Annotated in this window: 54 protein-coding genes, 3 pseudogenes and 1 riboswitch; of the genes and pseudogenes, 24 read left to right on the forward strand and 33 right to left on the reverse strand. The window is 71.8% G+C overall.

Features of this window, described 5'->3' with window-relative positions; all coding sequences use genetic code 11:
- Window positions 1–235: 235 nt before the first annotated feature.
- From KUM03_RS16010 to KUM03_RS16020, 3 genes are all read right to left on the reverse strand, one after another.
- The gene (locus KUM03_RS16010) at window positions 236–799 is read right to left on the reverse strand and encodes a hypothetical protein (protein WP_217249124.1); all 564 of its coding nucleotides are present in this window, start codon (window positions 797–799) and stop codon (window positions 236–238) included.
- An 87-nt stretch (window positions 800–886) separates the two neighbouring features.
- Window positions 887–1,444, reverse strand: coding sequence for a hypothetical protein (locus KUM03_RS16015; protein WP_217249126.1), 558 nt, complete (start codon window positions 1,442–1,444; stop codon window positions 887–889).
- 109 nt (window positions 1,445–1,553) lie between these two features.
- Entirely contained in the window at window positions 1,554–3,164 is a 1,611-nt protein-coding gene (locus tag KUM03_RS16020) for a glycoside hydrolase family 20 protein (RefSeq protein WP_374225322.1), read from the reverse strand.
- A gap of 212 nt (window positions 3,165–3,376) precedes the next feature.
- Between KUM03_RS16020 and KUM03_RS16025 the strand changes: the two genes are divergently transcribed.
- The 5 genes from KUM03_RS16025 to KUM03_RS16045 all read left to right on the forward strand — a co-directional run bounded on the left by KUM03_RS16025 (window position 3,377) and on the right by KUM03_RS16045 (window position 7,550).
- Window positions 3,377–3,946, forward strand: a complete 570-nt coding sequence (locus KUM03_RS16025) for a 2-oxo-4-hydroxy-4-carboxy-5-ureidoimidazoline decarboxylase (protein WP_374225323.1) — start codon at window positions 3,377–3,379, stop codon at window positions 3,944–3,946.
- 182 nt (window positions 3,947–4,128) lie between these two features.
- Window positions 4,129–4,509, forward strand: a complete 381-nt coding sequence (gene sdhC, locus KUM03_RS16030) for a succinate dehydrogenase, cytochrome b556 subunit (RefSeq protein WP_217249128.1) — start codon at window positions 4,129–4,131, stop codon at window positions 4,507–4,509.
- 5 nt (window positions 4,510–4,514) lie between these two features.
- Entirely contained in the window at window positions 4,515–5,003 is a 489-nt protein-coding gene (locus KUM03_RS16035; protein WP_073724829.1) for a succinate dehydrogenase hydrophobic membrane anchor subunit, read from the forward strand.
- Window positions 5,004–5,022: 19 nt separating this feature from the next.
- Window positions 5,023–6,777, forward strand: coding sequence for a succinate dehydrogenase flavoprotein subunit (gene sdhA, locus KUM03_RS16040; RefSeq protein ID WP_217249135.1), 1,755 nt, complete (start codon window positions 5,023–5,025; stop codon window positions 6,775–6,777).
- Window positions 6,777–7,550 (forward strand): succinate dehydrogenase iron-sulfur subunit, encoded by a 774-nt coding sequence (locus KUM03_RS16045; protein WP_217249136.1) that lies wholly within the window; start codon window positions 6,777–6,779, stop codon window positions 7,548–7,550. Before sdhA ends, KUM03_RS16045 begins: the two co-directional genes overlap by 1 nt.
- 83 nt (window positions 7,551–7,633) lie before the next feature.
- Here KUM03_RS16045 and KUM03_RS16050 read toward each other — a convergent pair whose 3' ends face one another.
- The 3 genes from KUM03_RS16050 to KUM03_RS16060 all read right to left on the reverse strand — a co-directional run bounded on the left by KUM03_RS16050 (window position 7,634) and on the right by KUM03_RS16060 (window position 8,974).
- Window positions 7,634–7,900 carry a TM2 domain-containing protein gene (locus KUM03_RS16050; protein ID WP_217249138.1) on the reverse strand — a complete coding sequence of 89 codons (267 nt, stop codon included), beginning with the start codon at window positions 7,898–7,900 and terminating at the stop codon, window positions 7,634–7,636.
- Window positions 7,901–8,139: 239 nt separating this feature from the next.
- Window positions 8,140–8,559: a DUF2752 domain-containing protein gene (locus KUM03_RS16055; protein ID WP_217249141.1), complete on the reverse strand. Its 420-nt coding sequence runs from the start codon at window positions 8,557–8,559 to the stop codon at window positions 8,140–8,142.
- Window positions 8,552–8,974, reverse strand: a complete 423-nt coding sequence (locus KUM03_RS16060) for a TM2 domain-containing protein (protein ID WP_217249143.1) — start codon at window positions 8,972–8,974, stop codon at window positions 8,552–8,554. The genes KUM03_RS16055 and KUM03_RS16060 overlap by 8 nt, the downstream gene beginning before the upstream one ends.
- Before the next feature lie 167 nt (window positions 8,975–9,141).
- Here KUM03_RS16060 and KUM03_RS16065 point away from each other — a divergent pair, with 167 nt between their 5' ends.
- The 4 genes from KUM03_RS16065 (at window position 9,142) to KUM03_RS16080 (ending at window position 11,361) form a co-directional block, all read left to right on the forward strand.
- Window positions 9,142–9,552, forward strand: a complete 411-nt coding sequence (locus KUM03_RS16065) for a VOC family protein (RefSeq protein WP_073724839.1) — start codon at window positions 9,142–9,144, stop codon at window positions 9,550–9,552.
- Window positions 9,553–9,646: 94 nt separating this feature from the next.
- A complete protein-coding gene (locus tag KUM03_RS16070; protein ID WP_217249148.1) occupies window positions 9,647–10,054 on the forward strand; it encodes a hypothetical protein in 408 nt (135 codons plus the stop codon).
- Window positions 10,055–10,058: 4 nt separating this feature from the next.
- Complete coding sequence (locus KUM03_RS16075; RefSeq protein ID WP_217249150.1) at window positions 10,059–10,595, forward strand: thiol-disulfide oxidoreductase DCC family protein; 537 nt, start codon at window positions 10,059–10,061, stop codon at window positions 10,593–10,595.
- Between the two features lie 10 nt (window positions 10,596–10,605).
- Window positions 10,606–11,361, forward strand: coding sequence for a TetR/AcrR family transcriptional regulator (locus tag KUM03_RS16080; RefSeq protein ID WP_217249152.1), 756 nt, complete (start codon window positions 10,606–10,608; stop codon window positions 11,359–11,361).
- Here KUM03_RS16080 and KUM03_RS16085 read toward each other — a convergent pair.
- Both KUM03_RS16085 and KUM03_RS16090 read right to left on the reverse strand, forming a co-directional pair.
- Entirely contained in the window at window positions 11,352–12,701 is a 1,350-nt protein-coding gene (locus KUM03_RS16085) for a metallophosphoesterase (RefSeq protein WP_217249154.1), read from the reverse strand. The genes KUM03_RS16080 and KUM03_RS16085 overlap by 10 nt on opposite strands.
- A gap of 36 nt (window positions 12,702–12,737) precedes the next feature.
- On the reverse strand, window positions 12,738–12,977 hold the full coding sequence (locus tag KUM03_RS16090) for an SCO4848 family membrane protein (protein WP_029394383.1): 240 nt from the start codon (window positions 12,975–12,977) through the stop codon (window positions 12,738–12,740).
- A 91-nt stretch (window positions 12,978–13,068) separates the two neighbouring features.
- On the opposite strand from KUM03_RS16090, the gene KUM03_RS16095 reads away from it, so the two are divergent.
- Window positions 13,069–14,361, forward strand: coding sequence for a D-alanyl-D-alanine carboxypeptidase family protein (locus KUM03_RS16095; protein ID WP_374225325.1), 1,293 nt, complete (start codon window positions 13,069–13,071; stop codon window positions 14,359–14,361).
- Here the strand turns inward: KUM03_RS16095 and KUM03_RS16100 are convergent.
- From KUM03_RS16100 to KUM03_RS16115, 4 genes are read right to left on the reverse strand one after another with little or no spacing between them, the layout of a single operon-like run.
- Window positions 14,309–15,259 (reverse strand): YihY/virulence factor BrkB family protein, encoded by a 951-nt coding sequence (locus KUM03_RS16100; RefSeq protein WP_217249157.1) that lies wholly within the window; start codon window positions 15,257–15,259, stop codon window positions 14,309–14,311. The two genes, KUM03_RS16095 and KUM03_RS16100, sit on opposite strands and share 53 nt — an antisense overlap.
- Window positions 15,247–15,735, reverse strand: coding sequence for a GtrA family protein (locus tag KUM03_RS16105; protein ID WP_217249160.1), 489 nt, complete (start codon window positions 15,733–15,735; stop codon window positions 15,247–15,249). The genes KUM03_RS16100 and KUM03_RS16105 overlap by 13 nt, the downstream gene beginning before the upstream one ends.
- The gene (locus KUM03_RS16110; protein WP_217249162.1) at window positions 15,729–16,679 is read right to left on the reverse strand and encodes a decaprenyl-phosphate phosphoribosyltransferase; all 951 of its coding nucleotides are present in this window, start codon (window positions 16,677–16,679) and stop codon (window positions 15,729–15,731) included. Before KUM03_RS16110 ends, KUM03_RS16105 begins: the two co-directional genes overlap by 7 nt.
- Window positions 16,672–17,181 (reverse strand): phosphatase PAP2 family protein, encoded by a 510-nt coding sequence (locus tag KUM03_RS16115; RefSeq protein WP_217249164.1) that lies wholly within the window; start codon window positions 17,179–17,181, stop codon window positions 16,672–16,674. The genes KUM03_RS16110 and KUM03_RS16115 overlap by 8 nt, the downstream gene beginning before the upstream one ends.
- Before the next feature lie 133 nt (window positions 17,182–17,314).
- Here KUM03_RS16115 and KUM03_RS16120 point away from each other — a divergent pair, with 133 nt between their 5' ends.
- Entirely contained in the window at window positions 17,315–18,706 is a 1,392-nt protein-coding gene (locus KUM03_RS16120; protein WP_217249166.1) for an FAD-binding oxidoreductase, read from the forward strand.
- 37 nt (window positions 18,707–18,743) lie between these two features.
- The gene (locus KUM03_RS16125; protein ID WP_217249168.1) at window positions 18,744–19,499 is read left to right on the forward strand and encodes a decaprenylphospho-beta-D-erythro-pentofuranosid-2-ulose 2-reductase; all 756 of its coding nucleotides are present in this window, start codon (window positions 18,744–18,746) and stop codon (window positions 19,497–19,499) included.
- A 13-nt stretch (window positions 19,500–19,512) separates the two neighbouring features.
- Here KUM03_RS16125 and KUM03_RS16130 read toward each other — a convergent pair whose 3' ends face one another.
- The 6 genes from KUM03_RS16130 to KUM03_RS16155 all read right to left on the reverse strand — a co-directional run bounded on the left by KUM03_RS16130 (window position 19,513) and on the right by KUM03_RS16155 (window position 26,095).
- Window positions 19,513–20,091 (reverse strand): 2'-5' RNA ligase family protein, encoded by a 579-nt coding sequence (locus tag KUM03_RS16130; RefSeq protein WP_217249170.1) that lies wholly within the window; start codon window positions 20,089–20,091, stop codon window positions 19,513–19,515.
- Between the two features lie 184 nt (window positions 20,092–20,275).
- Window positions 20,276–21,289, reverse strand: coding sequence for a tryptophan--tRNA ligase (gene trpS, locus KUM03_RS16135; RefSeq protein ID WP_217249172.1), 1,014 nt, complete (start codon window positions 21,287–21,289; stop codon window positions 20,276–20,278).
- 52 nt (window positions 21,290–21,341) lie between these two features.
- Complete coding sequence (locus KUM03_RS16140; protein WP_217249173.1) at window positions 21,342–22,787, reverse strand: glycine hydroxymethyltransferase; 1,446 nt, start codon at window positions 22,785–22,787, stop codon at window positions 21,342–21,344.
- A 35-nt stretch (window positions 22,788–22,822) separates the two neighbouring features.
- Window positions 22,823–22,908, reverse strand: a riboswitch (ZMP/ZTP riboswitch).
- 131 nt (window positions 22,909–23,039) lie between these two features.
- On the reverse strand, window positions 23,040–24,224 hold the full coding sequence (locus KUM03_RS16145; RefSeq protein WP_217249174.1) for a glutathionylspermidine synthase family protein: 1,185 nt from the start codon (window positions 24,222–24,224) through the stop codon (window positions 23,040–23,042).
- A gap of 8 nt (window positions 24,225–24,232) precedes the next feature.
- Complete coding sequence (locus tag KUM03_RS16150; RefSeq protein WP_217249175.1) at window positions 24,233–24,586, reverse strand: hypothetical protein; 354 nt, start codon at window positions 24,584–24,586, stop codon at window positions 24,233–24,235.
- A 93-nt stretch (window positions 24,587–24,679) separates the two neighbouring features.
- On the reverse strand, window positions 24,680–26,095 hold the full coding sequence (locus KUM03_RS16155; protein ID WP_217249176.1) for a PLP-dependent aminotransferase family protein: 1,416 nt from the start codon (window positions 26,093–26,095) through the stop codon (window positions 24,680–24,682).
- Window positions 26,096–26,142: 47 nt separating this feature from the next.
- Here KUM03_RS16155 and KUM03_RS16160 point away from each other — a divergent pair, with 47 nt between their 5' ends.
- Window positions 26,143–26,652, forward strand: coding sequence for a carboxymuconolactone decarboxylase family protein (locus KUM03_RS16160; protein WP_217249177.1), 510 nt, complete (start codon window positions 26,143–26,145; stop codon window positions 26,650–26,652).
- On the forward strand, window positions 26,649–27,377 hold the full coding sequence (locus KUM03_RS16165) for an isocitrate lyase/phosphoenolpyruvate mutase family protein (RefSeq protein ID WP_217249179.1): 729 nt from the start codon (window positions 26,649–26,651) through the stop codon (window positions 27,375–27,377). The genes KUM03_RS16160 and KUM03_RS16165 overlap by 4 nt, the downstream gene beginning before the upstream one ends.
- Window positions 27,378–27,380: 3 nt before the next feature.
- Here KUM03_RS16165 and KUM03_RS16170 read toward each other — a convergent pair whose 3' ends face one another.
- The 9 genes from KUM03_RS16170 to KUM03_RS16210 all read right to left on the reverse strand — a co-directional run bounded on the left by KUM03_RS16170 (window position 27,381) and on the right by KUM03_RS16210 (window position 39,305).
- Complete coding sequence (locus KUM03_RS16170; protein WP_217249182.1) at window positions 27,381–28,337, reverse strand: ABC transporter substrate-binding protein; 957 nt, start codon at window positions 28,335–28,337, stop codon at window positions 27,381–27,383.
- A 1-nt stretch (window position 28,338) separates the two neighbouring features.
- Entirely contained in the window at window positions 28,339–30,282 is a 1,944-nt protein-coding gene (locus tag KUM03_RS16175; protein WP_217249190.1) for a proline/glycine betaine ABC transporter permease, read from the reverse strand.
- On the reverse strand, window positions 30,282–31,427 hold the full coding sequence (locus KUM03_RS16180; RefSeq protein WP_217249192.1) for a glycine betaine/L-proline ABC transporter ATP-binding protein: 1,146 nt from the start codon (window positions 31,425–31,427) through the stop codon (window positions 30,282–30,284). Before KUM03_RS16180 ends, KUM03_RS16175 begins: the two co-directional genes overlap by 1 nt.
- The gene (locus KUM03_RS16185) at window positions 31,424–32,956 is read right to left on the reverse strand and encodes a GMC family oxidoreductase (protein WP_217249194.1); all 1,533 of its coding nucleotides are present in this window, start codon (window positions 32,954–32,956) and stop codon (window positions 31,424–31,426) included. Before KUM03_RS16185 ends, KUM03_RS16180 begins: the two co-directional genes overlap by 4 nt.
- Window positions 32,957–33,011: 55 nt before the next feature.
- Window positions 33,012–34,541: an aldehyde dehydrogenase family protein gene (locus tag KUM03_RS16190; RefSeq protein ID WP_217249196.1), complete on the reverse strand. Its 1,530-nt coding sequence runs from the start codon at window positions 34,539–34,541 to the stop codon at window positions 33,012–33,014.
- A 233-nt stretch (window positions 34,542–34,774) separates the two neighbouring features.
- On the reverse strand, window positions 34,775–35,764 hold the full coding sequence (locus KUM03_RS16195; RefSeq protein WP_217249199.1) for a malate dehydrogenase: 990 nt from the start codon (window positions 35,762–35,764) through the stop codon (window positions 34,775–34,777).
- Window positions 35,765–36,171: 407 nt separating this feature from the next.
- Window positions 36,172–37,461 carry an XRE family transcriptional regulator gene (locus KUM03_RS16200; RefSeq protein ID WP_217249200.1) on the reverse strand — a complete coding sequence of 430 codons (1,290 nt, stop codon included), beginning with the start codon at window positions 37,459–37,461 and terminating at the stop codon, window positions 36,172–36,174.
- Window positions 37,462–37,855: 394 nt separating this feature from the next.
- Window positions 37,856–38,461 (reverse strand): DUF3017 domain-containing protein, encoded by a 606-nt coding sequence (locus KUM03_RS16205; protein WP_308406329.1) that lies wholly within the window; start codon window positions 38,459–38,461, stop codon window positions 37,856–37,858.
- Complete coding sequence (locus KUM03_RS16210) at window positions 38,451–39,305, reverse strand: bifunctional methylenetetrahydrofolate dehydrogenase/methenyltetrahydrofolate cyclohydrolase (RefSeq protein WP_073724890.1); 855 nt, start codon at window positions 39,303–39,305, stop codon at window positions 38,451–38,453. The genes KUM03_RS16205 and KUM03_RS16210 overlap by 11 nt, the downstream gene beginning before the upstream one ends.
- Before the next feature lie 273 nt (window positions 39,306–39,578).
- Between KUM03_RS16210 and KUM03_RS16215 the strand changes: the two genes are divergently transcribed.
- From KUM03_RS16215 to KUM03_RS16225, 3 genes and pseudogenes are all read left to right on the forward strand, one after another.
- Window positions 39,579–40,181, forward strand: coding sequence for a hypothetical protein (locus KUM03_RS16215; RefSeq protein ID WP_217249201.1), 603 nt, complete (start codon window positions 39,579–39,581; stop codon window positions 40,179–40,181).
- Between the two features lie 133 nt (window positions 40,182–40,314).
- Window positions 40,315–40,617, forward strand: a pseudogene (locus KUM03_RS16220) (FHA domain-containing protein); the annotation flags it as partial.
- 22 nt (window positions 40,618–40,639) lie between these two features.
- Window positions 40,640–40,777 carry a hypothetical protein gene (locus tag KUM03_RS16225; RefSeq protein ID WP_217249202.1) on the forward strand — a complete coding sequence of 46 codons (138 nt, stop codon included), beginning with the start codon at window positions 40,640–40,642 and terminating at the stop codon, window positions 40,775–40,777.
- 70 nt (window positions 40,778–40,847) lie between these two features.
- Here the strand turns inward: KUM03_RS16225 and KUM03_RS16230 are convergent, their stop codons facing one another.
- The gene (locus KUM03_RS16230) at window positions 40,848–42,068 is read right to left on the reverse strand and encodes an RNA-guided endonuclease TnpB family protein (RefSeq protein WP_217249204.1); all 1,221 of its coding nucleotides are present in this window, start codon (window positions 42,066–42,068) and stop codon (window positions 40,848–40,850) included.
- Between the two features lie 421 nt (window positions 42,069–42,489).
- Between KUM03_RS16230 and KUM03_RS16235 the strand changes: the two genes are divergently transcribed.
- Window positions 42,490–43,230, forward strand: coding sequence for an FHA domain-containing protein (locus KUM03_RS16235; RefSeq protein ID WP_217249205.1), 741 nt, complete (start codon window positions 42,490–42,492; stop codon window positions 43,228–43,230).
- Window positions 43,227–44,591: a protein kinase gene (locus KUM03_RS16240; protein WP_217249208.1), complete on the forward strand. Its 1,365-nt coding sequence runs from the start codon at window positions 43,227–43,229 to the stop codon at window positions 44,589–44,591. The genes KUM03_RS16235 and KUM03_RS16240 overlap by 4 nt, the downstream gene beginning before the upstream one ends.
- A gap of 20 nt (window positions 44,592–44,611) precedes the next feature.
- On the opposite strand, the gene KUM03_RS16245 is transcribed toward KUM03_RS16240, so the two are convergent.
- Both KUM03_RS16245 and KUM03_RS16250 read right to left on the reverse strand, forming a co-directional pair.
- A complete protein-coding gene (locus KUM03_RS16245; RefSeq protein ID WP_217249209.1) occupies window positions 44,612–44,809 on the reverse strand; it encodes a DUF397 domain-containing protein in 198 nt (65 codons plus the stop codon).
- Window positions 44,781–45,637 (reverse strand): annotated as a pseudogene (locus tag KUM03_RS16250) (helix-turn-helix domain-containing protein). The gene KUM03_RS16245 and the pseudogene KUM03_RS16250 overlap by 29 nt, the downstream one beginning before the upstream one ends.
- Window positions 45,638–45,712: 75 nt before the next feature.
- On the opposite strand from KUM03_RS16250, the gene KUM03_RS16255 reads away from it, so the two are divergent.
- From KUM03_RS16255 to KUM03_RS16270, 4 genes are all read left to right on the forward strand, one after another.
- On the forward strand, window positions 45,713–45,961 hold the full coding sequence (locus tag KUM03_RS16255) for a hypothetical protein (protein ID WP_217249226.1): 249 nt from the start codon (window positions 45,713–45,715) through the stop codon (window positions 45,959–45,961).
- A complete protein-coding gene (locus tag KUM03_RS16260) occupies window positions 45,958–46,335 on the forward strand; it encodes an ATP-binding protein (RefSeq protein WP_217249210.1) in 378 nt (125 codons plus the stop codon). The genes KUM03_RS16255 and KUM03_RS16260 overlap by 4 nt, the downstream gene beginning before the upstream one ends.
- Window positions 46,336–46,428: 93 nt before the next feature.
- Window positions 46,429–47,352 (forward strand): hypothetical protein, encoded by a 924-nt coding sequence (locus KUM03_RS16265; RefSeq protein WP_217249211.1) that lies wholly within the window; start codon window positions 46,429–46,431, stop codon window positions 47,350–47,352.
- A gap of 96 nt (window positions 47,353–47,448) precedes the next feature.
- Complete coding sequence (locus tag KUM03_RS16270) at window positions 47,449–47,901, forward strand: hypothetical protein (protein ID WP_217249212.1); 453 nt, start codon at window positions 47,449–47,451, stop codon at window positions 47,899–47,901.
- Window positions 47,902–48,462: 561 nt separating this feature from the next.
- On the opposite strand, the gene purH is transcribed toward KUM03_RS16270, so the two are convergent.
- On the reverse strand, window positions 48,463–50,040 hold the full coding sequence (purH, locus tag KUM03_RS16275; RefSeq protein ID WP_217249213.1) for a bifunctional phosphoribosylaminoimidazolecarboxamide formyltransferase/IMP cyclohydrolase: 1,578 nt from the start codon (window positions 50,038–50,040) through the stop codon (window positions 48,463–48,465).
- Window positions 50,037–50,675, reverse strand: coding sequence for a phosphoribosylglycinamide formyltransferase (gene purN / locus KUM03_RS16280; RefSeq protein ID WP_217249215.1), 639 nt, complete (start codon window positions 50,673–50,675; stop codon window positions 50,037–50,039). Before purN ends, purH begins: the two co-directional genes overlap by 4 nt.
- A 300-nt stretch (window positions 50,676–50,975) precedes the next feature.
- Between purN and KUM03_RS16285 the strand changes: the two genes are divergently transcribed.
- On the forward strand, window positions 50,976–51,770 hold the full coding sequence (locus KUM03_RS16285; protein ID WP_217249217.1) for a hypothetical protein: 795 nt from the start codon (window positions 50,976–50,978) through the stop codon (window positions 51,768–51,770).
- Between the two features lie 136 nt (window positions 51,771–51,906).
- Here the strand turns inward: KUM03_RS16285 and KUM03_RS16290 are convergent.
- Window positions 51,907–52,098, reverse strand: a pseudogene (locus tag KUM03_RS16290) (hypothetical protein); the annotation flags it as partial.

A 52,098-nucleotide genomic window follows, 5' to 3' on the forward strand; every position in this document is an offset into this window, starting at 1 on the left:
CGGGCGTAGATGTCGCAATCCACACCGAACCCAGAAGGCCCTCACCTGTTCAAGCACCCAGCACGCGTGTCACCAACGTCCCGGGACAGCACAGCTAGAGCGCCGCCGGCCGGTGTTTCGTCACACGAATACGCCGCCCGCCCCGCAACCGGCGCAGGACCACCCCACCTCCCCCACGACCACCGCACCACCGTCGCGCGTCCCCCGCACGGCGGTCACAGCGGGCCGGCCGGCGTCAGGTCCGGCCGCGGGCCCGGCGGGAGACCACCGCCCGCAGTACCCGGCGGCCCTCCGTGGAGATCTCCAGGGCACGGCGCAGCCCGGCCGGGCCGTGGCCGGTGAGCGCGTCCAGGACGGTGAGCTGGCGGCGCAGTTCGGCGGCGACGAGCGGGGACTGCGACTCCGCGCCGCCCGCACGGCGGACGTCGTCCCCGAGGGCGGCGTCCGTCGCGGGGTCGAGGAGCCGGTGGATGCGGAGCGAGGCGACGGAACAGGCGTCGGCCCACGTCCGCAGTGCGGCCCCCGAGCACTCGGCCGGCGCCGCGGCCAGCATCCGGCGGGCCAGCAGTACGGACTCGTCCTCGCCGCTCGCGCCGGGCCCGGCGAGCGCGTCGCGCACCCGCTCCAGTTCCCGTGCCCAGTCGGCCCCGGTACGCGCGTCGTCGGCGAGGGTGCCCCACAGGGGCCGCAGTACCTCGTCACCGCCGTCCAGCAGAGGCAGGCAGCGATCCAAACAAGCCAGTCCACTCCCGGCGAGTCCGCGTGCGTCGGCCCGCGCGATCAGTTCCACCAGGCTCATCCGGTGCCTCCCTGTTTCTGCCGTTCCGCCCCGCTCACGACCACGGAGCCCGCACTTCCCCTTACTGCGTGCGACGGCCCGGGAGTGTCACAGCGGCACCACGCCCAACCGGTCGAGGAACCGGAAGAAGAGGTTTTCGGCCACCGGGTCACCGGCGGCACCACCAGCGGCTCCGCCCTCGGGAGCGGCCTCGGAACCGGCGCCCGGGTCGGCCGCCAGCACCTCCGTCAGCTCCCCGGCGCTCGCGGTGCGCCCGGCCTCGGCCGCCCAGGCGACGGCACGCCCGGCGGCGTCGCGGGGCTCGAGGAAGTAGTCCTCCAGGGTGAGCCCCTCCTTCTCCGCGCCGAGGTACCCGGCCATCGCGGACCGCGCCAGGCAGGTCGTCCACGCCCCGCTCTCGGGCGCCGCCGCCTCCACGACCACGCAGTCGCTGTCCATGACGTACCCGAACAGCGCGGGCGCGCCGGTCTGCCCGGCCAGGTCGTTCATGTTCCCGACGTCGCCGTCGCCGCCCGGGAACTCCCACACCTGCCAGCCGTCCGGCGCGGACCGGCGCAGCGTCATGTCCGCGGCGCCCGACAGCGCGTCCAGCTCCGTGAGCGGCCGCTCGGCCCGGCCCACGACGAAATAGCCCCAGTAGCCCATGTCCCGGCTCCCCCCGCGTGTCCGTTCGGCTCGTCAAAAGACCACCACAGCCGTACGGAAGTTCGCAGCCGTATCGGACAATCTCGTGCCGGGCGGTCGGTCGAGCCGGTCAGTCGAGCCGGTTCGCCAGCGCCTTGAAGTCGGCCCAGGACAGCTCCGGCTTCTCCGGGTCCCACAGCTTCTGGACCGTCGCCGCCAGCGGCAGCCGGATGCCCTCGGCGACCTGCGCCTGCGTCTGCGCGTTCGGAATGTCTCCCCAGACCGCGAAGCTGCCGCCGAGTATCTGGTCGTCGTACTTGGCGTCGACCGCCTTCGTCCCCCGGATCACACGCGGGGTCCACTGCTCGTAGATGCGCTCGCCGGTCGGGTAGACGAAGGTCAGCGGCTCGCCGAGGACGTAGTAGAGGAACTCGTCGTTGTAGTTGATGACCTCGCGGCCCGCGCTCAGGTACTCGGTCGGCTGCCGGGCGCCGATCTCCTTGCCGGTCCAGTAGGCGACCTGGATCTCCTTCAGCGGCTCGACGGACGTGTCCTTGAAGAAGCCGTCGTTCCAGGCGCGCGGGGTGCGGTCGTGGGCCATGACCGTCTTGGCGCGGGCGTTGAGCCAGCCGGTGGTGAGGTCGGCGACGGTGCCGCCGGGGCCGTACGCCTCGCGGGCGGCGGCGGCCAGGTCCGGGTAGGACGCCTCGGGGTCGGGCACGACGAGCGCCTGGTACTCGTCGGCGCCCAGGTGCCACTGCGAGCCGGGGAAGAGGTCGGCGTACTCGTTCAGCAGGTCGTCGACGATCTCGGCGGCCTCCGGCTTGGAGATGTCGATCGCGCCGCGCGTGGGCGTGCCCTGCGCGTTGCGCAGCTGGAGGTCGGGGTGGGCGGCGATCACGGCGCCGAGGTGTCCGGGCGAGTCGATCTCGGGGACGACGGTGATGTGCCGGGAGGCCGCGAGGTCGATGATCTCCTTGACCTCGGCCTTGGTCAGGTGGTCGTCGGAGACGATCTCGGGGTGCGAGTCGGACTCGATGCGGAAGGCCTGGTCGTCGGAGAAGTGCAGGCCCAGCTCGTTGAACTTCAGGTCGCCGAGCTCGCGTATCCGGTCCTTGATCCAGTCGGCGTCGTAGTGCTTGCGGGCGATGTCGAGCATGAACCCGCGCCGCTCCTTGGCCGGCTCGTCCTTCACCTCGCCCTCCGGCGCGGTGCCGCCGCCGTCCACGGCCTGTTTCAGGGTCCGGGTGCCGTAGTAGACGCCCGCCTCGGCCGGCCCGGTGACGGTGACCCGGCCGTCACGCACGGTCATGGTGTACGACTCCGGGTCGGCGCCCTTGTCCTGCTTGACGTCCAGCAGCAGGTCCCCGGCGCGCTCGTCGTCCTTCTCCCCCGCGTACGACATGCCCAGCTCGTCCGCGATCAGCCGCCCCTCGTCGGCGAGGGAGGCGTCGGCGACGACCACGCGGTGGTCCTTCTCCGGCTGCCAGCCGGGGCCGCGGGCCGGGGTGTGCTCACGCACCGCCGGTATCGTGCGCGGCTCCTGGGAGAGCGGGTACGAGCGGCTGGGGCTGGGGGCCGCGGCCTCCTCGGAGGTGCGGGCGGCCGGCGCTCCCGGCCCGCCGTCCCCGTCGGTGGCCCACAGGCCGACTCCCACGCCGAGGGCGGCGACCACCGTGCCGGCGATCACGGCCCGCTGTCTCACCTTGTGCGCCGGTATCCGGCGTCCGTGCTGGCTCACAGCGCCAACCTAGGGCCGCGAGCTCCACCATGCGTCCACCACATGTTCTGAAACTCTCCCGTTCAGGTGAAATTCGGGCATCGGTCGGACACGCCATGCCGTCACTCGATAACGTGACGCCACTTCCTTCGCACAATCCCCTGCCGACACACACGTGACGCCCACGAGGACCCACGCTGCCTGCGCACCGTCTCCCAGACTTCCCCGGCCGAGTGGCCATACCGGTACAAGCGCAAACCCGCGCCACACCGGTAACGCCCTCTTCGCTGGAGCGCTTCAACACAGCGCCCTCCGACGAGGCCGCCCACACCCTCCTGACCTGCCTGAACAGCCACCACTGGGCCCACCGCCTCACCTCCCACCGCCCCTACCCCGACCTCCCGTCCCTCCTGGCGGCCGCGGACGAGGCGGCGTACGACCTCTCCCCGGACGACCTGACGGAGGCCCTGGCCGCGGAAACCCTCCCGCCCCTCCCGCAGGACACCTACGCGGCGGCCCACACGGCCCTGAACGCGGCGACCGCGGCCTACGAGAGCCGTTTCGGACACGCGTTCGTCATCTGCCTGGACGGCATGCCCGCGAACGAGGCCCTGGACCACGCCCTCGCAGGCATCCGGTCACGATTGGCAAACGATCCCGACGAGGAACGCCAGGTAGCGGCAGACGAACTCCGGCGCCTCGCGAGAAGCAGACTGACCGACGTCCTTCAGGGGCGCGGGGAACTGCGCGACCAGCCACCCACGCCCCGCACCCGGCAAACCACCCAAAGCCCCACCCCCTGAGCCGCCCCGCAGCCCACCCCACTGCTCCTTTGAGTGCAACTTTGATCACACAAGCAGGCCCCCCGTAAGCGCCGCAGGCAACCGTCGCTACGATGCTGGGGGCCGGTGGACCGTACCCGGCCGGGCCCGACCGACAAGGAAAGCCGGCGCGGCCCCAATCCCCGCTCCCGGAGGAAACTTCCGTGCCGGCTGGAACGCTGTACCGCGGCCGGGAAGGAATGTGGTCCTGGGTGGCTCACCGAGTCACCGGCGTCCTCATTTTCTTCTTCCTGTTCGTCCACGTGCTGGACACCGCTCTCGTCCGTGTGTCCCCCGAGGCCTACGACACCGTCGTGGCCACGTACAAGACGCCGATCGTCGCGCTTCTGGAATACGGCCTCGTCGCCGCCATCCTGTTCCACGCGCTGAACGGCCTGCGTGTCATCGCCGTCGACTTCTGGGTCAAGGGCGCCCGCTACCAGAAGCAGATGCTCTGGACCGTCGTCGGTCTGTGGGTCGTGCTGATGGTCGGGGCGATCTACCCCGTCCTCGGCCACGCCGCTCGTGAACTGTTCGGGAGCTGACGCGCATGTCGACCACTGAAACCACCGCCTCCGGCATCGGCCCCGTCGAGGGCGCCGGCGCCTCCGTCTACGACGTGGACAATCCCGCGCCGCTGATCGAGCCGCCCCGCAAGCGGACCAAGAAGTCCCCGAAGTCCACGCGCGGCAACTTCGAGATGGCCGCCTGGCTCTTCATGCGCCTGTCCGGCGTCGTGCTGGTCGTCCTGGTCATCGGCCACCTGCTCATCCAGCTGGTGCTGGACGGCGGCGTCTCCAAGATCGGCTTCGCCTTCGTGGCCGGCCGCTGGGCCTCGCCGTTCTGGCAGGTCTGGGACCTGCTGATGCTGTGGCTGGCGATGCTGCACGGCGCGAACGGCCTGCGCACGGTCATCAACGACTACGCGGAGCGCCCGAACACCCGCCTGTGGCTCAAGGGCCTGCTCTACACCGCCACGGTGTTCACCATCCTGCTGGGCACGCTGGTGATCTTCACCTTCGACCCGAACATCCGCTAGGCACGGGGCTGCGAAAATCATGAAGGTACACAAGTACGACACCGTCATCGTCGGCGCCGGTGGCGCCGGCATGCGCGCGGCCATCGAGTCGACGAAGCGCAGCCGCACCGCCGTCCTGACGAAGCTCTACCCCACCCGCTCCCACACGGGCGCCGCGCAGGGCGGCATGGCCGCCGCGCTGGCCAACGTGGAGGAGGACAACTGGGAGTGGCACACCTTCGACACGGTCAAGGGCGGTGACTACCTGGTCGACCAGGACGCCGCCGAGATCCTGGCGAAGGAGGCCATCGACTCGGTCCTCGACCTGGAGAAGATGGGCCTGCCGTTCAACCGGACGCCGAACGGCACGATCGACCAGCGCCGCTTCGGCGGCCACAGCCGCAACCACGGCGAGGCGCCGGTCCGCCGGTCCTGCTACGCGGCCGACCGCACCGGTCACATGATCCTCCAGACGCTGTACCAGAACTGCGTCAAGGAGGGCGTGGAGTTCTTCAACGAGTTCTACGTCCTGGACCAGCTGATCACCGAGGTCGACGGCGTCAAGAAGTCGGCCGGCGTGGTGGCCTACGAGCTGGCGACCGGCGAGATCCACGTCTTCCAGGCGAAGTCCGTGATCTACGCCTCCGGCGGCACCGGCAAGTTCTTCAAGGTGACCTCCAACGCGCACACGCTGACCGGTGACGGCCAGGCGGCCGTGTACCGGCGCGGGCTGCCGCTGGAGGACATGGAGTTCTTCCAGTTCCACCCGACCGGCATCTGGCGCATGGGCATCCTGCTGACGGAGGGCGCCCGCGGTGAGGGCGGCATCCTCCGCAACAAGGACGGCGAGCGCTTCATGGAGAAGTACGCGCCGGTCATGAAGGACCTCGCCTCCCGCGACGTCGTCTCCCGCTCCATCTACACGGAGATCCGCGAGGGCCGCGGCTGCGGTCCCGAGGGCGACCACGTCTACCTGGACCTCACCCACCTCCCGCCGGAGCAGCTGGACGCCAAGCTGCCCGACATCACGGAATTCGCGCGGACCTACCTCGGCATCGAGCCCTACACGGACCCGATCCCGATCCAGCCGACCGCGCACTACGCCATGGGCGGCATCCCGACCAACGTCGAGGGTGAGGTCCTCAGCGACAACACCACCGTCGTCCCGGGCCTGTACGCGGCCGGCGAGGTCGCCTGCGTGTCGGTGCACGGCGCCAACCGCCTGGGCACCAACTCGCTGCTGGACATCAACGTCTTCGGCAAGCGGGCCGGCATCGCGGCCGCGGAGTACGCGCAGAAGGCGGACTTCGTCGAGCTGCCCGAGGACCCGGAGTCCCTGGTCGTCGAGCAGATCGAGCGGCTGCGCTCCTCCACCGGCACCGAGCGGGTGGCGACGCTCCGCCGCGAGCTGCAGGAGACCATGGACGCCAACGTCATGGTGTTCCGCACCGAGCAGACGATCAAGACGGCGGTCGAGAAGATCGGCGAGCTGCGCGCCCGCTACAAGAACGTGGCGATCCAGGACAAGGGCCGGCGCTTCAACACCGACCTGCTGGAGGCCGTCGAGCTGGGCAACCTGCTCGACCTGGCCGAGGTCATGGCGGTGTCCGCGCTCGCCCGCAAGGAGTCGCGCGGCGGCCACTACCGCGAGGACTTCCCCAACCGCGACGACGTCAACTTCATGCGCCACACCATGGCGTACCGCGAGGTGGGCGACGACGGCGCCGAGTCCATCCGGCTCGACTACAAGCCGGTCGTCCAGACCCGCTACCAGCCGATGGAGCGTAAGTACTGATGGCTACCCCTGTCATGGAGAAGAACGACTCGGCCCCCGAGCCCGGGTTCGCCGACTCCCCGTACATCACGGTCACCTTCCGCGTCCGCCGGTTCAACCCGGAGGTCTCGGCGGAGGCGACCTGGGAAGACTTCCAGCTGGAGATCGACCCGAAGGAGCGTGTCCTCGACGCGCTGCACAAGATCAAGTGGGACCTCGACGGAAGCCTCACCTTCCGCCGTTCCTGCGCGCACGGCATCTGCGGTTCCGACGCCATGCGGATCAACGGCAAGAACCGCCTTGCCTGCAAGACGCTGATCAAGGACGTCAGCCCCGAGAAGCCGATCACGGTCGAGGCCATCAAGGGCCTGACGGTCCTCAAGGACCTGGTCGTCGACATGGAGCCGTTCTTCCAGGCGTACCGGGACGTGATGCCCTTCCTGATCACGAAGGACACCAACGAGCCGACGCGTGAGCGCCTCCAGACCGCCGAGGACCGCGAGCGCTTCGACGACACGACCAAGTGCATCCTGTGCGCCGCCTGCACGTCCTCGTGCCCGGTGTTCTGGAACGACGGGCAGTACTTCGGCCCGGCGGCCATCGTCAACGCGCACCGCTTCATCTTCGACTCGCGTGACGAGGCCGGCGAGCAGCGGCTGGAGATCCTCAACGACCGCGACGGCGTCTGGCGCTGCCGCACGACCTTCAACTGCACGGACGCCTGCCCGCGCGGCATCGAGGTCACCAAGGCGATCGCGGAGGTGAAGCGGGCGCTGATCACGCGCCGCTTCTGACCCGCACGCGCCGAGCACACGGCCGAGGGCCCCGATCGTCTCGATCGGGGCCCTCGGCCGTACTACGGGGCGGTGAGGCGGCGTCAGCCGCGCAGCACGCGGCCCTGCTTGTCCGTGCGGTCGTTGCTGACCAGGAACATGACGCCGTCGATCAGGGCCCAGAAGCCCAGGCCGCCGCAGGTGAGGAGCTGGGCGACACCGACGCCGACGGAACCGACGTAGAAGCGGCCGATGCCCAGGGTGCCCAGGAAGATCTGGAGGAGGCCGGCGACGATCTTCGACTTGTCGGAGTACTGGCGGCCCTGCGGGTCGTAGCCGTACGGCGCGGCGGGGTTCGGGGGGACGGTCATGGTGGTGGTGCTCCTGGGGAGAGGTGAGAACGGGCCGGGACGGAACGGCCGCCCGGGGGCCCAGGAAGGAACACCGCTGATCGCGCACGGAATTGCACGGCGGTCCACGTAGCGCCGTGGACGTCCCCCCTGTGCGAGGAGAGCTTAAAGAGACTGGTGGGGCCGGCGGGAGTGGATTCGAGCGAACGTTCCCATTCTGTGATCATGCGATCGTCAACCCGCGCCGTGCTCCCGGCGTCTCAGACGAGGTTGCGCGCCACCGTCCACGCCACCGCCGTCAGCAGGATCAGCGCCTGGCCCCACGGGGCGACCCGGGGCCGGTAGAAGCGCCCGCGCAGGCCCTCCACCGTCCAGCGGCCCCACAGAGCCAGCGCGAACGGCGCGGCGAGCAGCAGGGCCCGGTTGTCCAGCCAGGCCGCCGCGAAGTGACCGTGCATCAGGTCGTACGTCATGCGGGTGCCGCCGCAGGCCGGGCACAGCAGCCCGGTGACGTACCGGAACGGGCACTGGGGCAGGAGGTGGCCGGACTCGTGCGGGTCGGTGAACCACAGGTACCCGGCCCCCGCGGCACCCGCGACGAGCACCGCGAGGGGCGCCGCCGCGGGATGCCACGACGGGCGCCGCCTCGCAGACGGTGCCGTGCGGGCCGCGTCAGCCACGCAGGACCCGCCCCTGGGCGTCCGTACGGTCGTTGCTGACCAGGTACATGATGCCGTCGATCAGCGCCCAGAAGCCGAGCCCGCCACAGGTGAGGAGCTGGGCTATGCCCATGCCGACGTTGCCGACGTAGAACCGGCCGATGCCGAAGCTGCCGAGGAAGAGCTGGAGCACGCCGGCGACGATCTTGGACTTGTCGGAGAGCGGGCGCCCGTAGGGGTCGTAGCCGTAGGGCGCGTTGGGGTCCGCGGCGTAGTAGCCGGGCGCCTGCTGGTAGGGGGTCTGGTAGCCGCCCGGGGGCTGCTGAGGGCCACCCTGCGGGTAGCCGTAGGGACCGGCCTGGCCGGTCGGGCCGGAGGCCTGGTTCGGATAGCCGTAACCGGGCGGCTGGTTCGGCTGCTGCGGCTGCTCGCTCACAGTGGTGTCACTCCTGGACGTTGCGGAAAACTGCCGGTCATATTGCAGGACTGTACGAACAAAGAGAAGTCGGAGCCCGGGAGTAGCGGTCCGCCCGACGAGTGACCCAGGCGCCGCCGCGTCGCCGGTTGCGCCCTCTTCACTCCGCGTACACCTAATGTGACGTCATGTCAGATCATGAGTCGTACGAACTGCTCGGGTTCGACAACGTGCTGCTGCCCGTCGGGGACCTCGGCGTGGCCGTCGACTTCTACGAGCGGGCCGGCTTCCCGGTCGCCTACCGGCTCGACGAGGCCGGGATCGCCCTGCTGAAGGTGGGGGTCGAGACGCCGGGCCTCCTGCTGCGCCACGAGGAGGAGTTCGGGCGCCAGCCGCCGATGTGGCCCTCGGCGCGGGTGTGGCTGGAGGTGACGGACGCCCGCAGGGCGGCCCGCGAACTGCGCGACGCCGGGGTGCCGCCGCTCGACGAGCCGTTCCCCGTCGCCACCGGCTGGACCGTCGAGTTCGCCGACCCGTGGGGGAACGTCATCGGCCTCACCGACTACAGCAAGCGGCCGGAGCTGGGCCGGCGGCCGTGACGCGGGCCACTCCCACACCAAGTTGAACGCGTTCAAAAGGAGGTCTACAGTCACTCCTGTCAGCGTTTTGAACGCGTTCAAGGAGGGGTGGGGCATGGACCGCACCGTCATCGCCTACGTCATCTACCTGGTCGTCAGCATCGGTCTGACCGTCTGGGTGGCCCGCACGCTCAGCCGCAACGGCCGGATCTTCCTCGCCGACGTGCTGCACGGCAACGAGAAGCTCGCCGACGCCGTCAACCACCTCCTGGTGGTCGGCTTCTACCTGGTGAACCTCGGCTTCGTCGCCCTCTACCTGAGCGACGACGAAACCATCGCCGACACCCGCGGCATCTTCGAGGCCCTGTCGACCAAGCTGGGCGTGGTGCTGCTGGTGCTCGGCGTGATGCACCTGGGCAACGTCTACGTGCTCAACAAGATCCGGCGGCGCGGGATGATGGAGCGCGAGCAGGTGCCGCCGGTCCCGCCGCAGGGCTGGGCCGCTCCGACGGCCGGGGCCTGAGCCGATGGCCCACGCTCCCGGGACGGCCGGCGCCCCCGTGCGCCGGCTCACCGTCCTCTACGACGCCGAGTGCTCGCTGTGCGTCCACGTACGGGACTGGCTGCTGCGGCAGCCGCGGCTGGTGCCGCTGGACCTGGTCCCGGCCGGGTCGGACGAGGCGCGACGGCGCTTCCCCGGCCTCGACCACGCGGCCACCTTCGACGAGGTCACCGCCGTCGGCGACGCCGGCCAGATCTACCGGGGCGCCGCCGCCTGGGTCGTCGTCCTGTGGGCGCTGCGCAGGTACCGCAGGCTCGCCCACCGGCTCAGCACACCCACCGGGGCGGTACTGGCCCGGGGAGCCGTGCTCGCCGCCGCGAAGTGGCGGGGCGGGCAGCAGCGGTGGGGAGGGACCGGGTACCGCCGGGCCGACATCGACGGGGGCGGCGCGCAGCGCCTCGGTGAGGGGCGGTGGTCGGGTGACGGGTGGGCGTACGAGCCGCGGCTCGGGTGGGTCTACACCGGACCCGGCTGTGACGACGGCTCCTGCGCGACTCGTTAGGCTCGGTGCCGTGCCCGCGAAGAACGACGGCCCCGACGACGGCGCCCACCTCAGCAAGTCCGAGCAGACCCGCGCGCTGATCCTGGAGACGGCCATGCGGCTGTTCCAGGAACGCGGCTACGACCGGACGACGATGCGGGCCATCGCCCAGGAGGCCGGGGTCTCCGTCGGCAACGCGTACTACTACTTCGCCGGCAAGGAGCACCTGATCCAGGGCTTCTACGACCGGATCGCCGCCGAGCACCAGGCGGCGGTCCGGGAGGTGCTGGCCCGCGAGAGCGATCTGGAGGCGCGGCTGGCGGGCGTGCTGAAGGTCTGGCTGGACATCGCCACGCCGTACCACGAGTTCGCGGTGCAGTTCTTCAAGAACGCCGCCGACCCGGACAGCCCGCTCAGCCCCTTCTCCCCGGAGTCGGAGCACGCCCGGGCGGAGGCCATCAGCATCCACCGCGCGGTGCTCGCCGGGGCGAAGACCAAGGTGCCCGAGGACCTGCGGGACATCCTGCCCGAGCTGATGTGGCTCTCGCAGATGGGCCTGGTCCTGTACTGGATCTTCGACCGCACGGAGGGGCGCGAGCGCAGCTACCGGCTCGCCGAGCGCGGCGCCCGGCTCACCGCGCGGGGCGTCGTGCTGGCCCGTTTCCGGGTGCTGCGCCCGCTGGTGCGCGAGGTGCACGAGCTGTTCACGGACTTCCTGCCGGGGATGACGAAGGCGCTGCCGGACCCCGCGAAGAAGCCTGCGCGGGATTCCGGCCCTCAGGCCTGACGGGACGCCAGCTCGATCACCGTGATGTCCGACTCGGCCCCCACCCGCGTGGGCGGTCCCCAGGCACCCGCTCCCCGGCTGACGTACAGCTGGGTGTCGCCGTAGCTTTCCAGGCCCGCCAGGGTCGGGTTGGCGGCGCCCGCGATGAGGTTGCCGGGCCACAGCTGGCCGCCGTGGGTGTGGCCGGAGAGCTGGAGGTCGACGCCGTGGTCGACGGCGTCGTGGATCATCACCGGCTGGTGGGCGAGGAGCACGCAGGCGCGGGCGCGGTCCCGGTCGCCGAGGGCCTTGGCGTAGTCGGGGCCCTGCCCCTCGTCCTCGCCGGCCACGTCGTTGACCCCGGCCAGGTCGAAGTGGGGCAGCTCGGTGCGGGCGTTCTCCAGCGGGATCAGGCCGAGGCGGCGCACTTCGGCGACCCACTGTTCGGCGCCGGAGAAGTACTCGTGGTTGCCGGTGACGAAGTACGCGCCGTGCCGCGCCTTCAGCTGGGCCAGCGGGGCCGCCGCCGGACCGAGGTCCGTCACGCTGCCGTCGACCAGGTCACCGACGACGGCGATCAGGTCGGGCTGCGTGGAGTTGATGGTGTCGACGACCTTCTGCGCGAAGCCCCGGCCGAGCACCGGGCCGAGGTGGATGTCGCTGACCACGGCGATGCGGAAACCGTGCGCCGCGCGCGGAAGCTTGGCCAGCGGCACGGTGACCCGCTTCACGCTCGGGCCGTTCAGCACGCCGTACGTGCCGTAGCCGACCGTCCCGACGGCCGCCGCGGCGGCGGCACCCGCGACGACGCGGGAGACGAAGAGGCGGCGGGAGGGGAGCGCGAGGGGGCTCTCGGGCGGGGTGCACAGTGCGCCGGTGCCGGCATCCGCGTCCGGGGCGCCAGGGGTGCCGGTGTCGGTGTCCGGGGCCTCGGTGGTCTTGGGCGGGGCGGTCCCGGCCGGTATGCGGTTGGTGTCCGGGGCCGGGGCCGGGGACTTGCGGGGCTCCGGCTCCGGCTCAGCCCGCCGCCGCCCGGACGCCCGGCGCTCCAGGAACCGCCGCAGCAGCGGCCGTACGATTTCGCCCGCCAGCACGGCGAGCAGCAGGTAGATCGACAGGGCCAGCCACAGGAAGCCCGGCCAGGCCAGGACGCGCTGGAGCCAGAAGGGGGCGCCCGCGCGCTCGGCGACCAGCGCGCCGACCGCCAGCACCCAGCCCCCGGCGACCACCGCCGCGCCGATGCGGCGCACGGGACCGGGACCGCGGGTCGTGTCGCGGAACAGGCGCCGCCACACGTACCAGTTGGCCGTCGCGATGACGCCCACCACGGCCAGCGCGACGAGCGCGAAGACGACCACCATGCCGTCGATTCCCCTCAGTTGCGGCGTCCGCGACGCCTATGACGTTCGGCGCAGTGCGCGCACCCCGCGCAACCCGATGACCCCCACGACCGTCCCCAATACGAAGGAGACGACCGCGAGCAGCAGGTGCACCCAGAAGTACGCCGTCGGGTCGCCGTCCTCGAACGCGAGCCCACTGCTGTCCTTGATCAGATTTTTGACGAAAGTGATCCAGATGATCCAGCTCCACACCCCGAAAGCGAGCAGGAACCAGGAGACGGGGCGGCTGAGCTTCATGCCTTCAGTATCGCCGCCGCGTGTCCGGAACCGTGCGCGGGGTGGGGAGCGGGGTGGGAAGGCGTCGCCCCCGGGAGGTACGTTCTCGCTCGTGCCCGCACCCACGAAGACCGCCAGGCGCGCCCTGACGGTCACCGCCGCCGCCCTGACCGCGCTCGGTCTCCTCTCCCCCGCCGCGCTCGCCGCGCCCAGTCCCTCGGCGAGCCCGTCGACGAGCCCGACGGCCACCCCGCCCGCGTCGATGTCGACCGTGGGCGGCGCGCGGCTCGGGAAGCCCGGGACGCAGGTCGACCTGGCGGGCGGGGCGCCCGTGCTGCCGAAGGACCTCACCGCCCGCTCGTGGATCGTGGCCGACGCCGAGTCCGGCGACGTGCTCGCCGCGCACAACGCGCACTGGCGGCTGGCCCCGGCGAGCACGCTGAAGATGCTCTTCGCCGACACGCTGCTGCCGAAGTGGCCGAAGACCACCAAGCACAAGGTCGCCCCCTCCGACCTGGCGGGCATCGGGGCGGGCTCCAGCATGGTCGGCATAAAGGAGGACGAGACCTACACCGTCCACGACCTGTGGCTCGGGGTCTTCCTGCGCTCCGGCAACGACGCCGTGCACGTGCTGTCCGCGATGAACGGCGGCGTGAAGAAGACCGTCGAGGAGATGAACGAGCACGCCGAGGAGCTCCAGGCTCTCGACACGACCGTGGTCACCCCGGACGGCTACGACGCGCCGGGCCAGGTCTCCTCCGCGTACGACCTGACGCTCATCGCCCGCTCCGGGCTGCAGAAGAAGGACTTCCGCGAGTACGCCTCGACGGTCCGCTCGAAGTTCCCCGGCGAGACGAAGAAGGACAAGAAGGGCAAGACGTCCCGCGAGTCCTTCGAGATCCAGAACACCAACCGCCTGCTGGCCGGCGACTCCGACGTGGAGGTCTACCCGGGCATCGCGGGCGTGAAGAACGGCTACACCACCAACGCCGGCTACACCTTCACGGGCGTCGCCGAGCAGGGCGGCAAGGTGCTGCTCGTCACCGTGATGAACCCGGAGAAGGACGAGCACAACGAGGTCTACAAGGAGACCGCCTGCCTCTTCGACTGGGGATTCAAGGCGGTCGGCAAGGTGAAGCCGGTGGGTGAGCTGGTCCCGCCGAAGAGCGCCGCGCAGGCGAGCCCCCGGCCGGACGCGTCGTCCTCCGGGCAGGCCGGGGGCACCGGGAAGGGCGCGGCGGGCACGCAGCCGGTGGCCGGAGCCCCGGCCGGGGAGGGTTCCAGCGGCGTCGGCGTCGCGGCCGGCATCACCGCCGGGGTGCTGGTGCTGCTCGCGGGCGGGGCGTGGCTGATCAACCGGCGGTGGCCGCTGCCGGACCTGGTCCGTCGCCGGACGCGCCCCTGACGCCCCGCTCGCCGCTCTCCTGGTCCGCACCCTCCTGGTCCCCGAGTTCCTGCTCCTTGCTGCCCGTCGCCGTCCAGGCGGCGCAGAACAGCACCAGCTTCGAGGTGAAGTTGATCCACAGCAGCAGGGCGACGGGGACGCCGAAGGCGCCGTACATGCTCTTGGCGGCGACGCCCTGCATGTAGCCGCTCAGCAGCAGCTTCAGCAGCTCGAAGCCGATCGCGCCGATCAGCGCGGCCACCACCAGCCGGCGGCGCGCGGGCTGTACGCCGGGGAGCAGGGTCAGGACGTACAGCAGCAGGAGGAAGTCGGCGAGTACGGCGACGGCGAACGCGGCGACGTAGAGCAGCACGCTGCCGAAGCCGCCGTCCAGGCCCAGCTGGCGGACGATCCAGCCGACCAGCGCCGAGGCGATGGTGGAGATGGCGACGGTGACCAGGAGGGCGCCGCCGAGACCGACGAGGACGCCGGCGTCCTTGGCCCGGTGCAGGACGGGGTTCTCCTCCTCGTCCGGCAGTTCCCAGACGGCGCGCAGACAGCCCCGGGTGGCGTCGACCCAGCCGATGCCGGTGAAGAGCAGCAGGGCGCCGGAGATCAGGCCGACGGTGCCGGCGTTGTCGATCAGGCCCTGGATGTTCAGCTGGTCGGAGATGCCGGGGATCTGCTCGGCGATCTTGTCCTGGAGCCGGCCCTGCTGATCCTTGCTGAGGGTGGCGGCGGCGACGGCGGCGGCCAGGCTGAGCAGCGGGAAGAGCGCGAGGAAGCTGGTGAAGGTCATGGCGGCGGCCAGCCGCGTCCACTTCACCCGGTCGAGTCGTTCGTAGGAGCGCCACGCGTGCGTGGTCATCAGCCGTGCCAGCCACGGCCCCACCACGGGGAGCTTCTTCAGCCAGTCCATGATCCGACCCTGCCCCCGCTCGTCCCGGTCCATGATCCCGTCGTGTCACCGGTTCCTGCCCCGGTGCGGAAGACCAGTGTTCTTGTGCCCCAGAAACGCAGGATGGTGGCCAGGACCATGCCGATTCCGGCGCCGGAGACCGTGTCGGCGCGCTGCGAGGTGAGGCCGAGGCCGTAGTGGCTGACGACCAGGCACAGCAGCTGTACGGCGGCTCCGGCGGCGTTCACCGCGAAGAAGACGGCGTACGGGCGCAGGCCCCGGGGGCGGGTGTGGCGGTAGGTGCCCAGCGCGTTGCCCGCGTAGGCGACGGAGCAGCCGGCGACGAAGGAGAGGGTCTTGGCGGTGAGCGGGTCGAGGCCCGCCGGGCCGCGCAGGAGCGTGAAGAGGGCGAGGTCGACGGCGTAGGCGAGGAGGCCGGCGGCGGCGAAGCCGGTCAGTTCGCGCCGCCGGGCTCCCTTGGCGGGGCCGTCTACCAATTGGCCACCGCCAGGGCGTACATCGCCACCCACACCACGCCGATCAGCGCGAGCGCCCGGTCGCGCAGGACGACGTCCTCGGGTTCGCCCGCGGTGCCGCGGTCGGCGAAGACGGCGTAGCGCAGGACGGCGAGGATGAAGGCGACCATGGACAGCTGGCGCCAGGGCAGCACGCTGGTGTGCGGGACGCCGCCCTCCTCCATGGCCCACAGGCAGTAGCCGAGGACGGCGACACCGGCCGCGAGCTGCCAGACGAAGCGGAGGTAGCCGGTGGTGTACTCGGTGAGCAGGGCGCGCGTGGCGCCCGCCTTCCCGGCCATCTGGACGGCCTCCGAGTAGCGCTTGGCGGAGACCATGAACAGCGCGCCGAAACCGGTCGTGATGAGGAACCAGCGCGACAGCGGGATGCCGAGCGCGAGTCCGCCGATCATCGCCCGCATCAGGAAACCGGTGGTGACGACGGCGAGGTCGACGACCAGGACGTGCTTGAGGCTGATGCAGTACGCCAGTTGCATGGCCAGGTAGGCGGTCAGCAGGGCGGCGACGGCGGGCGGGCACAGCCGGGCGGCGGCGAGGGGCGCGAGGACGCCCAGGGCTCCCCCGACGGCGTACGCGACGGGCACCGGGACCTGCCCGGCGGCCACGGGGCGGTGGCGCTTGACCGGGTGGGCGCGGTCGGCCTCGGCGTCGCGGGCGTCGTTGACGAGGTAGACGGCGGCGGCGCAGGCGGTGAACAGGACGAAGACCAGGGCGAGCCGGCTCAGGACGTTCGGGGCGAACAGTTCGCCGGCGGCGGCCGGGGCGGCGACGACCAGGACGTTCTTGACCCACTGGCGGGGGCGGGCGGTCCTCAGCAGACCGGCGAGGACCCCCTTGCGGCGGGGCGGCGCGGAGTCGGGCCGCTGCTCCGGTGCGCGTTGCCGAAGGACGGCCGTGTCAGTCACGGGGGCCTCCGCGCATCCAGTCGGCGCCGAGCCGGGCCGTGAGCGCGCCCAGGGCCGCGCCCGCGGCGACGTCCGAGGGGTAGTGGACGCCGACGACCAGCCGGGAGGCGCACACCGCGGCGGCGAGCGGCCAGACCGCGTGCACGCCGAGCGCGCCGAAGGCGACGGCGGCCGCGGCGGCCGAGGTGGCGTGGGAGCTGGGGAAGGAGTGCCGGCCGGCGGTGCGCACCAGGGGCACGACGTGCGCGGGGCGCGGACGGCGCACGATCCGCTTCACGCCCATGCTGACGACGTGCGCGCCCGCGGTGAGGGCGGTGCCGCGCAGCCAGGCCCGGCGTCGCGGGCCGTCCACGGCGGCTGAGGCGAGGCCCGCCGCGAGCCACAGCGCTCCGTGCTCCCCGGCCCAGGACAGGGCACGCGCGGCACCGGCCACGCGCGGGTCCGTGCCGCAGGCTCTGAGCGCCGTCACGATCCGGTGGTCCATGTCGTCGAGGTCGTCCATGTGGACTCACTGTTCACGCCCTGCGGCACGGAAGTCCGGCATGATGGAGCGACATACCATTAATCACCCGTTTCGGGGACGGGACGGATGTTCCTGGACCAACCGCCTGTATATGGGCGATACGGTCGCCGGCATGTCCGCCGACACCGTTCCCGCCGCCGAAGGAGACCCCGGTACGACGTGGGGTCCCGTCACCGGCTGGGGCCGCACCGCGCCCACCACCGCCCGGCTGATCCGCCCCCGCACCTACCAGGAGGCCGCCGACGCCGTCCGGGAGTGCGGGGCGCGCGGCGGCATCGCGCGGGGTCTGGGGCGGGCGTACGGGGACGCGGCGCAGAACGCGGGCGGCGCGGTGCTCGACATGACGGGCCTGGACCGCGTCCACGCCATCGACGCCGACGGCGGCACCGTGCTCTGCGACGCCGGCGTCTCCCTGCACCGGCTGATGGAAGTGCTGCTGCCGCTCGGCTGGTTCGTGCCGGTGACGCCCGGCACCCGCTACGTGACGGTCGGCGGGGCGATCGGCGCCGACATCCACGGCAAGAACCACCACGTGTCGGGTTCGTTCTCCCGGCACGTGCTGTCGTTCGAGCTGCTCACCGCCGACGGGCGGGTCCGCACCGTGGACCGGGGCACGCCGCTGTTCGACGCGACCGCCGGCGGCATGGGCCTGACCGGTGTGATCCTCACCGCGACCGTGCGGCTCCAGCCGGTCGAGACGGCGCTGATGTCGGTCGACACCGAGCGCGCCACCGACCTCGACGACCTGATGGCCCGCCTCACGGCCACCGACCACCGCTACCGCTACTCGGTCGCCTGGATCGACCTCCTCGCGCGGGGCGCGCGGACCGGCCGGGCGGTCCTCACCCGCGGCGACCACGCCCCGCTGGACGCCCTTCCCGAGCGCTCGCGGGCGCGGCGCGACCCGCTGGCCTTCCGCACCTCCCGGCTCCCGGCCGCCCCCGACCTGGTCCCGGACGGCCTGCTGAGCCGGACGACGGTGGGCCTGTTCAACGAGGTCTGGTACCGCAAGGCGCCCCGCGCCAGCCGGGGCCGGCTCCAGCGGATCTCCACCTTCTTCCACCCCCTGGACGGCGTCCCGCACTGGAACCGCGTCTACGGCCGCGGCGGCTTCGTGCAGTACCAGTTCGTCGTCGGCCACGACCGGGCGGACGACCTGCGCCGGATCGTGCGGCGCATCTCCGAGCACCGCTGCCCGTCCTTCCTGGCCGTCCTCAAACGCTTCGGGGAGGCCGACCCGGGCTGGCTCTCCTTCCCCGTGCCCGGCTGGACCCTCGCCCTGGACGTCCCGGCGGGCCTGCCGGGCCTCGGGGACTTCCTCGACGGCCTCGACGAGCAGGTCGCGCAGGCGGGCGGGCGCGTCTACCTCGCCAAGGACTCCCGGCTGCGGCCCGAACTGCTCGACGCGATGTACCCGCGTCTCGGCGACTTCCGCGCGCTGCGCGCGGAGCTGGACCCGCGCGGGGTGTTCGTGTCCGACCTGGCCCGCCGCCTCGCCCTCTGAGCCCTCTGAGCCCTCTGAGCAACCTTCTGGAGCAGCCGTGAAGGACGCCTTCGGCATCCCCCAGTCCCTCCTCGTCCTCGGCGGTACGTCCGAGATCGCGCTCGCCACCGCGCGCCGCCTCGTCGCCCGCCGCACCCGCACCGTCTGGCTGGCCGGCCGCCCCTCCCCCGCCCTGGACCGGTCGGCGGAGCGGCTGCGCGACCTCGGCGCCGACGTGCGCACCGTCGCCTTCGACGCGCTCGACCCCGAGTCCCACGAGGCGGCGCTCGGCAAGGTCTTCGCCGAGGGCGACATCGACATGGTGCTGCTCGCCTTCGGCGTCCTGGGCGACCAGGCGCACGACGAGCGGGAACCGCTGAACGCGGTGCGGGTGGCGCAGACCAACTACACCGGCGCGGTCTCGGCGGGCCTGATCAGCGCCCGCGCGCTCCAGGCCCAGGGCCACGGCTCGCTGGTGGTGCTCTCCTCCGTGGCCGGCGAGCGGGCCCGCCGCGCCAACTTCATCTACGGCTCCAGCAAGGCCGGCCTGGACGCCTTCGCGCAGGGCCTCGGCGACGCGCTGCACGGCACCGGCGTACACGTCATGGTCGTACGCCCCGGGTTCGTGCGGTCGCGGATGACCGAGGGTCTGGAGGAGGCGCCGCTCGCCACGACGCCGGAGGCGGTCGCCACGGCCATCGAGCTGGGGCTGCGACGGCGCTCGGAGACGGTGTGGGTGCCGGGCGCGCTGCGCGTGGTGATGTCGGCGCTGCGGCACCTGCCGCGGGGGGTGTTCCGGCGGCTGCCGGTGTAGGGACTGCCGGGCCCTAGCAGGTGGGCAGGGAGTCCCGTTCGACGCGGTCCGCCTGCGGGGGCACGGTGGCGCTGCCGAACGGGAACTCCCGCAGCTTGCGCCACACCCCGTCGGCGCCCTGCTCGTACAGCGCGAAGCCGGTGCAGGGCCACTGGGCCTCGTAGTCGGACAGCTCCTCGTAGGCGCGGTCCATCGCCGCCTCGTCGATGCCGTGGGCCACGGTGACGTGCGGGTGGTACGGGAACTGCAGTTCGCGTGGGACCGGGCCGGAGGCGTCGCGGACCCGCTTCTGCAGCCAGGAGCAGGCCGCGCCGCCCTCGACCACCTGGACGTAGACCACCGGCGAGAGCGGGCGGAAGGTGCCGGTGCCGGACAGGCGCATCGGGAAGGGGCGCCCTCGGGCCGCCACCTCCGCCAGGTGCGCCTCGATCGCGGGCAGCGCGCCGCCGTCGACCTCGGTCGGCGGCAGCAGGGTGACGTGCGTGGGGATGCCGTGAGCGGCGGCGTCGCCGAAGCCCGCGCGCAGCTGCTGGAGCTTGCTGCCGTGTGGCTCCGGGACCGCGATCGACACGCCGATCGTTACGGTCCCCACGTCGTCTCCTGTCGTTACGTGTCACTCGGTGATGTCGCTGGGTCGGACACCCGGATATCGACTGTACGGCCACGACCGTGCCCGGGGCAGGCGCAACCGGAGTGATGTGCAGCGCTACGGCGGCGTGCCGGGGCGCACGGGCGGGGCGGCGGGTGCTGTGAGCAGCACCGGGGTGGCGCCGTGCTCAGTGCTTGGCGGGAAGGAAGCCCACCATGTCGTACGCCCGGGAGAGGGTCTCGGCGGCGACGGCACGGGCCTTCTCCGCGCCCTTGGCGAGGATCGCGTCCAGGGTCTCCGGGTCGTCCAGGTACTGCTGGGTGCGGTCCCGGAAGGGGGTCACGAACTCGACCATGACCTCCGCCACGTCCGTCTTGAGCGCGCCGTAGCCCTTGCCCGAGTACTTCTCCTCCAGCTCGGTGATGTCGGCTCCGGTGAGCACCGAGTAGATGGAGAGGAGGTTGCTGACGCCCGGCTTGTTCTCCCGGTCGAAGCGGATCACGGTGTCGGTGTCGGTGACCGCGCTCTTGACCTTCTTGGCGGTGGCCTTGGGCTCGTCCAGGAGGTTGATGAGGCCCTTCGGCGTGGACGCCGACTTGCTCATCTTGACCGTCGGGTCCTGGAGGTCGTAGATCTTCGCCGTCTCCTTGAGGATGTACGCGGAGGGGACGGTGAAGGTGTCGCCGAAGCGGCCGTTGAAGCGCTCGGCCAGGTCGCGGGTCAGCTCGATGTGCTGGCGCTGGTCCTCGCCGACGGGAACCTCGTTGGCCTGGTAGAGCAGGATGTCCGCGACCTGGAGCACCGGGTACGTGAACAGGCCGACGGAGGCGCGGTCGGCGCCCTGCTTGGCGGACTTGTCCTTGAACTGGGTCATGCGGGACGCCTCGCCGAAGCCGGTGAGGCAGTTCATGACCCAGGCGAGCTGCGCGTGCTCGGGGACGTGGCTCTGGACGAAGAGCGTGCAGCGGTCCGGCTCCAGTCCGGCGGCCAGCAGCTGGGCGACGGCCAGGCGGGTGTTGGAGCGCAGTTCCGCCGGGTCCTGCGGGACCGTGATCGCGTGCAGGTCGACGACCATGTAGAACGCGTCGTGGGTCTCCTGGAGGGCCACCCACTGGCGCACGGCGCCGAGGTAGTTGCCGAGGTGGAACGAGCCGGCGGTGGGCTGGATACCGGAGAGCACGCGGGGTCGGTCATTCGCCATGTCCGTCATTCTCTCAGGTTCCACCGGCGGCTCGTCCCCCGGTCGGCGACCGTCAGCCGAGGTCGATCTCCGGGTACAGCGGGAAGCCCGCCACCAGGTCCGTCGCCCGGCGGGAGATCTCGTCCGCGGTCTTCGCGTCGAGGACGTGGGAGGCCTTCGACGGGGCGCCCGACTTCGTGGTGCCCGGCTCCGTGGCGGTCAGGACGCGGTCGATCAGGCCCGCCACCTCGTCCATCTCGGCCGTGCCCAGGCCGCGCGTGGTGAGCGCCGGGGTGCCGACGCGGATGCCGGAGGTGTACCAGGCGCCGTTCGGGTCGGCGGGGATGGCGTTGCGGTTGGTGACGATGCCGGAGTCGAGGAGGGCGGCCTCGGCCTGGCGTCCGGTGAGGCCGTAGGAGGAGGCCACGTCGATCAGGTTGAGGTGGTTGTCCGTGCCGCCGGTGACCAGGGTGGCGCCGCGCTTCATCAGGCCCTCGGCGAGCGCGCGGGCGTTGTCGACGATGCGCTGCGCGTAGTCCTGGAAGGCGGGCTGCCGGGCTTCGGCGAGGGCGACGGCCTTGGCGGCCATGACGTGCGGGAGGGGGCCGCCGAGGACCATCGGGCAGCCGCGGTCGACCTGGTCCTTGAGGGAGTCGTCGCACAGCACCATGCCGCCGCGCGGGCCGCGCAGGGACTTGTGGGTGGTGGTCGTCACGATCTGGGCGTGCGGGACCGGGTCGAAGTCGCCGGTGAGGACCTTGCCCGCGACGAGACCCGCGAAGTGCGCCATATCGACCATGAGGGTCGCGCCGACCTCGTCGGCGATCTCCCGCATGATCCGGAAGTTCACCAGGCGCGGGTACGCCGAGTAGCCGGCGACGATGATCAGCGGCTTGAACTCGCGGGCCTGGGCGCGCAGGGCCTCGTAGTCGATGAGGCCGGTGGCGGGGTCGGTGCCGTAGGAGCGCTGGTCGAACATCTTGCCGGAGATGTTCGGGCGGAAGCCGTGGGTGAGGTGGCCGCCCGCGTCCAGGGACATGCCGAGCATCCGCTGGTTGCCGAAGGCCTGCCGCAGCTCGGCCCAGTCGGCCTCGCTCAGGTCGTTGATCTGGCGGACGCCGGTCTTCTGGAGGAACGGCGCCTCGACGCGGTCGGCGAGCACGGCCCAGAAGGCGACCAGGTTGGCGTCGATGCCGGAGTGCGGCTGGACGTAGGCGTGGCGGGCGCCGAACAGCTCGCGGGCGTGCTCGGCGGCCAGGGACTCGACCGTGTCGACGTTGCGGCAGCCGGCGTAGAAGCGGCGGCCGACGGTGCCCTCGGCGTACTTGTCGCTGAACCAGTTGCCCATGGTCAGCAGCGTCGCCGGGGAGGCGTAGTTCTCGGAGGCGATCAGCTTCAGCATCTCGCGCTGGTCGGCGATCTCCTGGCCGATGGCGTCGGCGACGCGGGGCTCGACGCTGCGGATCGCTTGCAGCGCGGCTCGATAGGCGACGGACTCGGGGGTGAGATCTGCGGACATGGGAGCCTCCGGACGTTGTGTTCAGCGTTCACGGTACGGACGGCCCAGGCGCACGGCACTTGTTGTTCGGGCCGCTCCCCGATGGTTGGTCCATCCCAGCGCGCCAGTCACGGCCCGGGGTCAGGGTACCGGAACGCGTCTGCCGGGTTGCTGTGTGTCTCCGGGTGCGGGTGATGCGTGGCTGGTCGCGCCCGCGCGGCGGAGCCGCACATGTCACAGCCCCGCGCCCCTAAAGGCCCCTGCGGGGCCTCCTTACAAGATCACGTGGGGCAGGAAGCGGGCGTACTCGTCCGTCACCAGGCCGCTCGACTCCCTGATGCCCAGGCCCGCCGACTCGTTCTCCACCACCCAGGCGCCGAGGACGACCCGGTTGCCGTCGAAGTCGGGCAAGGGTGCCAGCTCCTGGTAGCAGCACGGCTCGGTGCGGGCGTGCACGTCCGTGCCGGGGCGGTGGATCGTGACGCCGGCGCCCTCGCGGCCGAGGAGGGGTTTGGCGACGTAGCCGGTGGTGCGGGCGAGGTCGCGGGGGCCGTCGAGGTAGGCCGGGAGGAGGTTGGGGTGGTCCGGGTACAGCTCCCAGAGGATGGCCAGCAGCGCCTTGTTGCTGAGCAGCATCTTCCATGCGGGCTCGATCCACAGGGTGGTGCCGGTGCCGCCGCCGTTGTCGAGGGTGTCCAGGACGTGGTCGGCGAAGCGGTCGGTGGTGAGCCACTCCCAGGGGTAGAGCTTGAAGATGCTGCGGATGAAGCGCAGCTTGGTGTCCACGAAGCGGCCGGAGAGGCGGTCCCAGCCGATCTCCTCCATGGAGATCCACTCGGTGGCCAGCCCGGCCTGCTCGGCGGTCTCCTTGAGGTAGGCGACCGTCATCAGGTCCTCGCCCAGCTCGTCGGCCTCGGAGTTCGCGAAGTACAGCGGGGTGCCGGGCGGGAGGAGGGCGGCCTGCTTCTTCCAGGCGTCGATCAGGCGCTCGTGGAGGCTGTTCCACTGGTCGGCGCCGGGGAAGCGCTCCTCCATCCAGAACCACTGCGGGGAGGCGGCCTCCACCAGGGAGGTCGGGGTGTCCGCGTTGTACTCCAGGAGCTTGGCGGGGCCCGTGCCGTCGTAGCGCAGGTCGAAGCGGGCGTAGACGGAGGGGAGTTCGGAGCGGCGGTGCCAGGCCTCGGTGACCGCGCGGACCACGCGCGGGTCGGTGATGCCGAGGTCGGCGAAGCGGTCGGCGGTGACGATGTGCTCGGCCGCCGCCAGGCACATGCGGTGCAGTTCCTCGACGACCTCTTCCAGCGTCTCGACCTCGGGGAGGGAGAAGACGTAGTACGCGCTCTCGTCCCAGTAGGGGCGCAGGGTGTCGTCGGGGTAGCGGGTCAGGGGGTAGATGCAGCCCTGTTCCTCGACGGTCTGCTGCCAGCCGGGGCGGGGCTCGGTGGTGCGGCGTTCCATGGTCCGGCTCAGCCGCCGCCGCTGCCGGAGCAGCCGAAGCCGCCGCGGTCGACGGCCTCGTCGCGGCTGAAGGTGCCGTAGTCGGCCCAGCCGCCGCTGACGTCGGCGTCGTAGTACCAGTCGGCGTCGTCGACGCCCTTGGCGCCCTTCTTCTTGCCGCCCTTGCCGTACGAGCCGCCGGTGGAGCCGGACTTGCAGTTCTTGTCGGCCACGACCTTGTAGCCGTTGATGTAGTCGTAGCTGTCGCGGTCCACGCAGCGGCGGTCGGGGTCCGATCCGCACGCGCTCAGGGCCGCCGCGAGCACTCCCATGCCGCCGAGCACCACGGTGCTCGACCGCAGCCGTCGCCGGGTCTCCGCCATGTCCGTCTCTCCCCCGTTGTCCGCTTCCAGTACGACAGTTGTTTCCAGTACGACAGTTGGGCCGATCGAGTGTACGGCCGTCGCCGGGGGACTTTACGGCAGCGCCCGGCACAGCGCGTCCAGGGCCCCTGCCCAGGCGTGGTCGGGCGGGGTGCCGTAGCCGACGACGAGGGCGTCGAGCGGGGCGACGTCCGCGTCCGGGTGGCGGAAGGTGGACAGGCCGTGGACGGCGAGTCCGTGCCAGGCGGCGGAGCGGACGGCCTGCTGCTCGGTGCCGGGGGGCAGTTGGAGCACCGCGTGCAGACCGGCGGCGATGCCGGTGACGCGGACGGCGGGGGCGCGTTCGGCCAGCGCGGCGACCAGGGCGTCGCGGCGGCGCCGGTAGCGCAGGCGGGCGGCGCGGACGTGGCGGTCGTAGTCGCCGGAGGCGAGGAACTCCGCGAGGGTCAGCTGGTCCAGGACGCCGGGGGTGCGGCCCGCCATGGCGTCCATGGCGTCCTCGACGAGCGCGGGCGGCAGCACCAGCCAGCCCAGGCGCAGGGCGGGGGCGAGGGACTTGCTGGCGGTGCCGAGGTAGACGACGCGGTCGGGGTCGAGGCCCTGGAGGGCGCCGACGGGCTGGCGGTCGTAGCGGAACTCGCCGTCGTAGTCGTCCTCCAGGACGAGTCCGCCGGTGCGGCGGGCGCGGTCGATGAGGGCGGTGCGGCGTTCGGGGAGCAGGGGCAGGCCCATGGGGAACTGGTGGGAGGGGGTGAGGAGTACGGCCCCGGTGGCTGCCGGGTCGTGGTCCGGGGCGCCGTGCGGGTCTTCGTCGGGCGGCCGGGTGCCGCGGTCGTCGAAGGGCAGCGGGGGTGTGGCGAGGCCCGCGCGGGTGAGCAGGCCGCGGTGGTGGGGCAGGCCGTAGGACTCGACCGCCACGGACGGCACTCCCCGGTGGCGCAGCAGGTCGGCGAGGACGCCGAGGCCACCGAGGAAACCGGCTACGACCACGATGCGGTCGGGGTCGGCGTGCACGCCGCGGGCGCGGGAGAGGTAGCCGGCGAGCGCGGTGCGCAGTACGGCGTGGCCGCGCGGGTCGCCGTAGCCGAGGGCGCGGTCGGGGGCGGCGGTCAGGGCGCGGCGGGCGGCGCGCAGCCACTGGGTGCGGGGGAACGACGCGAGTTCGGGGGTGCCGGGGATCAGGTCGTAGGCGGGGCGGGCCGGTTCCCGTCGGTGGGGCGCGGGGTGCTGGTCGGGGGTGGCGGGGGTGCGGTCGGCGACGCGGGTGCCGGAGCCCTGGCGGGCGGCGAGCCAGCCCTCGGCGACGAGGTCGGCGTAGACCTCGGCGACGGTGTTGCGGGCCAGGCCCAGGTCGGCGGCGAGGGAGCGGGAGGAGGGCAGCCGGGTGCCGGGTGCCAGCCGGCCGCCGCGGACGGCCTCGCGCAGGGCGTCGGTGAGGCCCCGGCGCAGTCCGGGGCCGGACCGGTCGAGGTGCAGGTCCACGCCGAAAGTGGCCCATGGTTTCGCCATGGGAATGGACCATACCCGTGGGCTGCCTCGCCCATAGTCTCGATGGCATGACGACGACGAACGAGAACACCGCCCCCGACTCCTTCGCCCCCGAGGAGCCCGCCCGGCTGGAGTGGGCCAAGCACGCCCCCGAGGTCTGGAAGGCGATGCTGGGGCTGGAGAAGGCGGCGGGCCGGGGCCTGGACCCGAAGCTCAAGGAACTGGTGAAGATCCGCGCCTCCCAGCTCAACCACTGCGCCTTCTGCCTGGACATGCACACCAAGGACGCCCTCGCGGCCGGCGAGAGCGTGGAGCGGATCGTGCAGCTCTCCGCCTGGGAGGAGTCGCGGCACTTCTACACGGAGAAGGAGATCGCGGCGATCGAGCTGACCGAGGCGGTGACCGTGCTGACGGACGGCTTCGTGCCGGACGACGTGTACGGGAAGGCCGCCAAGCTCTTCGACGAGAGCGAGCTGGCCCACCTGATCGCCGCGATCACGGTGATCAACGCCTGGAACCGCTTCGGTGTGACGTGCCGGCTGACGCCGGGCCACTACACGCCGGGGCAGCACGGATGACGGGCGCGGACCGTTTCCGGGCCCTGCACCACGGCCGGGCGCCCGGCGACCCCCTCGTCCTCCCCGGCCCCTGGGACGCGGTGAGCGCCCGGGTCTTCGCGGACGCCGGGTTCCCGGCGCTCGCGACGCCCAGCGCGGGCGTGGCGGCGTCCCTCGGGTACGAGGACGGGGCGACCCCGGCCGACGAGATGTTCGCGGCGGTCGCGCGGATCGTGCGGGCCGTGGACGTGCCCGTGTCGGCGGACGTCGAGGACGGGTACGGGCTGGCGCCGAAGGAGCTGGTGGAGCGGCTGCTGGAGACCGGCGCCGTGGGCTGCAACCTGGAGGACTCCGCGGACGGTGTGCTCAAGGACCCGCGGGAGCACGCTCAGTGGCTGGGCGAGGTGCGGGCGGCGGCCGGTGACCGGCTGTTCGTCAACGCCCGGATCGACACGTTCATCAGGGGCGTCGACGATCCGTCGGCGGCGATCGAGCGGGCCGCGCTGTACGTCGCGGCCGGCGCCGACTGCGTGTATCCGATCGGCGCCCCCGACGGCGTACTGCCGCTGCTGCGGTCCGGCATCCAGGGGCCGGTGAACGTCGGCGGGCGGCCCGGGGAGGGCCCCGCGTCCGCCGAGCTGAGGAGGCTCGGCGAACTCGGGGCCACCCGGATCACGTTCGGGCCGGGACTCCAGCGGCGCGCGGAGGGCGTGCTGCGGGAGATCGCGGCGGAACTGGTGGGGTGAGGGTCAGGGCAGCCACTGCTTCCAGACGGACTCGTGGCTGTCCACCCACTTCTTCGCGGCCTCCTCGGGCCGCAGCTTCTGCTCGGCGATCATCAGGGAGACCTGGTTCTGGTCCTCGGTGGTCCACTTGAAGTTCTTCAGGAACTGAGCCGCGTCCCCGCCGTTCTCCGCGAAGTCCGCGTTGAGGTACTTCTGGAGCTCGGTGACCGGGTAGGCGCAGGCGACCTTCGCCGGGTCGGCGTCGCAGCCCTCCTTGTACGGGGGCAGCTTCACCTCCGTCATCGGGACCTTCTCGAACAGCCACTGGGGGGTGTACCAGTAGGTCAGGAAGGGCTTCTTCTCCTTGGCGAACTGCTGGATCTGAGTGATCTGGGCGGCCTCGGAGCCGGCGAAGACGACCTTGTAGTCCAGGTTCAGGTTCTCGACCAGGGCCTTGTCGTTGGTGACGTAGGACGGGGAGCCGTCCATGAGCTGGCCCTTGTCGCCGCTCTCGGCGGTGCGCAGCTGGTCGGCGTACTTGTTGAGGTTCTTCCAGTTCGTGACGTCCGGGTGCTTCTTCGCGAAGTACGTCGGCACGAACCAGCCGATGTGGCCGGTGACGCCGAGGTCGCCGCCGGGGGCGATGGTCTTCTTGTCCTCGACGTAGCGCTGCTCCTGCTCGGGGTGGCCCCAGTCCTCCAGGATGGCGTCGACCCGGCCCTGGCTGAGCGCGTCCCAGGCGGGGACCTCGTCGACCTGGACGGTGTCGACGCGGTAGCCCAGCTCGTGCTCCAGCAGGTACTGGGCGACGGCCACGTTGGCCTGGGCGCCGACCCAGGACTGCACGGAGAGGGTGACGGTCTTGGCGCCCTGGGCGTTCGCGAACGGGGACGCCTGCTTGGTCATGTCGGCGGCGCCGCAGCCGGTGAGCAGCGTCAGCGCGGCCACGCCGGCGAGCGCGGAGGTCGTGCGCAGTCGCATGTCAGGCTCCCTTCTTCGTACGGCGCTCGGTGGGCTGGGTGACCCGGTCGAGCATCAGGCCCAGGCAGACGATCGCCGCGCCGGCCACCAGGCCGGTCGCCAGGTCGCCCTGCGCGAGGCCGAAGACGACCTGGTAGCCGAGGGCGCCACCGCCGACCAGGCCGCCGATGATGACGACGGCGAGGACCAGGACGACGCCCTGGTTGAGGGCGAGCAGCAGGGCCGGGCGGGCCAGCGGGAGCTGGACCTGGCGGAGCTGCTGGCCGCTGGTGGCGCCGAGCGAGCGGGCCGACTCCATGGCGGCCGGGTCGACCTGGCGCAGCCCTTGCGCGGTGATGCGGACGACGGCCGGGAGGGCGTAGACGACCGCGGCGGCCACGGCGGGCGCGCGGCCGACGCCGAAGAGGGCGACGACCGGGATCAGGTACACGAACTGCGGCATCGTCTGGAAGACGTCCAGGACGGGCCGCAGCGCGCGCTCGACGCGGTCGCTGCGGGCGGCGGCGATGCCGGTCGCGAAGCCGATGACCAGGGTGACGGCGACGGCCGCGAGGACCTGGGAGAGCGTGTCCAGGGACGGGTTCCACACGCCGAGCACGCCGATCGCGGCCATGGCGAGGACGGCGGTGAGCGCGGTGCGCCAGGTGCCGATCAGCCAGGCCAGGGCGGCGACGATGAGGAGCACCGACCACCAGGGCAGCCACTGGAGGCCGTCGCGGAGGGGGTTGAGGACCCAGTTGGTGAAGTGGGCGGCCCAGTCGGCGGTGCCGCCGACGACGGGGACGCCGGAGTAGAGGTGGGCGGTCATCCAGTCGACGGCCCGGTTGACGGGCTCGGCGATGTTGAGGTCCCAGCCGTCGGGCCACTCCAGGAACCCGGCGAGGCGTCCGGCGACCGCGACGGCCGCGGCGGCGGCCAGGGCGTACAGCCAGGTCAGCGGGGACTTCCCGGACTCCCCGAGCCGCTCCCCCGCCGCGCCGGTCACGCGGTCCAGGACGACGGCGAGCAGCACGATCGGGATGCCGGCCGCGAGGGCCGCGCCGACGTCGACCGAGGCGAGGGCCTGGTAGACGCGGTCGCCGAGGCCGCCGGCGCCGATGACGGAGGCGATGACGGCCATGGACAGCGCCATCATGATCGTCTGGTTGACGCCGAGGAGGAGTTCCTTGCGGGCCAGCGGGATGCGGGCGGTCAGCAGCCGCTGGCGGGCGGTGGTGCCGAGGGACTCGACGGCTTCGAGGACCTCCTTGTCGGCGCCGCGCAGGCCGAGCGAGGTGAGCCGGGCCATCGGCGGGGCGGCGTAGACGACCGTGGCCAGGACGGCGGCGGGGACGCCGATGCCGAAGACCAGGACGACGGGGAGGAGGTAGGCGAAGGCGGGCAGCACCTGCATGGTGTCGAGCACCGGGCGCAGGACGCGGTCCATGCGGTCGGACAGGCCGGCCGCCAGGCCCAGCAGGGCGCCCACGACGACCGACGCGAGGACGGCGACGACCATGAGCGCGAGCGTCTGCATGGTCGGCACCCACATGCCGAGCAGGCCGCAGGCGAGGAAGGCGGCGGCCGTGCCGACGGCCAGCTTCACGCCGGCCACGCGCCATGCGACCAGGGCGCCGATCGCGGTGACCCCGGCCCAGCCGACGGCGAGGAGGGCGAGGTAGACGGCGCGTACGGCGATGACGACGACGTTGCTGACGTGGCCGAAGAAGTAGAGGAACAGCGGGTGGCTGTCGCGGTTGTCGATGATCCAGTCGCTGGCCTTGCCGAGGGGTTCGGAGAGGTCGACGGTGAGGGCGGACGGCCAGGTGGTGCCGCCCCATTGGGTGACGGCGAGGGGGACGAGGACCGCGGCGGCGATCGCGAGGGTGAGGAGCTTGCGGGCGGCGGGGTGGGTGAGGATGCCCGGCGGGGCGGTCTTCCGGGCCGGTGCGGTGATCGTCGCCATCAGACCGCCTCCTTGGGCAGCTCCGCCTCCTCAGGGAGGACGGCCGCCTCCTCGGGGCGTTCCTCGGGTACGGCCGTACCGGCGACGACACCGAGCAGGTCGCTCGCGTCGACCACGCCCAGGCAGCGGCCGTCGTCCATGACGCGGGCGGGCGAACCGGCCCGCGCGACGGCCTCGATGGCCTCGGACACGGTGGCCCCGGGCCGGATCGCCGGGCCCGTGCCCGCCTCGTCGGCCGAGGTCGCGGGGCGCATCGCCGTGCGGACCGTGAGGACCTGCTCGCGCGGGACGTCGCGGACGAACTCGCGGACGTAGTCGTCGGCGGGCGAGCCGACGATCTCCTCCGGCGTGCCGAGCTGCACGACGCGGCCGTCGCGCATCAGGGCGATGCGGTCGCCGAGCTTGAGGGCCTCCTGGAGGTCGTGGGTGATGAAGACCATCGTGCGGCCCTCCTCGCGGTGCAGCCGGACGACCTCCTCCTGCATGTCCCGCCGGATCAGCGGGTCGAGCGCGCTGAACGGCTCGTCGAAGAGCAGCACCTCGGGATCGACGGCGAGGGCGCGGGCGAGGCCGACGCGCTGGCGCTGGCCGCCGGAGAGCTGCCCGGGGCGGCGGTGCTCCAGGCCCTCCAGGCCGACCTTGGCGACGACGGCGGCGGCCCGTTCGCGGCGCTCGGCGCGGCCCATGCCCTGGACCTCCAGGCCGTAGGCGACGTTGTCGAGGACCGTGCGGTGCGGGAGCAGGCCGAAGTGCTGGAAGACCATCGCGGCGCGGTGGCGGCGCAGTTCGCGCAGCCGGGACTTGTCCATCGCGCGGACGTCCTCGCCGTCGATGGCGATGGAGCCTGCCGTCGGCTCGATGAGGCGGGTCAGGCAGCGTACGAGGGTGGACTTGCCGGAGCCGGACAGGCCCATGACGACGAAGACCTCGCCCTTGCGCACGTCGAAGGAGACGTCCGCGACGGCGGCGGTGCAGCCGGTGCGCGATCGCAGCTCGGCCGGGCTCAGGGCGGCCAGTTCGGGGTCGGCGGGGACGCGGGCGGCCTTCGGGCCGAAGACCTTCCACAGGCCGTCCACGGAGAAGACCGGGGGACGCTCGGCCACGGTGTCGGTGGCGGCGGCGGTGCTGTTGGGGGTCGTACTCATCGGGCGTCACCACCGATCAGCTCGACGGCGCGCTCCCCGACCATGAGGACGCCGATCATCGGGTTCACGGCGGGCATGGTGGGGAAGACGGAGGCGTCGGCGATGCGGATGCCCTCGAGGCCGCGGACGCGCAGCTCGGGGTCGACGACGGCGGTCCGGTCGGTGGCGGCGCCCATCTTGCAGGTGCCCGCCGGGTGGTAGACGGTGTGGGCGACCTTGCGGGCGTACTCGCTCAGCTCCTCGTCGCCGGTGACGTCCGGGCCGGGGCAGACCTCGCGCTTCAGCCAGCCCGCCAGCGGCTCGGACTTGGCGATCTCGCGGGCGATGCGGATGCCGTCGACGAGGGTGCGGCCGTCGTAGTCGTCCTCGTCGGTGAAGTAGCGGAAGTCCAGGGCGGGCTTCACGGACGGGTCGGCGCTGGTCAGGTAGAGGCGGCCGCGGGACTTCGGCTTGGGGATGTTCGGGGTCATGGAGACGCCGAACTCGGGGCGCTCGTAGCCCAGTCGCTCCGGGTTGTCCGTGAACGGGATCTGGTAGAAGTGGAACATCAGGTCGGGGCCCGCGTGTTCGGGGTCGCGGCGCACGAACAGACCGGCGTCGGAGTCCATCGCGGAGTTGTCCGGGATGGGGCCGTTGGTCTCCCACACGATCACCGACTCGGGGTGGTCGAGCAGGTTCTCGCCGACGCCGGGCAGATCGAGCGCCACGGGTATGCCGAGGGCCTCCAGCTGGTCCTTCGGCCCGATGCCCGAGTGCATCAGCAGGCGCGGGGAGTCGACGGCGCCGGCGGACAGGACGACCTCGCCCCGGGCCTTGACGAGGATCTCCTCGCCGTCCTTGGTGCGGACGTGGACGCCCTCGGCGCGGGTGCCGTCGAGCTGGAGCTTGTACGCCCAGGTCTCCAGCATGATCGTGAGGTTGGGGCGCTCGTCCATCACCGGGTGGAGGTACGCCACCGACGCCGAGGAACGCTTGTTGTTCTCGGGGTGGTAGGCGAGGTCGAAGAAGCCGACGCCGTCGTTGAACGGCTTCTTGTTGAAGCCCTCGATCCGGGGGACCTCCAGCGTCTTCTGCGCGGAGTCGACGAAGTCGCGGGCGATGGCGTTCCGGTCCTTCTCGTCGACCGGGACGATGTTGTTCTTCAGCCGGGCGAAGTACGCCTCCATCTGGACCGCGCCCCAGCCCTTGGCGCCGGCCGCCTCCCACTCGTCCCAGTCGGACGGCAGCGGCTTGAAGGCGATGAGGGTGTTGTGGGAGGAGCAGCCGCCGAGGACGCGGGCGCGGCTGTGCCGGATGTGCGAGTTGCCGCGCGGCTGCTCGGTGGTGGGGTAGTCGTAGTCCAGCTCGCCGCCGAGCAGGCCCATCCAGCGGCGCAGGGTCAGCACGTCGTCGCGGCCTACGTCGCTGGGGCCGCCCTCGATGACGGCGACGGTGACGTCCGGGTTCTCGGTGAGGCGGGAGGCGATGACGGAGCCTGCCGTGCCGCCGCCGATGACGACGTAGTCGTATTCGTGAGTGGTCTCGGACATGGGGGTACTCCAGTGGGGCGAGCGGATGATGCGGGGACGTACGGAAACGGGAGTGTCAGCCGGTGAACCAGCGGACGGGCTTCGGTGCGAGGTTCTGGTAAACGTGCTTGCTCTCGCGGTACTCGGCAAGGCCCGCGGGGCCCAGTTCGCGGCCGACGCCGCTCTTGCCGAAGCCGCCCCACTCCGCCTGCGGGAGGTAGGGGTGGAAGTCGTTGATCCAGACGGTGCCGTGGCGCAGCCGGCCGGCGACCCGGCGGGCGCGGCCCGCGTCGGCGGTCCACACGGCGCCCGCGAGGCCGTACTCGGTGTCGTTGGCGAGGGCGACGGCCTCGTCCTCGGTGCGGAAGGTCTCGACGGTGAGGACCGGCCCGAAGACCTCCTCGCGCACGACCCGCATCTCGCGGTGGCACTGGTCGAGGACGGTCGGCTCGTAGAAGTAGCCGCTCTCCGGGCGCTCGGGGGACGGGTCGGGGCGCTTGCCGCCGCAGCGCGGCACCGCGCCCTCGGCGAGGGCGGAGGCGACGTAGTCCTCGGTCTTGGCGCGCTGCTGCTCGGAGACGAGCGGGCCGCACTCGACGCCGTCCTCGGTGCCGCGGCCGAGGCGGATCTTCGCGGCGCGGCGGGCGAGTTCGGCGACGAAGCGCTCGCGGACCGACTCCTCGATGATGAGGCGGCCGCCGGCGGAGCAGACCTGGCCGCTGTGGATGAAGGCGGCGTTGAGGGCCTGGTCGACGGCGGTGTCGAAGCCCTCGTCGGTCTCGCAGGCGTCGGCGAAGACGACGTTGGGGTTCTTGCCGCCGAGTTCGAGGGCGACCTTCTTGACGGTGACGGCGGCGGCCTGGGCGACCTTGGTGCCGCTGACCAGGCCGCCGGTGAAGGAGACCAGGTCGACGTCGGGGTGTTCGGCGAGCCGGGCGCCGACGGTGTGGCCGGGGCCGGTGACGACGTTGGCGACGCCGGTGGGGAGGCCGGCCTCGGTCAGCAGGTCGATCAGGGCGACGGTGGTCATGGGCGTGATCTCGCTGGGCTTGATCACGAAGGTGTTGCCGGCGGCGAGCGCGGGGGCGATCTTCCAGCTGGCCTGGAGGAGCGGGTAGTTCCAGGGGGTGATCATCGCGCAGACGCCGACCGGCTCGTGCACGACGACGCTGTGGATGTCGGGCGAGCCCGCGTCGACGACCCGGCCGGGCGCCTCACCGGCGACGAGGTCGGCGAAGTAGCGGAAGGCGTCGGCGACGCAGTCGATGTCGACCCGGCCCTCCTCGACGGTCTTGCCCGCGTCGCGGCTCTCCAGCAGGCCGAGCGGCTCGCGGTCGCGCACGAGGAGGTCGGCGACGCGGCGCAGCAGGGCGGCGCGTTCGGCGACCGGAGTGTGCGGCCACTCGCCGGTGTCGAAGGCGCGCCGGGCGGCGGCCACCGCGAGGTCGGTGTCCTTCTCGTCGCCCTCGGCGACCACGGCGAAGGGCTGGGCGTCCGCCGGGTCGAGGATGTCGCGGGTGGCGCCGGAGGACGCCGCCAGCCACTCGCCGCCCGCGTGAATGGTGCGGTGACCCCGCTCCGCCTGGGTTTCCGTTCGGTTCGCCATGGTGGGAAATGCCTTCCGTTCCTGATCAACCCCTGTGTCACACGCGTGTCACTCTCGGGGACCGTGAGCCCCTGCCCCACGGCTCGGTATGCATGCCGAATCGGTGTCCGAAAGTGCGGCGCATCACTTGCAAAAGGGTCGAATGGAATGAAAACGGGCCCCGTTCCGGTCGGAACCGGAACGGGGCCCGTGCGGGGCCTGCGGGGCCGCGGGCGGCCCGGAACGCGGGTGGCTCAGATGAGGCCGAGGGCGCGGACCGCCTCGCGCTCCTCCGACAGCTCCTTGACGGAGGCGTCGATGCGGGCGCGGGAGAAGTCGTTGATCTCCAGGCCCTGGACGATCTCGTACTTGCCGTCCTTGGTGGTGACCGGGAAGGAGGAGATGATGCCCTCCGGGACGCCGTAGGAGCCGTCCGACGGGATGCCCATGGAGGCCCAGTCGCCGTCGGCGGTGCCGTTGACCCAGGTGTGGACGTGGTCGATGGCGGCGTTGGCGGCGGACGCGGCCGACGAGGCACCGCGGGCCTCGATGATGGCGGCGCCGCGCTTGGCGACGGTCGGGATGAAGTCCTCGGCCAGCCACTTCTCGTCGTTCACGGTCTCGGCGGCGTTCTTGCCGGCGATCGTGGCGTTGAAGATGTCCGGGTACTGGGTGGCGGAGTGGTTGCCCCAGATGGTCAGGCGCTTGATGTCGGTGACCGACGAGCCCGTCTTCTTCGCGAGCTGGGTCAGCGCGCGGTTGTGGTCCAGGCGGGTCATGGCGGTGAAGCGCTCGGCCGGTACGTCCGGGGCGGCGGCCTGGGCGATCAGGGCGTTGGTGTTGGCCGGGTTGCCGACGACGAGGACCTTGATGTCGTCCGCGGCGTGGTCGTTGATGGCCTTGCCCTGCGGCTTGAAGATGCCGCCGTTGGCCTCCAGGAGGTCGCCGCGCTCCATGCCCTTGGTGCGGGGGCGGGCGCCGACGAGGAGGGCGACGTTGGCGCCGTCGAAGGCGACGTTCGGGTCGTCGGTGATCTCGATGCTCTGGAGGAGCGGGAACGCGCAGTCGTCCAGCTCCATCGCGGTGCCCGCGGCGGCGTTGAGCGCCGGGGTGATCTCCAGGAGGCGCAGCTTGACCGGCACGTCCGCGCCGAGCAGCTGGCCGGAGGCGATGCGGAAGAGCAGGGCGTAACCGATCTGGCCGGCCGCGCCGGTGACGGTGACGTTCACGGGAGTGCGAGTCATGGCGTTCTCCGTATGACAGCTGGCGGTGGGGCGTCCCGGCCCCGGGCGTTTGATCGATCTCTTGGTATCAAGAGATCGATCCAGCGGTCAGGCTATCGCGCCCGCGGTGCCCGGCACCTCCGGGTCGGTGTGGCCCGGCCCACAGGGCCACCGTCGGAGCACGTCACACCCGTCGCGGGGGGATGCGCGGGCATGAAGAGGCGGCCGCCTGTCCGGGAGAGGGGGGACGAAGGCGACCGCCGTTCGGGGATACCGTTGCCGGACTCCCGTGGGGGTACTTCTCGCGTGCCCGCCCCCGGGCGGGCCATGCCTGGCGCCGGGGGAATTTCTTCAGGGCCGGGGGACCGACTTTCTTCAGGACGGTCCCGGGGACGGCGCGCGGCGCGGCCCGTCCCCGATCGCGCCGGTCACTCCGTGCAGCCCTTCCGGCCCGCGGCCAGCGTCACGCACGCCTTGGCGTCGGCCGCGGACTTCACGGCCACCATCGGGGTGTACGCGACGGTGTCGGTGGCCCCGGTGACCGAGCCCGTCTGGCGGTTCGCCCCGTCCGCGCTCACCTCGACCTCGGCGCCCTGCGTGGCCTGCGTGACGCGGGCCCACGCGGCACCGCAGGTCTTGCTGTAGCGGACCTCGACGGCGGCCGTGCCGACCGTGGCGGTCGCGGCGGTGGTCACCAGGTCGCCGCCGCAGCCCATGATCTCCGGGTCCTTGCCGGTGCAGGCGTCGCCGCTGCACTTCACGCCCGGCGGCAGGGCGGCGTCGGTGGTCACGGTGGGGGACGGGGAGGGCCCCGCGCCCTCGTTCTGCTTGCCGCCGTCCTCGTTCATGACGTAGAAGGCGCCCGCGATCACCACGAGCACGCCGACGACACCCGCGACGAACGTGGTCACCCGCTTGCCTCCGCCACCGGAGGAGCCGCCCCGGGCACGGGAGCCGCCGCGCGGAGGCTCTCCGCGCGCGCCCGTGCGGCCGTGGCCGCTCGGGGCGACGGACGCCTGTGCCGGTGGCGTCGGGGGGCCCGCGACGTCCCCGCGGTCGGCCCGCGTACCGGGCCTCGCCGTACGGTCGCCGGTCGGTGCCGGGCCCCGGTAACCGGCGAGGCGCCACGAATTGCCGTCGGCCGCCCCGCCGGAGGACGGGACGGAGGGCGCGCCGGGTGAGGCGCCGCCCCGGGCCGTGCCGACGGCCGAGTCGGCGCTCTCGGCGGCGGTCGGCTGCGCCGGGACCGACGGCGGCAGCGTGGGCGCCACACCGGCCGGCCCGGCGACACCGGGCGTGGCCGTCGCGCCGCCGGCGTGGCGGCCGGTACGGCTCCCCCTGCTCCGGCCGGCGCTGCCCGACTTGGCGGCGGGCGTGCCCAGCTCGCCGAGCGCGGCGCGCGCCTGGGAGATCCGGATGGCCTCCATGGTCATGTCGTGACGCATCTCCGAGCGGCTCCAGGCGCGCTCGGCCAGCTCCCACATGGTGGTGAGGTGCATCGGGTTGGTGCCCGTCACCTCGGCCAGAGCCACGATGGCACCCTTCGGCGCCAGCAGCCGGCCGTTCAGATACCGCTCCCAGGACGTCTTGCTGTAGCCGGTGGCGTCGGCCACCGACGCGATGCTCAGGTCGTGGCGATCCACGAGCCGCCGCAGCTGGCTCGTGAACTCCTTGATCTGCGGATCGAGTTCCTCCGGCAAAGCCTTCCAACGAGGCATTGCTTCCCCCCTCTTACCCCCGGTGACGTGCTGTTCGTTCCCCCGCTTGGTCCTCTCGCGCGGCGTCCCGCGCGGAGTCCCCGTTCTGGCTACCCACAGGGATGCGCCCGGTCAGGATCTCAGTTCCCGGGGTGGGGGCGCACAGGAGCACAGAGGCCGCAAGCATGCACCGTCGCACGCCCAACGGTTGTGGTCCAGTGTCCCACCGGCGTTCCCGTGCCCGGAACCGAACCCCGTTTTTCACGGCCGGTGGGGCCGAGCGCGTAGCGGAGTAGCGGAACGGTCACTTCCGTGCCACAGCGCCCTGACAGGCGTTGAACAGGGCCTTCGCCGTGCAGGAGGGTTGGTCCCGGCGGCGGCCCGTCCTTTCACGGGGGTGAGGACGGGCCGTTCGCTAGCTGACCGTGAAGTGCAGGATGTCCTGGAGGAACGGGAGCTTCAGCACCGGTTTCGGCTGGACCATCAGCGCCAGCAGGGCAATGGCGAGACCCAGGACGCCGTAGGTGGCGACGTCCGTGAAGCGCGAGCGCACGGCGAGCATGCCGACGTCGGGCAGCGTCCAGCGGAGGGCGGCGCCCACCAGGAGCGCGGCGCCGATGAGAAACGTCCCCCAGCGGAACACGTCCAGCGCCGTCAGCAGGAGCCCCAGGCCGACCAGCAGCACCACGGTGAGCACGGGCCACTGCCGGGCGGGCGCCGGCGCGTCACCGGCCGCGGCCCGGCCGCCGCCCTCGGGGCGCGCGGTGTCGCGGGTGAAGAGCGGGAAACGCCGGGTGGTCCGGCGCGGCCTGCCCTCCGCGTCGGGCGCGCTGACGGGGTCGCGGACGGTGATGTCGTCGGAGTTGGAGTCGGAGTCGGAGTCGGAGTCGGAGTCGGAAGGGCCGTCGGGGTCCGGGGTCTCGCCGGGCTCGAGGTCGCTCTCCGCGCTCCCCGGGCGCCCCGGATGTCCCGCGCGCCCCGGACGCCCCGCGCGCCCCCCATGGGTGTCCTCAGCCGGCACTGCGCTCCGCCGCCTCCACCACGTTCACGAGCAGCTGGGCCCGGGTCATGGGGCCGACGCCGCCGGGGTTCGGGGAGATCCAGGCGGCGACCTCGGCCACGCCGGGGTGGACGTCGCCCACGATCTTGCCCTCGGCGTTGCGGGAGACGCCGACGTCGAGGACGGCGGCGCCCGGCTTGACGTCCTCGGGGCGGACCAGGTGCGGGGAACCGGCGGCGGCGACGACGATGTCCGCCCGCTTGAGGTGGGCGGACAGGTCCCGGGTGCCGGTGTGGCACTGGGTCACGGTGGCGTTCTCGCTGCGCCGGGTCAGCAGCAGCGGCATCGGCCGGCCGATGGTGACGCCGCGGCCGACGACCACGACCTCGGCGCCCTTGATCTCCACGCCGTAGCGGCGGAGGAGGGTGAGGATGCCGTTGGGGGTGCAGGGCAGCGGGGCGGGCTCGTTCAGGACGAGACGGCCCAGGTTCATCGGGTGCAGGCCGTCCGCGTCCTTGTCCGGGTCCATCAGTTCCAGGATGCGGTTCTCGTCGATGCCCTTGGGCAGCGGCAGCTGGACGATGTAGCCGGTGCAGGCCGGGTCGTCGTTCAGCTCGCGGACGACCGCCTCGATCTCCTCCTGCGTCGCCGTGGCCGGCAGCTCGCGCTGGATGGACGCGATGCCCACCTGGGCGCAGTCGCGGTGCTTGCCGGCGACGTACTTCTGGCTGCCGGGGTCGTCGCCGACCAGGACGGTGCCGAGGCCGGGCGTGACGCCCCTCTCCTTCAGCGCCGCCACGCGGGCGGTCAGTTCGGACTTGATCGCGGCTGCGGTGGCCTTGCCATCGAGAATCTGGGCGGTCATGCCCCCATCCTCGCGGATGACCGGCCCCGGGTTCCAATCCGACCGCCGTACGGACGCCACGGGACGCGTCCGCCCGTACCCGCGCGTGATCGTCGTTGTTGCACTTGCACAACACCTTGCGGCCGGACTGGACAAGTAAGAGATAGGTCAAGAACGATTGGGCAGTAGCACAGTGCCGCGGGGCCGTACCGGGGGGACGAACCGCACGAAGTACCTCCTCCGAGCCGAGCCGCGCGCCGTCCCCGCACGTGACAGCTACGGAGGAAGTCCCGCATGAGTTTCGGCGACCCGAACAACCCCTACGGTCCGCCGCAGGGCCAGCAGCCCGGCCAGCAGCCGAACTACGGCTACCCGCAGCAGCAGCCTCAGGGCCAGCCCGGCTACGGCTACCCCGCGGCCCCGCCCTACGGCGGCGGTCAGGCACCCGGCCCCGCGACCATGCCCGGCTCGGTGAAGGCCGCGCGGGTGATGCTGTTCGTGCTCGGCGCCTGCCAGGTCATCGGTGGCGTGCTGATGATCGCGGCCAGTTCCTGGTTCGCCGACTACATCGAGGACGAGGTCAACTCCGACCCCACCATCTCGGCGCAGGACGCGGAGGCCGTCACGAACATCGGCACGGGCCTCATGATCGGGCTCGGCGTGATCTTCCTGGCGTTCGCCTTCTGGGCGATATTCACAGGTGTCAAGTTCGCCACCGGCCGCGGCGGTGCACGCGTCTCCGCGATCGTCTACGGCTCGGTCGTGACGCTGGTCAGCGTGATCAACCTGCTGGGGGCCAACGTCTTCGCCCTGATCAGCCTGATCCTCGGCATCTTGATCATCGTCTTCTGCGCCAACAAGAACGGCAGCCACTGGTTCAACCGCCCGCAGTACTGAACCAGCGTCCGCCACGGCACACTTCGCGCCAATCACGACCCGGGGCCGTGTCTCACCCGTACGAGGGGAGACACGGCCCCGGTGCGTCGCCATAGTCTGACGTGGGTAGCCGTCAGGCACGGGGAGACGCACCTTGTACAGCATCATCGTGGTACCTCCGCCGACCACGGAGGACGAACCCACCCGCACCCAGTACCGGCTCGCACCCGGCGAACGGCTCGTCTTCGGGCGGTCCGTTCCCGAGGGCGGACTGCTGATCGGGCACGACGGAGTGTCCCGCAGAGCCGGTAAGATCACCGCCCACGGCACCTTCTGGGCCCTGAGCAACCTCTCCGCCCACCAGACCTACGTGGTGGAGAACCCGGAGGGCGCCGGCGAGCACATCAAGGTCGCGCCGGGCCGGCTGGACGCGCCCGTGCCCTTCGAGTTCTCGCGCGCACGGTTGCAATCGTGAGGAGGTGAGTCCGCCCCTGATCACCGCCATGCTGAACGTGGCGAGCGACTTCGACCCGGACCGCTCCGGCCCCGCCAGTAACGAGTACGGCGCTCCCGGCGAAACCGTCTTCGAACCCCCGTTCCAGCCCGCCGGGTGCTGATCACCGTGGCCTACCGGACGTCGTACGACAAGTTGAATCCTCCCCTCCCTGAAGGGAGGGAATTCCTGGCTCAGGCCGCCTCCTGGAGCAGCGCTCCAGGAGGTCTTCCGCCATCGGCGCCAGCCGGGTTGAGACCAGCCCGGACGAGCATGACGCGTGCGGAGTTCTTGTCCCTGGGGGACGTGGTTCCGCAGGCGGTGCAGGTGTAGGTGCGCTCACCCAGCGGCAGTGTGTGCTTGGCTCTCGCTCCGCACTGCGCGCAGTCCATCGTGGTGTACGCGGGGTGTACGAGGCGGATGTCCCGCCCGTGTTTGCGGCCCATCCCGGCCAGGGCGGCCTTGGTGGCGCCGATGGCGGCGTCCGCGGCCTTGCGGGCCATGGTCGACCTGGCCAGGAACTTCGGGTGGAAGTCCTCGACCGCGATGACGTCATGGTCGCGGACCACCTTCTTGGCCCACTTGCGGCCGGTGTCCGCACGCTGCCTGGCGACCTTCTTGTGGGCCTTCGCCCGCAGCTTCTTCGCCGCGTGGTAGCCCTTCGATGCGGGCTTGCCCTTCTTCGGTCTGCGGCGGGCCATCATCCGGTCGTAGCGGGCCAGCCTCACCCGGGCCTTCCCGCCGTGCCCGGGGTGCGGCAGGTCATGCGCGTCGGACGTGGTCGTCGCGGTCTCCCTCACGCCCCAGTCGACGCCAAGAACCCGGCCGCTCTCCGGCAGCGGCTGGAGTTGGGCGGGGACGACGAACGAGCAGTACCAGTGCCCGAGACTGTCCTGGTACACGCGCACCGACGACGGCTCACCCGGCAGCTCCCGCGACCACACCACCGTCACCACGATGCCGCCCGCCAGGTGCAGTCGGCCGTCCCTCAGCCGGAACCCGCGCCGCGTGTAGTTGAGGGTCGGCAGCGACTCACGCCTGGTCTTCCACTTCGGCATCCCGGCCCGGCGCGCCATGGGCAGGCCTGCTGTGATGTCCCGCTGCGCCTTGGCGCGGGAGCGGCCGAAGTCGCGGATGACCTGCTGCTGGGGAACCGAGGAGCCCTCCCGCAGCCACGGTGTCCGGGCGCGGGCCTCGGTCAGCATCCTGTCGAGCTGGGACGGGCCGCACGTGGCCTTCTCACCCCTCGTCCTGCTGTGCAGATGCACGGCCCGGGACTTGGCAACGCACTCGTTCCACAGCCAGCGACACCGGCCCCACTCCGCCCCCAGCAGGACACGGGCCGTGGACGACACCCGCAACCGGTACGAGTACCGGGCACGCCCCGCCTTCTCACTCACCCCCGCCTGCGCCATCCCGCCCCCCTTCACGACCCCGGCCAGGACACCGTGCCGCCCCGAACCCTGCGAAGGACCATACGTACGACACCCGCACACACACCCGCCCCTCCCACAACCACCACCCCGACCAGCGACTACACGCACACAGGTTCGCATCCCCTTGGGTCATGCCAGGCAGCGATATCCAGTGTCTCGTGTGCCCAACAGCCGGGGGCAAGGCCCCCTGCGCCCCTGCTGATCCGCCCCACCGGAGCCGGCAGGACGACGGCCCCCGGTTCCCTCCGCGGAGGGAACCGGGGGCCGCTTCGACGTCCGGGGTCCACCGACCCGCCGACGCGTCCGAATGCTTAGGGTGCCCTCACCCACCTCCCGTACGCTGCCCGTTGTTGGACTGGGGAATGTTGACCCCGAGCAGTCGGGGGAGGGGGACGACTCCATGTACAGCGTCATCGTCGTGCCGCCGTCGTGCGGCAGTGTGGCCGACCAGTTGAGGATCAGCGCGGGTGAGCGCGTCGAGTTCGGCAGGGCCGAATGCGGCGGCGGGCTCACCATCGCCCACGCGGGGGTGCCCCGGGTCGCCGGGGAGATCGCGGCGCACCGGACGTTCTGGCTGCTGAGCAACCGCAGCGAGGACCAGACCTACGTGGTGGAGAACCCGGAGGGCGCCGGCGAGCACATCAAGGTCGCTGCGGGCCGCGTGGAGGCGCCCGTGCCGTTCGAGCTGGCACGGGTGACCCTGCCCGCCGCGGGTGACCTGCTCACCTTCGACGTCTGGGCACCGCGGCACGCCTTCCGCAGCGTCGAGCGCGGGGGGCTGGAGGGGACGGGGACCGTACCGGCGTTCGCGCTGGACCGCACCAAACGGTACTTCGCGGTGCTGGCCGCGCTGTGCGAGCGGCGCCTGCGCGGTGAGCCCCGCGCCCCGCTGCCCGCCGTCGAGGAGATAGTGGACCGGCTGCGCCCGAGCTGGCCCAAGGTCAGCCGCTCCGCCGTCTACTGGAACATCGACTACCTCGCCGTCAAGCTGCGGCTGAGACCCGGCCCGGAAACGGCCGAGCCGGGCAGGCGCACGCACGGCAAGAAGGAATCCCTGGCCTCGCTCGCCCTCCGCTTCGACCTGGTCCGCGAGGACGACCTCGTCGTACTCGCCCCGGCCCCGAGCGGAGCGGCACGGTGACCGGGCGGCCGTACGCGGTCCCGGTGCCGAAGGGGTACCGGATCGGGCCGTGGGAGGTGCGTGAGCCGCTCGCGTCCGGAGCGTTCGCCACGGTCTACGACGCCACCCGCCACGCCGCCGACGCGGCGACCGGTCGTACCTCGGACGGTGGCGAGTTGCCGCGCCGGGTGGCGCTGAAGTTCCTGCCCACCGGCACCCGCACCCCGCGCCAGCTGCACCACCTGCGCGACCTGGCCGAACGGGAGGTGCAGTTGCTGCGGCGGCTGCGCTCGCCCCGGCTGATCCGCATGTACGACACGCTGACGGTCGACGACCCGGACCATCCCGAGCTGGACGGGGCCACCGTCCTGGTGCTGGAGCGGGCCGAGGGCTCCCTGGACGCGGTACTGGCCCGGGACCCGTCCCCGGACGACGGACCGGCCCTGCTGGCCCAGATCTGCGAGGGCCTGCACCAACTGCACCACGCCGGGTGGGTGCACGGGGATCTGAAACCGGCCAACGTGCTGCTGATGAAGGACGGTTCGGCCCGGCTCGCCGACTTCAATATGGCCGCCGAGCTGGAGGGCACGCACGCCTACTCCCCCGCCTTCGCCACCCCCGACTACACACCGCCGGAACTCCTGTGGCCCGAGGTCGACGAGCGCGGGACGCGCATCCGCCCGTCGACCGACGTGTGGGCCTTCGGCGTGCTCGCGCACGTGGTCCTGACCGGGGAGTTCCCGCTGCCCGGCGGCACGTCGGAGGCACGCTCCGACGCGGCGATGCGCTACGCGCGCGGCCGTGACGAACTGCGCCTGTCCCCCGGCCTCCCCGAGGTCTGGCGGGACATCCTGCGGGACTGCCTGGCCCCGACCCACGCGGAACGCACCACCGACACCGCCGCGCTGCTGCGCCGGGTGGAGGAGGCCGCGGGCGCCTCCCGGTCGGCCCGGTTGCCGAGGCTGCGTCCCCGACGGTGGCGGCGCCCGGCCCTGACGGCGGCACTGGCGGCGGCCGTGGTGGGGGCGGCCACCCTGGCGTACACCGCCCCCTGGGAGCCGGAACCGGCGGCCGCGGCCCCGCCCACCTGCGAGAAGCCCGTGGTGTACGAGGCCGCCGACGGCCGCCGCGGATACATGGCGGGCCACAGCGGCACCTGGGACTTCACCATCAAGCGCGGGGACGGCGGCAGCCAGGTCAGGGAGTTGCAGTGCCTGCTCCGGCACCTGCACGGCATCGAGGAGGTCGGCGAGGTGGACGGCGACTTCGGGCCGATGACCCACGAGGCCGTCGTCATCTTCCAGAAGCGGGCGGGACTGGACGCGGACGGGATGGTGGGACCGGCGACGTGGCGGGCGTTGCGCGAGGGCGGCACGTCCTGACCCGCTCTCGCGAGCGCCGCTCAGAGCACGCCGATGAAGGCGGACCAGGCTTCGGCGGGGAAGACCAGGGCGGGGCCGTGCGGGTTCTTGGAGTCGCGGACGGGCACGATGCCGGGGAGTTCGCCGGCTACCTCGACGCACTCACCGCCGGTTCCACTGCTGTAGCTGCTCTTGCGCCACTGCACGGAGCTAAGGTCGACGTTGCTGTTGGGCTTCATTCCTGCGTTCCTCCGCTGCTGCCTCGATCACGGCCAGGGACGCCTCCGGCGGCAGTGCGGCGGCCCTGAGCAGATCGTACGACTCGCGGTAGTCCATCACGAGGGCCGGATAGTCGATGACTTGGCCACTGTGCATCCCTTCCGTGTACACCAGCGGCGGCGCGTCCGAGAAGGTCATGATCCGCGTCAATCCCATCAAGAACGGTGCACCGCGTTTTCCGGGACGACCTGCACAATCGAGCGGGTGGTCCTGACCACGTCAGCCATGTGATCCAGCAGCTCGGCCATCTCGGCAGACGGCAGCACTCGCCGTCGGATGACCGACTCGTCGACAATCGCCCAGAACTTGGGCGGCGAGTCTCCCCTGAAGAGCTTCGCCCGGTCCAGACGGGCCTTCACGACCTCCTCGACCTCGGTGTCCGTGGCTCGTGGCATCGCCGACCTGGCGATCGCCGTTGCGTACGCCCGGGTCTGGAGCAGTCCGGGCACCAGCAGGGGAGCCCAGACCTCGATCGTCCGAGCCGGCTTCTCCAGTTCGACGACGTCCGCGAAGTGTGGGGCAATACCCACCCGCCGCGCCCTCGCCGCGTCTTCACACCGCCGCTGGAAAAACCCGTCCGTGGCCAACCGCTCGTCCACATGCCGGGCCAGGTCCATCGGCATCCCCCGCTCACCTCGCTCGATCTGGCTGAGGAACGAGATTCCCCGGAAGCTGCCGTCCGCCAACTGCTCCAACGTCAGCCCCGCCTGCTCCCGCTTGTAGCGCAACTCCGCGCCGTAGAAGCAGGGGACACTCACCGAAGCGTCAGTGTCCTTACGAGGAGGCACAACCCACCACCGCCGTTCACCAGTCACCGTGCGCAACCGAAACGTCTTTCACGGTACGAGGCGTCACGCCACTCTGTGAGGGATCCGTCACAGAACGCACAGGACTCGGAAGGCGTACTCCATGCACCCCACGACACGACGGCTCACGTCGAACTGCTCCGCGCCGCCCTGGCGGCGAACGGCATCACGCTCCCTTCCCTCGGCGTCGACCTGCCGACGTTCGCGGGCACGTACGGCACGCCGCCCCTCATCGCTCTCGGCAACTGCAACGAGGAGACCGCCCGTTCCCTGACCGCCGCCCTTCGCAGGGCGGCCGGCCAGTGACCGAACCGCTCACCCTCGAACTGCTCGCCCTCCCCAGGGCCGTACCCGAGGTTCGCCGAGCGGTCCGCGAACACCTCGGCGCACCCTGCCCCGAAGCCCAGCTCTGCGTCAGCGAGCTGCTGACCAATGTGATCGACCACGTCGGCGAATGCACGCCGGTGATCCTCCGTCTGATCCGCGCGGCGGACGCCCGTACCCGCGTGGAACTCACCGATTCCGACCCACACGCCTGGCTCGTCGCGCGCAGGCCGGACGAGGACGACGAGACCGGCCGCGGTCTGGTGCTGCTCGACGCGCTCGCACGGCGCTGGGGCGTGTGGCTGACACCGGCCGGCAAGACAGTGTGGTGCGAGCTCCCGGAACAAGCACCCTAAAACTCTTTAGGTACCGCACCTCGTCCACCGCCACCAGAGTGGTCATCGCTGGGTCGCCACGGGGGACGGTGGCCGGAGACGGGGAGTGTGACCATGAGACGGACTCTCGCCATGAAGTGCGGGACGGCGTTGATCATCGGCGCTGCGGTGACGGGCTGCGACGCCGTGGCCACCACCGGATCGTCCCAGAACACCGCGAGCCCGAGCGTGCGGAAGGGCCGTGAGCTGTCCGACGCCGAGCAGATCCTGGTCCGGCGTGCCGAGCAGGAGCTGGTCAAGAAGTGCATGGCGGAGGCGGGCTTCAAGTACTGGGTGGGGCCACTGCCGACCGTCGACGAGCTCAAGGGCGGGGGCTATGTGCTGACCGACCCGGACTGGGCGGAGCGGCACGGCTACGGCAGCCGACTGCGGGAGAAGCTCCAGGACGCCCAGCGCAACGACCCGAATCACGCGTACGCCAACGCGCTTCCGCAGGAGGAACGCGTCCGCTACAACAAGACGCTCGGAGGCGGACCGGCGAGCGGCATGCTGACGGCCGAGCTACCCGGGGGCGGCACTGTCCAGACCCCCGCCGACAGCTGTCAGGCCGATGCCAAGGAGCAGCTCTACGGCGACTTCGAGACCTGGTTCCGGGCCGAGAAGACGGCCATGAACCTGAACTCCCTGTACGTGCCGGCCCTGCTCAAGGACAAGCGCTTCACGAGTGCCCTCACAAACTGGGCGACCTGCATGCGCGAGGCGGGCCACTCCTACGCCGACCCGCCGGAGATCCGCGCGAAGCTGCCGGACCTCACCGAAGGGCTGAGCGCTGAGGAGGCGTACGCGACCGAGGTCCGCCTGGCGGTGGCCGAAGCCACCTGTGCCGTCGAGACGGACCTGGCCGACACAGCGCACGAACTCGAGAGCGAGTACCGGGAGAAGGAACTCAAGCGCTACGGCGAGGAGATCACCGCCTACGAGCGCATGCGTCTCGCCGCCCTCGCCCGAGCCGAAGAGATCACCGGCTCGACGGCCTGACCTTCGTCCCACGCCCGGCACCGGGCGATCCGGACTTCCGCGGCGTCTCAGCCGCGGGACACCCACACAGCACCTACCCACAAGGAGTCATGCCTCATGCGCAAGCTTTTCGCGGCAGCCGCGACCCTCGGCCTCGCGGGCCTCGGGGTGCTCGTCCCCGCCTCCGGCGCCCAGGCCTCCACCGCCTGCGACAACGCGTGGAACAGCGCGTCGTCGGGCTACTTCTACGCCTACAACTACGACAACTGCGGCGGCTACCTCGGCAAGGACGCCGACAACGACGCCAACTGGTCCGACGGCTCCGGCTCGTTCCGGGGCGGCGACAACGACGAGACCCAGTCGTTGCTGCACAAGGGAACCTCCGGCATGGCCGTCAAGGTCTACCAGCACGCGAACTACCGCGGCGGCCACACCTGCATCGCCAAGTCCGAGTACTACATGGACGATCTCTCCGGATTCACCTACACCAACGGTGTCTCCGCGAACGAGAGCATCAGCTCCCACAAGTGGGTGTGGCACGGAGACTGCGGCAAGTTCCTGGACTCCTGACCCGACCGGTCACCGGCACGGGACAAGGAGGGACCATGCGAAGAATTCCCGCCGCGTTCACGACGCTCGCCCTCGCGGCGCTCGGAGCCGACGACCGGCGCCCAGGCGTCCACGTCATGTGAGGCGGCCTCGCACAACGCGTCCCCGGGCTACCTCTCCATCTACGCGGGCACCGGCTGCGACGGCATTCTCGGCCGGACCGCGGTCAACGACCCGAACTGGGGTGACACCTCCGGTTCCGTCCGGGGCGTCGATGTGGGCGAGGCGGGGTCCCTGCTTCACAAGGGCACCGCCGGACTGGCCGTCAAGCTCTACAGGGGAACCGGCTACACCGGCGCCCACGTGTGCCTGACGCGTTCGGAGTCCTACGTGACCGACCTCGGGGGAGTGACGTTCCCCGACGGCACCCCCTTGGGTTCCACCCGTTCCCACAGGTGGGCATGGACCTCGGAGTGCGACCAGTTCCCGGACTGACCCGTCCGGACGTCCGAGGGTCCCAGGCCGACGACGAGGACGAAGTGGCCCGTCTGGCAGCGCCGGCGGGCCACTTCGTCGTACGCCTCAGTGGAAGAAGTGCCGCGTCCCCGTGAAGTACATGGTCACGCCGGCCTTCTTCGCCGCCTCGACGACCAGTTCGTCGCGGACCGAGCCGCCGGGCTGGACCACGGCCTTCACGCCGGCCGCGGTGAGGATCTCCAGGCCGTCCGGGAAGGGGAAGAACGCGTCGGAGGCGGCGTACGCCCCCTGCGCGCGCTCGGCGCCCGCCCGCTCCACCGCGAGCTTCGCGGAGTCGACGCGGTTGACCTGCCCCATGCCGACGCCGACGGACGCGCCGTCCTTGGCGAGGAGGATCGCGTTGGACTTGACGGCCCGGCACGCCTTCCAGGCGAAGGACAGCTCGGCCAGCTCCGCCTCGGAGAGCGCCTCGCCGGTCGCGAGGGTCCAGGTGGCCGGGTCGTCGCCCTCGGCCTGGAGGCGGTCGGCGACCTGGAGGAGGGCGCCGCCGTCGATGGGCTTGACCTCGACCGGTGCGGCGGGGGCCTCGGGGGCGCGCAGCACGCGGATGTTCTTCTTCTTGGTGAGGGCTTCGAGGGCGCCGTCCTCGTAGTCGGGCGCGACGATGACCTCGGTGAAGATCTCGGCGACCTGCTCGGCCATCTCCTTGGAGACCGGGCGGTTGACCGCGATCACGCCGCCGAACGCGGACAGCGGGTCGCAGGCGTGCGCCTTGCGGTGCGCCTCGGCGACGTCCGCGCCGACGGCGATGCCGCACGGGTTGGCGTGCTTGATGATCGCGACGCAGGGCTCGGCGTGGTCGTACGCGGCACGGCGGGCGGCGTCCGTGTCCGTGTAGTTGTTGTACGACATCTCCTTGCCGTGCAGCTGCTCGGCCTGGGCGAGGCCACCGCCCTCGGGTGCGGTGTAGAGCGCGGCGGGCTGGTGCGGGTTCTCGCCGTAGCGCAGGGTGTGGGAGCGGTCGTAGGTGGCGCCCAGGAAGTCGGGGAACTGCGAGTCGTCGACGGGGGCGTACTCGGAGGCGAACCAGGAGGCGACGGCCACGTCGTACGCGGCGGTGTGCTGGAAGGCCTCGGCGGCCAGGCGCCCCCGGGCGGCGAGGTCGAAGCCGCCGTCCTTCACGGCGGAGAGCACGTCGGCGTACCGGGCGGGGCTGGTGACGACCGCGACGGAGGGGTGGTTCTTGGCGGCGGCGCGGACCATGGAGGGGCCGCCGATGTCGATCTGCTCGACGCACTCGTCGGGGGTGGCGCCCGAGGCGACGGTCTCGCGGAACGGGTAGAGGTTGACCACGACCAGGTCGAACGGCGCCACGCCCAGCTCGTCGAGCTGCTGCCGGTGGCTGTCCAGACGCAGGTCGGCGAGGATGCCGGCGTGCACCTTGGGGTGCAGGGTCTTGACCCGGCCGTCCAGGCACTCGGGGAAGCCGGTCAGCTCCTCGACCTTGGTGACGGGCACGCCGGCCGCGGAGATCCGCCCGGCGGTGGAGCCGGTGGAGACGAGCTCGACGCCGGCCTCGTGCAGCCCGCGCGCCAGCTCCTCCAGCCCGGTCTTGTCGTAGACGCTGACGAGCGCGCGACGGATGGCCCGCTTGTTGCTCCCGGCGGTGGCGGTGGCGGTCACTGGATAACTACCTTTCGTCCCTCAATGCGATAGCCGTTGCGGGCGAGCCGCCCCACGACATCGACGAGCAGCCTTCGCTCGACTTCCTTGATGCGCTCGTGCAGAGCGCTCTCGTCGTCCTCGTCCCGGACCTCAACCACGCCCTGCGCGATGATCGGCCCGGTGTCGACGCCGTCGTCGACGAAGTGGACGGTGCAGCCGGTGACCCTGGCGCCGTACGCGAGCGCGTCCCGCACACCGTGGGCTCCCGGGAAACTGGGGAGGAGCGCGGGGTGGGTGTTGACGAACCGTCCGCCGAACCGCGCCAGGAACTCCTTCCCCACGATCTTCATGAACCCGGCCGAGACGACGAGGTCCGGCTCGTGGGCGGCGACGGCCTCGGCGAGCGCCGCGTCCCACTCCTCGCGGGTCCCGTGGTCCTTGACCCTCGTGACGAAGGTCGGCAGGCCGGCGCGCTCGGCGCGCGCGAGCCCCTCGATGCCGTCGCGGTCCGCGCCCACGGCGACGACCTCGGCGCCGTAGGCCTCGACGCCGGTGGCGGCGATCTCGTCGAGGAGCGCCTGCAGGTTGGTGCCGGATCCGGAGACCAGCACCACTAGGCGCTTGGCTCGCTGGGCCACGGGCTTGGCGGCCACGGTGGGGGCCTTTCTCGGGGGAGCGGGTCTTCACGGTCGTACGTTTTGTACGTTCATCCGTTTGTGCGGTCGTACGAATGCTTCGCGCCCCGGGATACGGGGAAGTCTACGAAGCGGTCGACCGTCAGCAACGATACCGGCACACCGGGCGGCCCCCTCGGGACGGGGGCGTGGCCGGAAGGTAGCGTCTGCGTGGAGCCGGACCGGGAACGCGGCCCGCGCGTCACGCGTTCACAGGTTGGGCCGACCAGTTCGCCCGTGCCTTACCGTCAAGATCGCCAAGGGGAAGACGCTCACTTGATGCCGGACCGCAGCCTGCGACTGCTCACGCTCCCCCAGCAGTCGGCACAGCCAGGGGAGCGCAGCACCGTGTTGCTGCGGGAGCGTCCCTCCTCACCGCCCGACACTCCCTCGGACGGCGCCGCCGACAAGGACACCGACAGGGACAATCCGTTCGCACCGCCCCCGGAGGGCACGCCGGACAGCCCCTGGCAGCCGCGGCACCCGTCGGGCGACGGCGACTCCCAGGGCTCTTCCGGTTCGCAGGGCGGCGGCGGGCGTTCTCCGTGGGGCGGCCAGTGGAGCGACCGGCAGCCCGGCCGTTCCTCCGGCGGCTTCGGCGAGCGTCCCGGCGGTTCCGGTTCCGGTTCCGGCCCCGAGGGCGCGGGCGGCCGTTCCGGTCCGCGCTGGGACCCGACGGACCCGGTCCAGCGGCGTGCCCGCTACGCCCTGCTGAGCGGCATGTGGGCCCTGTTCTTCGCCCTGTTCACCTGGCCGTACGTGGCCCTGCTGCTCGGCGCGCTCGCCCTGTACTGGGGCATCAGCTCCCTGCGCGCCAAGCCCCGCGCCGCCTCCGACCCGGACACCCCGGCCCGGCCCGCCGACCAGACCGGCCGACCGCAGCGCACCGCGGCGATCAGCGGCCTGGTCACGTCCTCCCTGGCCGTCCTCCTGGTCGCCGCGTCCTTCGGCGCCCAGCTGGTCTACAGCGACTACTACACCTGCCGCAACGACGCCCTCACCAACGAGGCAAAACAGGCGTGCGACCGCCACCTGCCGGAACAACTGCGGGATCTGCTGGGCACGGAGGGCTGAGACACCTGGACGCCGGGCGCGGCCATCCAGCCCGTCCGGCGTTTGAGGACGAGGCCGTCCAGGCCGAAGCGGGGGTCTGGGGGCGGCAGCCCCCAGGGACGGGAAGGGAAGGGGCGGCGGGGGCGAAACCAAACCCTCACAGCGCCCGCGGCGGCTCCCCAGGAGAGTCGACCGGCAGAAGATCGTACGGCGAATCAGCCCCAGAGCCAGCCCCTCCCCCGCCGCCACCGTCTCCGTCGTACAGCCCGAACGGCACGGCGTCGTCCTCGTCACCCGTCTCCTCCCCCACTCCCCCGCCCTCCCCACGCCGCCCCCGGAACGGCAACGC

Source organism: Streptomyces sp. AC602_WCS936, from assembly GCF_019049125.1.
GTDB lineage: Bacteria > Actinomycetota > Actinomycetes > Streptomycetales > Streptomycetaceae > Streptomyces.

What these genes read in the sequence shown, in the direction of transcription:
- KUM03_RS16010 (WP_217249124.1), bottom strand. Translation starts at nt 799, where the DNA reads ATGAGCCTGGTGGAACTGATCGCGCGGGCCGACGCACGCGGACTCGCC.
- KUM03_RS16015 (WP_217249126.1), bottom strand. Translation starts at nt 1,444, where the DNA reads ATGGGCTACTGGGGCTATTTCGTCGTGGGCCGGGCCGAGCGGCCGCTC.
- KUM03_RS16035 (WP_073724829.1), top strand. Translation starts at nt 4,515, where the DNA reads ATGTCGACCACTGAAACCACCGCCTCCGGCATCGGCCCCGTCGAGGGC.
- sdhA (WP_217249135.1), top strand. Translation starts at nt 5,023, where the DNA reads ATGAAGGTACACAAGTACGACACCGTCATCGTCGGCGCCGGTGGCGCC.
- KUM03_RS16045 (WP_217249136.1), top strand. Translation starts at nt 6,777, where the DNA reads ATGGCTACCCCTGTCATGGAGAAGAACGACTCGGCCCCCGAGCCCGGG.
- KUM03_RS16050 (WP_217249138.1), bottom strand. Translation starts at nt 7,900, where the DNA reads ATGACCGTCCCCCCGAACCCCGCCGCGCCGTACGGCTACGACCCGCAG.
- KUM03_RS16065 (WP_073724839.1), top strand. Translation starts at nt 9,142, where the DNA reads ATGTCAGATCATGAGTCGTACGAACTGCTCGGGTTCGACAACGTGCTG.
- KUM03_RS16070 (WP_217249148.1), top strand. Translation starts at nt 9,647, where the DNA reads ATGGACCGCACCGTCATCGCCTACGTCATCTACCTGGTCGTCAGCATC.
- KUM03_RS16075 (WP_217249150.1), top strand. Translation starts at nt 10,059, where the DNA reads ATGGCCCACGCTCCCGGGACGGCCGGCGCCCCCGTGCGCCGGCTCACC.
- KUM03_RS16085 (WP_217249154.1), bottom strand. Translation starts at nt 12,701, where the DNA reads ATGGTGGTCGTCTTCGCGCTCGTCGCGCTGGCCGTGGTGGGCGTCATC.
- KUM03_RS16090 (WP_029394383.1), bottom strand. Translation starts at nt 12,977, where the DNA reads ATGAAGCTCAGCCGCCCCGTCTCCTGGTTCCTGCTCGCTTTCGGGGTG.
- KUM03_RS16100 (WP_217249157.1), bottom strand. Translation starts at nt 15,259, where the DNA reads ATGGACTGGCTGAAGAAGCTCCCCGTGGTGGGGCCGTGGCTGGCACGG.
- KUM03_RS16115 (WP_217249164.1), bottom strand. Translation starts at nt 17,181, where the DNA reads ATGGACGACCTCGACGACATGGACCACCGGATCGTGACGGCGCTCAGA.
- KUM03_RS16120 (WP_217249166.1), top strand. Translation starts at nt 17,315, where the DNA reads ATGTCCGCCGACACCGTTCCCGCCGCCGAAGGAGACCCCGGTACGACG.
- trpS (WP_217249172.1), bottom strand. Translation starts at nt 21,289, where the DNA reads ATGGCGAATGACCGACCCCGCGTGCTCTCCGGTATCCAGCCCACCGCC.
- KUM03_RS16140 (WP_217249173.1), bottom strand. Translation starts at nt 22,787, where the DNA reads ATGTCCGCAGATCTCACCCCCGAGTCCGTCGCCTATCGAGCCGCGCTG.
- KUM03_RS16145 (WP_217249174.1), bottom strand. Translation starts at nt 24,224, where the DNA reads ATGGAACGCCGCACCACCGAGCCCCGCCCCGGCTGGCAGCAGACCGTC.
- KUM03_RS16150 (WP_217249175.1), bottom strand. Translation starts at nt 24,586, where the DNA reads ATGGCGGAGACCCGGCGACGGCTGCGGTCGAGCACCGTGGTGCTCGGC.
- KUM03_RS16155 (WP_217249176.1), bottom strand. Translation starts at nt 26,095, where the DNA reads ATGGCGAAACCATGGGCCACTTTCGGCGTGGACCTGCACCTCGACCGG.
- KUM03_RS16160 (WP_217249177.1), top strand. Translation starts at nt 26,143, where the DNA reads ATGACGACGACGAACGAGAACACCGCCCCCGACTCCTTCGCCCCCGAG.
- KUM03_RS16165 (WP_217249179.1), top strand. Translation starts at nt 26,649, where the DNA reads ATGACGGGCGCGGACCGTTTCCGGGCCCTGCACCACGGCCGGGCGCCC.
- KUM03_RS16170 (WP_217249182.1), bottom strand. Translation starts at nt 28,337, where the DNA reads ATGCGACTGCGCACGACCTCCGCGCTCGCCGGCGTGGCCGCGCTGACG.
- KUM03_RS16175 (WP_217249190.1), bottom strand. Translation starts at nt 30,282, where the DNA reads ATGGCGACGATCACCGCACCGGCCCGGAAGACCGCCCCGCCGGGCATC.
- KUM03_RS16180 (WP_217249192.1), bottom strand. Translation starts at nt 31,427, where the DNA reads ATGAGTACGACCCCCAACAGCACCGCCGCCGCCACCGACACCGTGGCC.
- KUM03_RS16185 (WP_217249194.1), bottom strand. Translation starts at nt 32,956, where the DNA reads ATGTCCGAGACCACTCACGAATACGACTACGTCGTCATCGGCGGCGGC.
- KUM03_RS16190 (WP_217249196.1), bottom strand. Translation starts at nt 34,541, where the DNA reads ATGGCGAACCGAACGGAAACCCAGGCGGAGCGGGGTCACCGCACCATT.
- KUM03_RS16195 (WP_217249199.1), bottom strand. Translation starts at nt 35,764, where the DNA reads ATGACTCGCACTCCCGTGAACGTCACCGTCACCGGCGCGGCCGGCCAG.
- KUM03_RS16200 (WP_217249200.1), bottom strand. Translation starts at nt 37,461, where the DNA reads ATGCCTCGTTGGAAGGCTTTGCCGGAGGAACTCGATCCGCAGATCAAG.
- KUM03_RS16210 (WP_073724890.1), bottom strand. Translation starts at nt 39,305, where the DNA reads ATGACCGCCCAGATTCTCGATGGCAAGGCCACCGCAGCCGCGATCAAG.
- KUM03_RS16215 (WP_217249201.1), top strand. Translation starts at nt 39,579, where the DNA reads ATGAGTTTCGGCGACCCGAACAACCCCTACGGTCCGCCGCAGGGCCAG.
- KUM03_RS16230 (WP_217249204.1), bottom strand. Translation starts at nt 42,068, where the DNA reads ATGGCGCAGGCGGGGGTGAGTGAGAAGGCGGGGCGTGCCCGGTACTCG.
- KUM03_RS16235 (WP_217249205.1), top strand. Translation starts at nt 42,490, where the DNA reads ATGTACAGCGTCATCGTCGTGCCGCCGTCGTGCGGCAGTGTGGCCGAC.
- KUM03_RS16245 (WP_217249209.1), bottom strand. Translation starts at nt 44,809, where the DNA reads ATGAAGCCCAACAGCAACGTCGACCTTAGCTCCGTGCAGTGGCGCAAG.
- KUM03_RS16265 (WP_217249211.1), top strand. Translation starts at nt 46,429, where the DNA reads ATGAGACGGACTCTCGCCATGAAGTGCGGGACGGCGTTGATCATCGGC.
- KUM03_RS16270 (WP_217249212.1), top strand. Translation starts at nt 47,449, where the DNA reads ATGCGCAAGCTTTTCGCGGCAGCCGCGACCCTCGGCCTCGCGGGCCTC.
- KUM03_RS16285 (WP_217249217.1), top strand. Translation starts at nt 50,976, where the DNA reads ATGCCGGACCGCAGCCTGCGACTGCTCACGCTCCCCCAGCAGTCGGCA.